General features: G+C 59.9%; 55 protein-coding genes (2 of these 55 cut by a window edge). 39 read left to right on the top strand and 16 right to left on the bottom strand.

Annotation, left to right across the window (positions count from 1 at the left end):
- From leuS to lipA, 15 genes are all read left to right on the top strand, one after another.
- Positions 1-1,060, top strand: partial view of a leucine--tRNA ligase gene (gene leuS, locus ACOI7Z_RS01035; RefSeq protein ID WP_023288838.1) — the final stretch only. Its footprint begins 1,523 nt before the window's first position; only the last 1,060 of its 2,583 coding nucleotides appear in the window; its start codon lies beyond the left edge, outside the window; it ends in the stop codon at positions 1,058-1,060.
- Positions 1,061-1,074: 14 nt separating this feature from the next.
- Complete coding sequence (lptE, locus tag ACOI7Z_RS01030; RefSeq protein ID WP_004885890.1) at positions 1,075-1,665, top strand: LPS assembly lipoprotein LptE; 591 nt, start codon at positions 1,075-1,077, stop codon at positions 1,663-1,665.
- Positions 1,665-2,696: a DNA polymerase III subunit delta gene (gene holA / locus ACOI7Z_RS01025; RefSeq protein ID WP_048297049.1), complete on the top strand. Its 1,032-nt coding sequence runs from the start codon at positions 1,665-1,667 to the stop codon at positions 2,694-2,696. The genes lptE and holA overlap by 1 nt, the downstream gene beginning before the upstream one ends.
- A complete protein-coding gene (nadD, locus tag ACOI7Z_RS01020) occupies positions 2,689-3,339 on the top strand; it encodes a nicotinate-nucleotide adenylyltransferase (protein WP_032455122.1) in 651 nt (216 codons plus the stop codon). Before holA ends, nadD begins: the two co-directional genes overlap by 8 nt.
- A 72-nt stretch (positions 3,340-3,411) precedes the next feature.
- Complete coding sequence (locus ACOI7Z_RS01015) at positions 3,412-4,041, top strand: adenosylcobalamin/alpha-ribazole phosphatase (RefSeq protein WP_087849768.1); 630 nt, start codon at positions 3,412-3,414, stop codon at positions 4,039-4,041.
- A gap of 222 nt (positions 4,042-4,263) precedes the next feature.
- Complete coding sequence (gene rsfS / locus ACOI7Z_RS01010; RefSeq protein WP_023288834.1) at positions 4,264-4,581, top strand: ribosome silencing factor; 318 nt, start codon at positions 4,264-4,266, stop codon at positions 4,579-4,581.
- 3 nt (positions 4,582-4,584) lie between these two features.
- Positions 4,585-5,052 carry a 23S rRNA (pseudouridine(1915)-N(3))-methyltransferase RlmH gene (gene rlmH / locus ACOI7Z_RS01005; RefSeq protein WP_002894620.1) on the top strand — a complete coding sequence of 156 codons (468 nt, stop codon included), beginning with the start codon at positions 4,585-4,587 and terminating at the stop codon, positions 5,050-5,052.
- 27 nt (positions 5,053-5,079) lie between these two features.
- Complete coding sequence (gene mrdA / locus ACOI7Z_RS01000) at positions 5,080-6,981, top strand: peptidoglycan DD-transpeptidase MrdA (protein WP_023288833.1); 1,902 nt, start codon at positions 5,080-5,082, stop codon at positions 6,979-6,981.
- Positions 6,981-8,093 (top strand): peptidoglycan glycosyltransferase MrdB, encoded by a 1,113-nt coding sequence (gene mrdB / locus ACOI7Z_RS00995; protein ID WP_004885876.1) that lies wholly within the window; start codon positions 6,981-6,983, stop codon positions 8,091-8,093. Before mrdA ends, mrdB begins: the two co-directional genes overlap by 1 nt.
- An 11-nt stretch (positions 8,094-8,104) precedes the next feature.
- Positions 8,105-9,253, top strand: coding sequence for an endolytic peptidoglycan transglycosylase RlpA (rlpA, locus tag ACOI7Z_RS00990; RefSeq protein ID WP_023288832.1), 1,149 nt, complete (start codon positions 8,105-8,107; stop codon positions 9,251-9,253).
- Between the two features lie 139 nt (positions 9,254-9,392).
- Positions 9,393-10,592 (top strand): D-alanyl-D-alanine carboxypeptidase DacA, encoded by a 1,200-nt coding sequence (dacA, locus tag ACOI7Z_RS00985; protein WP_023288831.1) that lies wholly within the window; start codon positions 9,393-9,395, stop codon positions 10,590-10,592.
- Positions 10,593-10,704: 112 nt separating this feature from the next.
- On the top strand, positions 10,705-10,968 hold the full coding sequence (gene ybeD, locus ACOI7Z_RS00980) for a DUF493 family protein YbeD (protein WP_002894474.1): 264 nt from the start codon (positions 10,705-10,707) through the stop codon (positions 10,966-10,968).
- Between the two features lie 104 nt (positions 10,969-11,072).
- Positions 11,073-11,717, top strand: coding sequence for a lipoyl(octanoyl) transferase LipB (gene lipB, locus ACOI7Z_RS00975; RefSeq protein ID WP_065882532.1), 645 nt, complete (start codon positions 11,073-11,075; stop codon positions 11,715-11,717).
- 129 nt (positions 11,718-11,846) lie between these two features.
- The gene (locus ACOI7Z_RS00970) at positions 11,847-12,806 is read left to right on the top strand and encodes a YbeF family transcriptional regulator (RefSeq protein ID WP_074442609.1); all 960 of its coding nucleotides are present in this window, start codon (positions 11,847-11,849) and stop codon (positions 12,804-12,806) included.
- Between the two features lie 181 nt (positions 12,807-12,987).
- On the top strand, positions 12,988-13,953 hold the full coding sequence (gene lipA / locus ACOI7Z_RS00965) for a lipoyl synthase (RefSeq protein WP_065882536.1): 966 nt from the start codon (positions 12,988-12,990) through the stop codon (positions 13,951-13,953).
- Between the two features lie 190 nt (positions 13,954-14,143).
- Here lipA and tatE read toward each other — a convergent pair whose 3' ends face one another.
- The gene (tatE, locus tag ACOI7Z_RS00960; RefSeq protein WP_023288827.1) at positions 14,144-14,350 is read right to left on the bottom strand and encodes a twin-arginine translocase subunit TatE; all 207 of its coding nucleotides are present in this window, start codon (positions 14,348-14,350) and stop codon (positions 14,144-14,146) included.
- A 242-nt stretch (positions 14,351-14,592) separates the two neighbouring features.
- Positions 14,593-15,381: a deaminated glutathione amidase gene (locus ACOI7Z_RS00955; RefSeq protein WP_023288826.1), complete on the bottom strand. Its 789-nt coding sequence runs from the start codon at positions 15,379-15,381 to the stop codon at positions 14,593-14,595.
- Positions 15,382-15,470: 89 nt separating this feature from the next.
- Between ACOI7Z_RS00955 and crcB the strand changes: the two genes are divergently transcribed.
- A complete protein-coding gene (gene crcB, locus ACOI7Z_RS00950; RefSeq protein ID WP_065882541.1) occupies positions 15,471-15,854 on the top strand; it encodes a fluoride efflux transporter CrcB in 384 nt (127 codons plus the stop codon).
- A 67-nt stretch (positions 15,855-15,921) separates the two neighbouring features.
- Here the strand turns inward: crcB and cspE are convergent, their stop codons facing one another.
- Both cspE and pagP read right to left on the bottom strand, forming a co-directional pair.
- The gene (cspE, locus tag ACOI7Z_RS00945; protein WP_002439184.1) at positions 15,922-16,131 is read right to left on the bottom strand and encodes a transcription antiterminator/RNA stability regulator CspE; all 210 of its coding nucleotides are present in this window, start codon (positions 16,129-16,131) and stop codon (positions 15,922-15,924) included.
- A gap of 194 nt (positions 16,132-16,325) precedes the next feature.
- On the bottom strand, positions 16,326-16,847 hold the full coding sequence (gene pagP, locus ACOI7Z_RS00940) for a lipid IV(A) palmitoyltransferase PagP (RefSeq protein WP_223171797.1): 522 nt from the start codon (positions 16,845-16,847) through the stop codon (positions 16,326-16,328).
- 335 nt (positions 16,848-17,182) lie between these two features.
- On the opposite strand from pagP, the gene dcuC reads away from it, so the two are divergent.
- The 4 genes from dcuC to uspG all read left to right on the top strand — a co-directional run bounded on the left by dcuC (position 17,183) and on the right by uspG (position 20,651).
- Positions 17,183-18,556 (top strand): anaerobic C4-dicarboxylate transporter DcuC, encoded by a 1,374-nt coding sequence (gene dcuC / locus ACOI7Z_RS00935; protein WP_023288824.1) that lies wholly within the window; start codon positions 17,183-17,185, stop codon positions 18,554-18,556.
- A 92-nt stretch (positions 18,557-18,648) separates the two neighbouring features.
- Positions 18,649-19,446 (top strand): ribonuclease I, encoded by a 798-nt coding sequence (gene rna / locus ACOI7Z_RS00930; protein ID WP_087849769.1) that lies wholly within the window; start codon positions 18,649-18,651, stop codon positions 19,444-19,446.
- Between the two features lie 177 nt (positions 19,447-19,623).
- Positions 19,624-20,034, top strand: coding sequence for a nucleoside diphosphate kinase regulator (gene rnk, locus ACOI7Z_RS00925; RefSeq protein WP_032455114.1), 411 nt, complete (start codon positions 19,624-19,626; stop codon positions 20,032-20,034).
- A 188-nt stretch (positions 20,035-20,222) separates the two neighbouring features.
- A complete protein-coding gene (gene uspG / locus ACOI7Z_RS00920) occupies positions 20,223-20,651 on the top strand; it encodes a universal stress protein UspG (protein ID WP_002894401.1) in 429 nt (142 codons plus the stop codon).
- Between the two features lie 76 nt (positions 20,652-20,727).
- Here the strand turns inward: uspG and ahpF are convergent, their stop codons facing one another.
- Positions 20,728-22,293 (bottom strand): alkyl hydroperoxide reductase subunit F, encoded by a 1,566-nt coding sequence (ahpF, locus tag ACOI7Z_RS00915; RefSeq protein ID WP_017899084.1) that lies wholly within the window; start codon positions 22,291-22,293, stop codon positions 20,728-20,730.
- A gap of 369 nt (positions 22,294-22,662) precedes the next feature.
- Positions 22,663-23,226, bottom strand: a complete 564-nt coding sequence (gene ahpC / locus ACOI7Z_RS00910; protein WP_002894394.1) for an alkyl hydroperoxide reductase subunit C — start codon at positions 23,224-23,226, stop codon at positions 22,663-22,665.
- Between the two features lie 410 nt (positions 23,227-23,636).
- On the opposite strand from ahpC, the gene dsbG reads away from it, so the two are divergent.
- From dsbG to ACOI7Z_RS00890, 4 genes are all read left to right on the top strand, one after another.
- Complete coding sequence (dsbG, locus tag ACOI7Z_RS00905; protein ID WP_087849770.1) at positions 23,637-24,386, top strand: thiol:disulfide interchange protein DsbG; 750 nt, start codon at positions 23,637-23,639, stop codon at positions 24,384-24,386.
- 180 nt (positions 24,387-24,566) lie between these two features.
- Positions 24,567-25,499 carry a DNA-binding transcriptional repressor CitR gene (gene citR, locus ACOI7Z_RS00900; protein WP_044521604.1) on the top strand — a complete coding sequence of 311 codons (933 nt, stop codon included), beginning with the start codon at positions 24,567-24,569 and terminating at the stop codon, positions 25,497-25,499.
- Positions 25,500-25,612: 113 nt separating this feature from the next.
- On the top strand, positions 25,613-26,836 hold the full coding sequence (locus ACOI7Z_RS00895; protein ID WP_065882547.1) for a phosphoadenosine phosphosulfate reductase: 1,224 nt from the start codon (positions 25,613-25,615) through the stop codon (positions 26,834-26,836).
- Complete coding sequence (locus tag ACOI7Z_RS00890; protein ID WP_065882548.1) at positions 26,821-27,447, top strand: IbrB-like domain-containing protein; 627 nt, start codon at positions 26,821-26,823, stop codon at positions 27,445-27,447. Before ACOI7Z_RS00895 ends, ACOI7Z_RS00890 begins: the two co-directional genes overlap by 16 nt.
- On the opposite strand, the gene ACOI7Z_RS00885 is transcribed toward ACOI7Z_RS00890, so the two are convergent.
- Positions 27,448-28,593 (bottom strand): pyridoxal phosphate-dependent aminotransferase, encoded by a 1,146-nt coding sequence (locus ACOI7Z_RS00885; RefSeq protein ID WP_168380170.1) that lies wholly within the window; start codon positions 28,591-28,593, stop codon positions 27,448-27,450.
- 141 nt (positions 28,594-28,734) lie between these two features.
- Between ACOI7Z_RS00885 and mtnC the strand changes: the two genes are divergently transcribed.
- Both mtnC and ACOI7Z_RS00875 read left to right on the top strand, forming a co-directional pair.
- A complete protein-coding gene (gene mtnC, locus ACOI7Z_RS00880; protein WP_023288816.1) occupies positions 28,735-29,424 on the top strand; it encodes an acireductone synthase in 690 nt (229 codons plus the stop codon).
- The gene (locus ACOI7Z_RS00875; protein WP_023288815.1) at positions 29,421-29,963 is read left to right on the top strand and encodes a 1,2-dihydroxy-3-keto-5-methylthiopentene dioxygenase; all 543 of its coding nucleotides are present in this window, start codon (positions 29,421-29,423) and stop codon (positions 29,961-29,963) included. Before mtnC ends, ACOI7Z_RS00875 begins: the two co-directional genes overlap by 4 nt.
- A 107-nt stretch (positions 29,964-30,070) precedes the next feature.
- Here the strand turns inward: ACOI7Z_RS00875 and ACOI7Z_RS00870 are convergent, their stop codons facing one another.
- Complete coding sequence (locus ACOI7Z_RS00870; RefSeq protein ID WP_087849771.1) at positions 30,071-32,380, bottom strand: molybdopterin-dependent oxidoreductase; 2,310 nt, start codon at positions 32,378-32,380, stop codon at positions 30,071-30,073.
- A 408-nt stretch (positions 32,381-32,788) separates the two neighbouring features.
- Between ACOI7Z_RS00870 and ACOI7Z_RS00865 the strand changes: the two genes are divergently transcribed.
- Genes ACOI7Z_RS00865 through ACOI7Z_RS00845 form a run of 5 tightly spaced genes read left to right on the top strand, consistent with a single transcriptional unit; the run spans position 32,789 to position 38,256 of the window.
- Positions 32,789-33,769 carry a sugar ABC transporter substrate-binding protein gene (locus tag ACOI7Z_RS00865; protein WP_023288813.1) on the top strand — a complete coding sequence of 327 codons (981 nt, stop codon included), beginning with the start codon at positions 32,789-32,791 and terminating at the stop codon, positions 33,767-33,769.
- A 44-nt stretch (positions 33,770-33,813) separates the two neighbouring features.
- Entirely contained in the window at positions 33,814-35,316 is a 1,503-nt protein-coding gene (locus ACOI7Z_RS00860; protein ID WP_170927868.1) for a sugar ABC transporter ATP-binding protein, read from the top strand.
- Positions 35,313-36,302 carry an ABC transporter permease gene (locus ACOI7Z_RS00855; protein ID WP_032455106.1) on the top strand — a complete coding sequence of 330 codons (990 nt, stop codon included), beginning with the start codon at positions 35,313-35,315 and terminating at the stop codon, positions 36,300-36,302. Before ACOI7Z_RS00860 ends, ACOI7Z_RS00855 begins: the two co-directional genes overlap by 4 nt.
- Positions 36,299-37,303: an ABC transporter permease gene (locus ACOI7Z_RS00850; protein ID WP_032455105.1), complete on the top strand. Its 1,005-nt coding sequence runs from the start codon at positions 36,299-36,301 to the stop codon at positions 37,301-37,303. Before ACOI7Z_RS00855 ends, ACOI7Z_RS00850 begins: the two co-directional genes overlap by 4 nt.
- 11 nt (positions 37,304-37,314) lie before the next feature.
- Positions 37,315-38,256 (top strand): carbohydrate kinase family protein, encoded by a 942-nt coding sequence (locus tag ACOI7Z_RS00845; RefSeq protein ID WP_065804700.1) that lies wholly within the window; start codon positions 37,315-37,317, stop codon positions 38,254-38,256.
- A 41-nt stretch (positions 38,257-38,297) separates the two neighbouring features.
- On the opposite strand, the gene ACOI7Z_RS00840 is transcribed toward ACOI7Z_RS00845, so the two are convergent.
- Genes ACOI7Z_RS00840 through ACOI7Z_RS00830 form a run of 3 tightly spaced genes read right to left on the bottom strand, consistent with a single transcriptional unit; the run spans position 38,298 to position 41,440 of the window.
- Positions 38,298-39,326, bottom strand: a complete 1,029-nt coding sequence (locus ACOI7Z_RS00840; RefSeq protein WP_023288808.1) for a 2-hydroxyacid dehydrogenase — start codon at positions 39,324-39,326, stop codon at positions 38,298-38,300.
- Positions 39,323-40,819: an FGGY-family carbohydrate kinase gene (locus ACOI7Z_RS00835; protein ID WP_086075245.1), complete on the bottom strand. Its 1,497-nt coding sequence runs from the start codon at positions 40,817-40,819 to the stop codon at positions 39,323-39,325. The genes ACOI7Z_RS00840 and ACOI7Z_RS00835 overlap by 4 nt, the downstream gene beginning before the upstream one ends.
- Before the next feature lie 12 nt (positions 40,820-40,831).
- Positions 40,832-41,440, bottom strand: a complete 609-nt coding sequence (locus tag ACOI7Z_RS00830; protein WP_087849773.1) for a methylthioribulose 1-phosphate dehydratase — start codon at positions 41,438-41,440, stop codon at positions 40,832-40,834.
- 452 nt (positions 41,441-41,892) lie between these two features.
- Here ACOI7Z_RS00830 and codB point away from each other — a divergent pair, with 452 nt between their 5' ends.
- From codB to ACOI7Z_RS00795, 7 genes are all read left to right on the top strand, one after another.
- Complete coding sequence (gene codB / locus ACOI7Z_RS00825; protein ID WP_044521587.1) at positions 41,893-43,155, top strand: cytosine permease; 1,263 nt, start codon at positions 41,893-41,895, stop codon at positions 43,153-43,155.
- On the top strand, positions 43,152-44,387 hold the full coding sequence (locus ACOI7Z_RS00820; RefSeq protein ID WP_023288805.1) for a PucR family transcriptional regulator: 1,236 nt from the start codon (positions 43,152-43,154) through the stop codon (positions 44,385-44,387). The genes codB and ACOI7Z_RS00820 overlap by 4 nt, the downstream gene beginning before the upstream one ends.
- Positions 44,384-45,622 (top strand): cytosine deaminase, encoded by a 1,239-nt coding sequence (gene codA / locus ACOI7Z_RS00815; RefSeq protein ID WP_023288804.1) that lies wholly within the window; start codon positions 44,384-44,386, stop codon positions 45,620-45,622. Before ACOI7Z_RS00820 ends, codA begins: the two co-directional genes overlap by 4 nt.
- A 145-nt stretch (positions 45,623-45,767) precedes the next feature.
- Positions 45,768-46,724: a LacI family DNA-binding transcriptional regulator gene (locus ACOI7Z_RS00810; protein WP_072096504.1), complete on the top strand. Its 957-nt coding sequence runs from the start codon at positions 45,768-45,770 to the stop codon at positions 46,722-46,724.
- 121 nt (positions 46,725-46,845) lie between these two features.
- Complete coding sequence (locus tag ACOI7Z_RS00805; protein ID WP_023288802.1) at positions 46,846-47,655, top strand: inositol monophosphatase family protein; 810 nt, start codon at positions 46,846-46,848, stop codon at positions 47,653-47,655.
- A gap of 110 nt (positions 47,656-47,765) precedes the next feature.
- Entirely contained in the window at positions 47,766-49,124 is a 1,359-nt protein-coding gene (locus ACOI7Z_RS00800) for an MFS transporter (RefSeq protein WP_012968715.1), read from the top strand.
- 26 nt (positions 49,125-49,150) lie between these two features.
- Entirely contained in the window at positions 49,151-50,419 is a 1,269-nt protein-coding gene (locus ACOI7Z_RS00795) for a histidine phosphatase family protein (RefSeq protein ID WP_065882556.1), read from the top strand.
- A gap of 60 nt (positions 50,420-50,479) precedes the next feature.
- Here ACOI7Z_RS00795 and mtnA read toward each other — a convergent pair whose 3' ends face one another.
- Positions 50,480-51,508: an S-methyl-5-thioribose-1-phosphate isomerase gene (gene mtnA / locus ACOI7Z_RS00790; RefSeq protein WP_086075242.1), complete on the bottom strand. Its 1,029-nt coding sequence runs from the start codon at positions 51,506-51,508 to the stop codon at positions 50,480-50,482.
- A 101-nt stretch (positions 51,509-51,609) separates the two neighbouring features.
- On the opposite strand from mtnA, the gene mtnK reads away from it, so the two are divergent.
- Positions 51,610-52,809: an S-methyl-5-thioribose kinase gene (gene mtnK, locus ACOI7Z_RS00785; RefSeq protein ID WP_072421324.1), complete on the top strand. Its 1,200-nt coding sequence runs from the start codon at positions 51,610-51,612 to the stop codon at positions 52,807-52,809.
- Positions 52,810-53,455: 646 nt separating this feature from the next.
- On the opposite strand, the gene ACOI7Z_RS00780 is transcribed toward mtnK, so the two are convergent.
- The 4 genes from ACOI7Z_RS00780 to ACOI7Z_RS00765 all read right to left on the bottom strand — a co-directional run.
- Complete coding sequence (locus ACOI7Z_RS00780; protein WP_087849774.1) at positions 53,456-54,697, bottom strand: LVIVD repeat-containing protein; 1,242 nt, start codon at positions 54,695-54,697, stop codon at positions 53,456-53,458.
- Between the two features lie 117 nt (positions 54,698-54,814).
- Positions 54,815-55,879: a sugar ABC transporter substrate-binding protein gene (locus tag ACOI7Z_RS00775; protein WP_023288796.1), complete on the bottom strand. Its 1,065-nt coding sequence runs from the start codon at positions 55,877-55,879 to the stop codon at positions 54,815-54,817.
- A gap of 20 nt (positions 55,880-55,899) precedes the next feature.
- On the bottom strand, positions 55,900-56,898 hold the full coding sequence (locus ACOI7Z_RS00770) for an ABC transporter permease (RefSeq protein ID WP_087849775.1): 999 nt from the start codon (positions 56,896-56,898) through the stop codon (positions 55,900-55,902).
- On the bottom strand, positions 56,895-57,413 hold the end of the coding sequence (locus ACOI7Z_RS00765) for a sugar ABC transporter ATP-binding protein (protein WP_087849776.1). It continues 984 nt past the right edge of the window; only the last 519 of its 1,503 coding nucleotides appear in the window; its start codon lies off the right edge, out of view — the gene reads right to left on this strand; the stop codon is at positions 56,895-56,897. The genes ACOI7Z_RS00770 and ACOI7Z_RS00765 overlap by 4 nt, the downstream gene beginning before the upstream one ends.

Below are 57,413 nucleotides of genomic sequence, written 5' to 3'. Positions count from 1 at the left end.
TCAGGAAGGGATGCTGGATTCGCAAGCGGCCAACTACTGGCTGCCTGTCGATATCTACATCGGCGGTATCGAACACGCGATCATGCACCTGCTCTACTTCCGCTTCTTCCACAAACTGATGCGCGACGCGGGCATGGTCAACTCCGATGAGCCGGCGAAACAGCTGCTGTGCCAGGGCATGGTGCTGGCTGACGCTTTCTACTACGTAGGCGAAAACGGCGAACGTAACTGGGTCTCCCCGGTTGACGCCATCGTCGAACGTGACGAAAAAGGCCGTATCGTGAAAGCGAAAGACGCGGCGGGCCACGAGCTGGTGTACACCGGCATGAGCAAGATGTCCAAGTCGAAAAACAACGGCATCGACCCGCAGGTCATGGTTGAGCGCTACGGCGCGGATACCGTGCGTCTGTTCATGATGTTCGCCTCCCCGGCGGATATGACCCTCGAGTGGCAGGAATCTGGCGTCGAAGGGGCGAACCGCTTCCTGAAACGCGTCTGGAAGCTGGTCTACGAACACACCACCAAAGGGGACGTTGCGGCCCTGAACGTGGCGGCGCTGAGTGAAGATCAGAAAGCGCTGCGTCGCGATATCCACAAAACCATCGCCAAAGTGACCGATGACATCGGTCGTCGTCAGACCTTCAACACCGCCATCGCGGCGATCATGGAGCTGATGAACAAGCTGGCGAAAGCGCCGCAGGAAGATGAGCAGGATCGCGCTCTGATGCAGGAAGCCCTGCTGGCGGTCGTGCGTATGCTCAACCCGTTCACCCCGCACGCCAGCTTCACCCTGTGGCGTGAGCTGAACGGTGAAGGCGATATCGACAACGCGCCGTGGCCGGTGGCAGATGAAAGCGCGATGGTGGAAGACAGCACCCTCGTCGTCGTCCAGGTCAACGGCAAAGTTCGTGGTAAAATTACCGTTGCGGTAGACGCAACTGAAGAGCAGGTCCGCGAGCGCGCCGGCCAGGAGCATCTGGTGGCGAAGTATCTCGACGGCAAAACCGTGCGTAAAGTGATTTACGTTCCGGGTAAACTGCTCAATCTGGTCGTTGGCTAAGCGCGGGAGGAAGCGTGCGATATCTGGTAACAATGTTGTTATCTCTGGCGGTGCTTGCCACCGCCGGCTGTGGCTGGCATCTGCGTAGCACTACCAAGGTGCCCACCACCATGAAAACCATGATCTTCCAGTCGAGCGATCCGAACGGGCCGTTAAGCCGCGCGGTGCGTAATCAGCTGCGTCTTAACGGCGTGGAACTGATCGACGCCAGCACGCTGCGTAAAGATGTCCCTTCTCTGCGCCTCGATGGATCGTCGATTCAGAAAGATACGGCATCGGTGTTCCAGGACGGTCGTACGGCGGAATATCAGATGGTCATGACCGTTCATGCCAGCGTCCTGATCCCGGGTCACGATATCTATCCGATAACCACCAAGGTCTATCGTTCGTTCTTTGATAACCCGCAGGCGGCGCTAGCCAAAGACGCCGAGCAGGATATGATTATCCAGGAAATGTACGATAAAGCGGCGGAACAGCTGATTCGTAAACTGCCAAGCGTTCAGGTTGCGGATGTTGAAGCCACCCAGCAGGAAGAAAAACCGGTCGCGGGCAGCACCGCGCCGGCGTCCTCGGGTAACCGCGTCTCCACCACGCTGGGTCAATGATGATTCGGTTGTACCCGGAACAGCTCCGCGCGCAGCTCACTGAAGGGCTGCGCGCGGCCTATCTGCTGCTTGGCAACGATCCTCTGCTGTTGCAGGAAAGCCAGGACGCTATTCGCGAAGCCGCTGCCGCGCAGGGCTTTACCGAACACCACACCTTCACTATCGATAACAGCACCGACTGGCAGGCGCTTTTCGCCTTAAGCCAGGCGATGAGCCTGTTTGCCAGCCGGCAAACCCTGCTGTTGATCCTGCCGGAAAACGGCCCCAACGCGGCGATCAACGAACAGCTGGCGACGCTGGTCGGTCTGCTGCACGACGACCTGCTGCTGATCGTTCGCGGCAGTAAGTTGACCAAAGCCCAGGAGAATGCCGCGTGGCTCACCGCGCTGGCTCAGCGCGCCGTCCAGGTCAGCTGCCAGACGCCGGAATACGCGCAGCTGCCGCGCTGGCTGGCCGCGCGGGCCAAACAGCATCAGCTGCAGCTCGACGACGCGGCCAGCCAGCTGCTGTGCTACTGTTACGAAGGCAATCTGCTGGCGCTGGCGCAGGCGCTGGAGCGTCTGGCGCTGCTCTGGCCGGACGGTAAGCTGACCCTGCCCCGCGTTGAGCAGGCGGTGAACGATGCCGCGCACTTTACCCCTTACCATTGGGTCGATGCCCTACTGGCAGGTAAAAGTAAGCGCGTGCTGCACGTTCTGCAGCAGCTCCGTCTTGAAGGCTGCGAGCCGGCGATCCTGCTGCGTACGCTACAGCGGGAGCTGCTGCTGCTGGTCACCCTCAAGCGCCAGTCGGCACAGACGCCGCTGCGTTCGCTGTTTGATAAACATCGGGTCTGGCAAAACCGCCGTCAGCTGCTCAGCGACGCCCTCGCCCGACTCAGCGGTGAACAGCTGCGCCAGGCGGTGACCCTTCTGACCCGCGCGGAACTGACCTTTAAACAGGATTACGGGTACGACGTCTGGCCCGAACTGGAAAGTCTTTCGTTGTTGCTCTGCCACAAAGCCCTGGCGGACGTTTTTATTGATGGTTGATATGACTCACTTACAGGCAATCTATGGCGGCACCTTCGATCCGGTGCATTATGGTCACCTCAAGCCGGTCGAGATCCTGGCGAATCAGATTGGCCTGAGCAAGGTCATCATCATGCCTAATAACGTCCCGCCGCATCGTCCCCAGCCGGAAGCCACCAGCGCCCAGCGCGTGCACATGCTGAAGCTGGCGATTGCCGATAAGCCGCTGTTCACGCTTGATGAACGCGAACTGCGGCGCGATACCCCCTCCTGGACGGCGCAAACGCTGCAGGAGTGGCGCCAGGAGCAGGGGCCGCACAAGCCGCTGGCGTTTATCATTGGCCAGGATTCGCTGCTCACCTTTCCCACCTGGCATAACTATGAAACCATCCTCGACAATGTCCACCTGATTGTCTGCCGCCGGCCGGGTTACCCGCTGACCATGGCCCATGAGGCCGATCAGCGCTGGCTGGATCGCCATTTAACCCACGACGTGGAGTCTTTGCATCACCGCCCTTCCGGCGTGATCTACCTGGCTGAGACCCCGTGGTTCGATATTTCGGCGACGATCATTCGCCAGCGCCTTGAGCGCGGCGAGTCCTGCGCCGAGATGCTGCCGGCCGCGGTGCTGGACTACATCCGCGAGCAGGGTCTCTATTGCTGACCCCGGGCTGGGCCTGGCGCGAAAAAAGCGCTATCGTAACGCCACCTCTCCATCGCCTGTCAGAGCCTGTTCATGAAATTGTGGTTAGTACGCCATGGCGAAACCGAAGCCAACGTTGCCGGGTTATATAGCGGCCACGCCCCCACGCCTCTGACGCCGCGCGGCGTCGCTCAGGTGCGAGCGCTCGGTGAACGACTGCGCGCGGTGCCTTTCGATAAAGTCTTCTGCAGCGAGCTGGCGCGGACCGGGACAACGGCCGATCTGCTGCTTGGCGATCGCGCTATCCCGCGCGAATGCCATGCCGCGCTCAATGAGATGTTTTTCGGCGACTGGGAGATGCGCCATCATCGCGACCTCCAGCGAGAAGATGCGGAAAACTATGCCGCATGGTGCGCTGACTGGCAGCACGCGGCCCCGACCAACGGCGAAAGCTTTCAGCGTTTTGCCCGCCGCGTCAGCGAGTTTACCCCCACGCTGACCGACTGCCGCCATCTTGACCACCTGCTGATCGTCGGCCATCAGGGCGTCCTGAGCCTGCTGACCGCCCTGCTGTTGCAGATGCCCGCCGCGGCGATGTGGCACTTTCCGATAGCCCATGGCGCCTGGAGTCTCCTCGACATTCGCGACGATTTCACCACCCTGCGGGTATTAAATAGCCAGGCCGTCTGGCAGCCGCAAGAAGAATTCCCGCCGAACCATTGACAGGCCAGAGCAGGCTGCTATTCTCCGCTGCCAGGCAGCATCCGCCAAAGCAGGTTTGCAGAAATTGTTTTACAAAAATGGCGATGCAATCCTCGGCGAGGGATGGGATGATACTCCGCCGCGAACGCCTGCCGACAGACATTTCACCCGACTTTTTCATTAGTTCAGGTATACTGTCAGGCTCTTTATGATTATCAATCTTCACGCACCCAGGGGGAACACTTGCAGGGTAAAGCACTCCAGGATTTTGTTATCGACAAAATTGATGACCTGAAAGGTCAGGACATCGTTGCCATTGATGTACATGGCAAATCCAGCATCACCGATTGCATGATTATCTGCACCGGCACCTCCACGCGTCATGTGATGTCCATCGCCGACCACGTGGTCCAGGAATCCCGCGCCGCCGGCTTGCTGCCGCTGGGCGTTGAAGGGGAAGCCGCCGCCGACTGGATCGTCGTCGACCTCGGCGACGTGATGGTTCACGTCATGCAGGAAGAGAGCCGTCGTCTGTACGAGCTGGAAAAACTCTGGAGTTAATGCGTGAAGTTGCAGCTGGTGGCCGTTGGCACCAAAATGCCGGACTGGGTACAGACCGGCTTTAGCGAGTATCTGCGCCGTTTTCCCAAAGATATGCCGTTCGAACTGGTGGAGATCCCCGCCGGTAAGCGCGGCAAGAACGCTGATATCAAGCGCATCCTCGAAAAAGAGGGCGAGATGATGTTAGCCGCTGCCGGTAAAAACCGCATCGTGACCCTGGATATTCCGGGTAAACCATGGGATACGCCGCAGCTGGCGCGCGAACTGGAACGCTGGAAACAGGACGGGCGCGACGTCAGTTTGCTGGTCGGCGGCCCGGAAGGCCTCTCTCCAGCCTGTAAAGCAGCGGCGGAACAGAGTTGGTCGCTCTCCACCCTCACCTTACCTCACCCGCTGGTGCGCGTACTGGTGGCCGAGAGCCTGTATCGGGCGTGGAGCATTACCACCAACCATCCGTACCACCGTGAGTAATGATGATCAGGGTAGACTGAGCAGCGAATGAAATTACAGAATTCTTTCCGCGACTATACGGCTGAATCCTCGCTGTTCGTGCGCCGGGCGCTGGTCGCTTTTTTGGGGATTTTGCTGCTTACCGGCGTTCTGATCGCCAACCTGTACAATGTGCAAATCGTTCGTTTCGACGACTATCAGACGCGCTCGAACGAAAACCGCATCAAGCTGGTGCCGATCCCGCCGAGCCGCGGCATTATTTACGATCGCAACGGCACCCCGCTGGCGCTTAACCGCACCATTTATCAGCTGGAGATGATGCCGGAGAAAGTCGACAACGTGCAACAGACGCTGGATGCGCTACGCGACGTCGTCGATTTAACCGACGATGATATCGCCGGTTTCAAAAAGGAGCGCGCCCGCTCCCATCGCTTTACCTCGATTCCGGTCAAGGTCAACCTCAGCGAAGTGCAGGTGGCCCGCTTTGCCGTCAACCAGTACCGTTTTCCCGGCGTGGAAGTCAAAGGCTACAAGCGACGTTACTACCCCTATAACTCGGCGCTGACGCACGTCATCGGCTACGTGTCGAAAATTAACGATAAAGACGTCGACCGCCTCGATAAAGAGGGCAAACTGGCCAACTACGCCTCGACCCATGACATCGGTAAGCTGGGTATTGAGCGTTATTACGAGGACGTCCTGCACGGTCAGACCGGCTACGAAGAGGTTGAAGTGAACAACCGCGGCCGCGTTATTCGTCAGCTCAAAGAGGTGCCTCCGCAGGCCGGACGCGACATCTACCTCACCCTCGACCTCAAGCTACAGCAGTATATCGAAACGCTGCTGGCCGGCAGCCGCGCCGCGGTGGTGGTCACCGACCCGCGTACCGGCGCCATTCTGGCGCTGGTTTCGACGCCGAGCTACGACCCGAACCTGTTCGTCGACGGCATCTCCAGCAAAGATTACTCCGGCCTGCTCAACGATCCCAACACGCCGCTGGTCAACCGTGCGACGCAAGGGGTCTATCCGCCGGCATCGACGGTCAAACCGTACGTCGCCGTCTCGGCGCTGAGCGCCGGGGTGATCACGCGCAATACCAGCCTGTTCGACCCGGGCTGGTGGCAGCTGCCCGGCTCGGAAAAACGCTATCGTGACTGGAAAAAATGGGGCCACGGCCACCTGAACGTCACCAAAGCGCTGGAGGAGTCCGCGGATACCTATTTCTATCAGGTCGCCTATGACATGGGCATCGATCGCCTCTCGGAGTGGATGAGCAAGTTCGGCTACGGCCACTATACCGGTATCGACCTCGCCGAAGAGCGCTCGGGCAACATGCCGACCCGCGAATGGAAGCTCAAACGCTTTAAAAAACCCTGGTACCAGGGGGACACCATTCCGGTGGGCATCGGCCAGGGTTATTGGACCGCCACGCCGATCCAGATGAACAAAGCGCTGATGATCCTGATTAACGACGGGGTGGTGAAAGTGCCGCACCTGCTGCAAAGCACCGTGGAAGACGGCAAGCCCGTTCCGTGGGTCCAGCCTCATGAGCCGCCGGTAGGCGACATCCATTCCGGCTACTGGGAAATCGCCAAAGACGGCATGTTCGGCGTGGCCAACCGCGGCAACGGCACCGCGCACAAATATTTCGCCAGCGCGCCGTATAAAATCGCGGCCAAGTCCGGTACCGCCCAGGTGTTCGGCCTGAAGGCCAACGAAACCTATAACGCGCACCGAATCTCTGAGCGTCTGCGTGACCATAAACTGATGACGGCGTTTGCGCCTTATAACAACCCGCAGGTTGCCGTGGCGATGATCCTGGAAAACGGCGGTGCCGGACCGGCGGTCGGTACGATTATGCGCCAAATCCTCGATCACATCATGCTGGGCGATAACAACACCACGCTGCCAAGCGAAAACCCGGCGGTAACCGCAGGGGAGGATCAATAATGACGGATAATCCGAACAAAAAATCGCTGTGGGATAAGATCCATCTCGATCCCACTATGGTGCTGATCCTGCTGGCGCTGCTGACCTACAGCGCGCTGGTTATCTGGAGCGCCAGCGGTCAGGACGTCGGCATGATGGAGCGTAAAATCGGCCAGATCGCCATGGGCGTGGTGATCATGATCGTCATGGCGCAGATCCCGCCGCGGGTCTATGAGGGCTGGGCGCCCTACCTCTATATTTTCTGTATTATTCTGCTGGTGGCCGTCGACGCCTTCGGCGCCATCTCCAAAGGGGCGCAGCGCTGGCTGGATCTCGGTATCGTCCGCTTTCAGCCGTCGGAGATTGCAAAAATCGCCGTGCCGCTGATGGTGGCGCGCTTTATTAACCGCGACGTCTGCCCGCCTTCGCTGAAGAATACCGGTATTGCCCTGGTGCTGATCTTCCTGCCGACGCTGCTGGTGGCGGCGCAGCCTGACCTCGGGACCTCGATTCTGATCGCCCTCTCCGGTCTGTTTGTGCTGTTCCTCTCCGGCCTCAGCTGGCGCCTGATCGGCATCGCGGTGGTGCTGGTCGCCGCCTTTATCCCGATTTTGTGGTTCTTCCTGATGCACGACTATCAGCGCCAGCGCGTGATGATGCTGCTCGATCCGGAAACCGACCCGCTGGGCGCGGGATATCACATTATTCAGTCTAAAATTGCCATTGGCTCCGGCGGTCTGCGCGGCAAAGGCTGGCTGCACGGCACCCAGTCGCAGCTGGAGTTTCTGCCGGAACGCCATACCGACTTTATCTTCGCCGTTCTCGCCGAAGAGCTGGGCCTGATTGGCGTACTGATCCTGCTGGCGCTCTATATTCTGCTGATCATGCGCGGACTGTGGATCGCCGCCCAGGCGCAAACCACCTTTGGCCGGGTCATGGCCGGTGGTTTAATGTTGATTTTATTCGTTTATGTCTTCGTAAATATTGGTATGGTGAGTGGTATTTTACCGGTGGTGGGCGTACCGTTGCCGCTGGTGAGCTACGGGGGCTCCGCCCTGATCGTATTGATGGCCGGGTTTGGTATCGTGATGTCGATCCATACCCACAGAAAAATGTTGTCGAAAAGCGTTTAAAGGGGTTCGCAATGCGTAAGCAATGGCTGGGGATCTGCATAGCAGCGGGGCTGCTGGCGGCATGTTCGAGTGATGACGTGCAACAAAAGACGGTCAGTACTCCACAGCCGGCCGTCTGTAATGGCCCGACGGTTGAGATCAGCGGCGCCGATCCGCAGTATGAAACGCCGAACGCGACGGCGAATCAGGATTATGAGCGCGATGGTAAGCGCTACAACATCGTCCAGGATCCGGCAAACTTTACTCAGGCCGGTTTCGCGGCGATCTATGACGCAGAACCCAACAGCAACCTGACCGCCAGCGGTGAAACCTTCGACCCGACGCAGTTGACCGCGGCGCACCCGACGCTGCCGATCCCGAGCTATGCGCGGATCACCAACCTCGCCAACGGGCGCATGATCGTCGTGCGGATTAACGATCGCGGTCCCTACGGCAACGATCGGGTTATCTCGCTCTCCCGCGCGTCCGCCGACCGCCTGAACACCTCGAATAACACCAAAGTGCGTATCGACCCGATCATCGTCGCGCCTGACGGTTCGCTTTCCGGCCCGGGAATGGCTTGTACCACCGTCGCCAAACAGACTTACGCCCTGCCCGCCCGTCCGAATCTGGACGGCGGTGACGCCGCTGGCATGAGCCAGCCCGCGCCCACTGACGTTCGCCCGATCAGCAACAGCACGCTGAAGCCGGAAGACAGCGTTGGCGCACCGGTGAACAGCGGCGGTTTCCTCGGCGCCCCGACGCCGCTGAACAGCGGCGTGCTGGAGAGCAGCGAACCCGCGGCCGCCGCCGCGACGGCACCTGCCGCCGGCGCCACGCCAGCAGCGCCGGTGACCGCGCCCGGCTCCATCCAGGGTAGCGTCGCGCCCGCAGCGGCCACCGCCGCAGCCGCCGGCGCCGTTGCCGCTTCGTCTTCCGCCACCTCCAGCGCCAGCGGTAGCTTTGTCGTGCAGGTGGGCGCAGTGAGCGACCAGGCGCGGGCGCAGCAGTATCAGCAGCGTCTGAGCCAGCAGTTCTCTGTGCCGGGCCGGGTCATGCAAAACGGCGCGGTGTGGCGTATTCAGCTGGGGCCGTTTGCCGACAAGGCGCAGGCCAGCGCCGTTCAGCAGCGCCTGCAAAGCGAAGCGCAGCTGCAGTCCTTTATTACTCGCGCCAACTAAAGGCCGCGGGCAGCCCGTTCACCTTGCGCATGTAAAAGTCATTAACAAACTCATGCGCAATGTCGGATGCTGGCCCGCAGAGCATTTGCTATAGTAAGGCACTTTTTTTAACTCCATCACGGATGCCGTTGTTCTGACCATGAAGACCTCTTTCACCGCTCGTTTACTCATCACGGCGCTCTCCGTTGCAGCGCTCTCCTCCGCTGCCCGCGCCGATGACCTGAATATCAAAACGATGATCCCAGGCGCCCCGCAGATTGACGCCGAATCCTGGATCCTTATCGATTACAACTCTGGCAAGGTGCTGGCTGAAAACAACGCCGACTCCCGCCGCGACCCGGCCAGTCTGACCAAAATGATGACCAGCTATGTTATCGGTCAGGCGATGAAAGCGGGCAAATTCAAAGAGTCCGATCTGGTCACCGTCGGCAACGACGCCTGGGCCACCGGCAACCCGGTATTCAAAGGCTCTTCCCTGATGTTCCTCAAGCCGGGGATGCAGGTGCCGGTTTCCCAGCTGATCCGCGGTATCAACCTGCAGTCCGGTAACGATGCCTGCGTGGCGATGGCCGACTATGTCGCCGGCAGCCAGGACGCCTTCGTCAGCCTGATGAACAACTACGTCAACGCCCTCGGCCTGAAAAACACCCATTTCCAGACTGTTCACGGCCTCGATGCTGACGGCCAGTTCAGCTCGGCGCGCGACATGGCGCTGATTGGCCAGGCGCTGATCCGCGACGTGCCGAACGAGTACTCCATCTATCGTGAGAAAGAGTTCACTTTCAACGGCATCCGCCAGCTGAACCGTAATGGCCTGCTGTGGGATAACAGCCTGAACGTCGACGGCATCAAAACCGGCCACACCGACAAAGCGGGCTACAACCTTGTCGCTTCCGCCACCGAAGGGCAGATGCGTCTGATCTCGGCGGTAATGGGCGGCCGGACGTTCAAAGGGCGTGAGTCGGAAAGCAAAAAACTGCTGACCTGGGGCTTCCGCTTCTTCGAAACCGTCAACCCAATTAAAGCCGGCAAAGAGTTTGCTTCCGAACCGGCCTGGTTCGGCGACAGCGATCGCGCTTCGCTGGGGGTGGATAAAGACGTCTACCTGACCATCCCGCGCGGCCGGATGAAAGATCTGAAAGCCAGCTACGTGCTGAATAACACTGAGCTGCACGCCCCGCTGCAGAAAAACCAGGTCGTCGGCACCATTAACTTCCAGCTGGATGGTAAAACCATTGACCAGCGCCCGCTGGTGGTGCTGCAGGAAATTCCGGAAGGTAATTTCTTCGGTAAAATTATTGATTACATTAAATTAATGTTCCACCACTGGTTTGGTTAAAAATCGAACACTTGAAAGTGTGATTTCCATCCCCATATACTATTCATCCAAGTAACCTGATAACTCCCACCCTTGGTGGGAGTTATTATTTTGTCGTAACACCGGAGCTGACATGAAAACCAAACTTAACGAACTGCTTGAATTCCCTACGCCATTTACTTACAAAGTAATGGGGCAGGCGTTGCCTGAGCTGGTTGATCAGGTGGTGGAAGTGGTACAGCGCCATGCGCCTGGTGATTACTCGCCGTCAGTAAAACCGAGCAGCAAAGGTAACTACCACTCGGTCTCCATCACCATCAACGCCACCCACATTGAACAAGTGGAAACGCTGTACGAAGAGTTAGGCAATATCGATATCGTTCGGATGGTGCTGTAACCTTTTCCCTGACCCGGCCGCTGTGCCGGGTCTTCTCATTCCCTCCCGCACGGCTGTGATATACTCCCCGACCTGAATTCTCTCTTCCCGGCGGAGATATTGTTTTGCAGCACAATAAAATTCTAATCCGGCAGCTTGGCCTGCAACCTTACGAACCCGTCTCGCAGGCGATGCATGAATTTACCGACGCCCGTGATGAAGATACCCTCGATGAGATTTGGCTGGTGGAACATCACCCGGTCTTCACCCAGGGTCAGGCCGGCAAAGCGGAACACCTGCTGGTGCCCGGTGATATTCCGGTGATCCAGAGCGATCGCGGCGGGCAGGTAACCTATCACGGCCCGGGACAGCAGGTAATGTACGTCCTGTTGAACCTCAAGCGCCGCAAGCTGGGCGTGCGTGAACTGGTGACGCTGCTGGAGCAAACGGTCGTCAATACCCTTGCCGAATACGGTATTGAGTCGCACCCACGCGCCGACGCCCCTGGCGTCTACGTCGGCGATCGTAAAATATGCTCTCTGGGGCTGCGCATCCGTAAAGGCTGCTCTTTCCACGGCCTGGCGCTCAATATCGCGATGGATCTGACGCCGTTTCTGCGTATCAACCCCTGCGGCTATGCCGGTATGGAGATGACGCAAATGCGCCAGTGGCAGCCGGAAGCCACTCCGGAGAGAGTCGCTCCGCGGCTGGTCGCCCATCTGCTGGCGCTGCTGAACAATCCCCCGCACGAATACCTTCCTCAGGGTTAAGGGCCGACCAGCGCCCCGCTGACGGCGGGGTGCTGAACGAGTAACACATTATTTTTGCAATCAATTGTCACGCACGGCAACGCGGTGGGCCGCTATACTTGGCCTATCATTCCCAACCGGACTCATCGCGTGCCAGAGAATACGCCGCCGTCAGAATCTCCTGACCGACAGGACGAACGTTACGACCGTCAGATGTTTCGCATCCTGCGTAATATTGACCTCAATCTGTTGACCATCTTCGAAGCCGTGTATGTACACAAAGGTATCGTCAATGCCGCGAAGATACTCAATATCACGCCGTCGGCCATTAGCCAGTCAATAAACAAACTGCGGGCGCTGTTCCCCGATCCGCTGTTTATCCGTAAAGGCCAGGGCGTAACGCCCACCGCCTATGCCACCCATCTTCACCAGTATATCAGTCGCGGTATGGAAGCTTTCCTCAGCGCGCTGGATATCACCGGCAGCCCGCACCAGCAGCGGGTGATCACTATCGCCACCACGCCAGCCATGGGGGCGCTGCTGATGCCTGGCCTGGCCAGCGCGCTGAAGCCGGTCTTTCCGCAGATCCTGCTGCACAACATCGCCCTCACCGACGCCGCGCGGCAGCTCGACCAGCGCCAGGTGGATTTGTTGATTGATACCCATCTGCACAGCGGCCAGGCGATAAGCCATCACGTGCTGTATCAGGAACGGGTGCAGATGTACTGCCGCGCTGGGCATCCCGCGCTGGACGGTCCGCAGGATGAAACTACCCTCGCGAAGTATGAATTTGCGCTGCTGCTGCCGGAAGGCCAGCGCTACCCTACGCTGCACCGTCGGCTGCAGGAGGAGATGGGCGAACGCCGCTGCGGTTTCAGCACCTTCAACCTGCTAACCCAGGCGGCAATGATCGCCGAGAGCGACATGCTGGGGCTGACCACCGAGCGCCTGTTCGCCATGGTATCCCGTCTCTGGCCGCTGCAGACCCTGGACTTCCCCTCCCTGAGGGAAGAGCAGATTGATGTTGCGCTGCACTTCAATAAGCAGAGCGGGAAAGAGCCATTGCTGAAAGAGATCATTGAGACCGTGATCCAGACGTTCAAGGTGTAGCGCACGGAAGGGAAAAAGGATAAAACAACAACTATTTTACAATTTGCCGGGCAGGCAGGCTGCTTTCTGCCCCTTTTCAATGGTATACTGCCTGCTCTTGATTCAAAAATAGTTGATAATTGCAACATTTCATTGAATTAATTCGCTTTCCTTCGTGACTCGCAACTGGAACACGCACGCTATGAGTAAACCCATTGTGATGGAACGCGGTGTTAAGTACCGCGACGCCGATAAAATGGCCCTTATCCCGGTGAAGAACGTGGCAACTGAGCGTGAAGCTCTGCTCAGAAAACCGGAATGGATGAAAATCAAACTTCCGGCAGACTCGTCCCGTATCCAGGGAATCAAAGCAGCGATGCGTAAGAACGGCCTGCACTCCGTGTGCGAAGAGGCCTCCTGCCCGAACCTTGCAGAGTGCTTCAACCACGGTACCGCGACCTTTATGATCCTCGGCGCGATCTGTACCCGCCGTTGCCCATTCTGCGACGTGGCGCATGGCCGCCCGATCGCGCCAGATGCGAACGAGCCACAGAAGCTGGCGCAAACTATCGCCGATATGGGGCTACGCTACGTGGTGGTCACTTCGGTGGACCGTGACGACCTGCGCGATGGCGGCGCACAGCATTTTGCCGACTGCATCAGCGCCATTCGCGAGAAAAACCCGACGATTAAAATCGAAACGCTGGTCCCGGATTTCCGCGGCCGCATGGATCGCGCCCTGGATATTCTGACGGTGACCCCGCCGGACGTCTTCAACCACAACCTCGAAAACGTACCGCGCCTCTATCGTCAGGTGCGTCCGGGCGCGGATTACAACTGGTCGCTGAAGCTGCTTGAGCGTTTTAAAGAAGCGCACCCGGAGATCCCGACAAAATCCGGCCTGATGGTGGGCCTGGGCGAAACCAACGACGAGATCATCGAAGTCATGCGCGACCTGCGCCGTCATGGCGTCACCATGCTGACGTTAGGCCAGTATCTGCAGCCGAGCCGTCACCACCTGCCAGTGCAGCGTTACGTGAGCCCGGAAGAGTTTGAAGAGATGAAAGCGGAAGCCATGGCGATGGGCTTCACCCACGCCGCCTGCGGCCCCTTCGTTCGCTCTTCCTATCACGCCGACCTGCAGGCTAAAGGGATGGAAGTTAAATAACCTGCCGCTTCTCCCGCTGCGTCACGTCCTGGCGCAGCGGCGCTCTCCGCTTCATTCGCTTCGCCTTCCCGTAACAGTTAGTTGCATCTTTCCTGCACGGCGTCGACAAAAACGACAAAGGCCGCAACGTCAAACGTCGCGGCCTCTTCGCCGTACCACCCGCATCCCGCCAGGGGACGCAGCCGGAGAATTACTCTTTATGAGAGAGCTTCTGCGCCGGTGCTTCGTCTTCAGCGGTGGTTTTTTTCGCGCTATCGTCATCTTCGTTCATGGCTTTTTTAAAGCCCTTGATAGCCGACCCCAGGTCGCCGCCCAGCGTACGTAATTTCTTGGTACCAAACACTAAGATAATCAGTGCTGCGACTACCAGCAGTTTGGTAATACTAATCTCACCCATAGCTAACCTTCTTCTCTATACAAGCTGCGAATACGCCATCATACACGCATTTATCCGTCATATTGTAATCCACCTGTGCGTGGGCTGCGTGATTCAGCCCGAGGCCTCCCCTCCGGGAGTGAGCGCTGGGGTGTCCGTCCTGACGTGCACAGCGAATTATTGGGATAAACAATACGGGTATTTGGCGCGCGGACACAATAGCAATCTGTAACAAGGTGAATCAAGCCTTGTTTAAAAAAACGTCACAATAATTGCGGTGGCGCAAACCGTCGGTTCTGCAGCACCGGCAAACGCTCGCGAACCCGCGCAAGGTAGTCTGCGGAAATATCGGCATAGATCAGCTGCGGCTCGCTCCCCGCGCCCGCCACGGTGGTCCCCAGCGGATCGACGATGCGGCTCTGCCCGATGTTACGCGTCCCGCATTCGCCTGCCGCCACGACGTAGCAGGTCGTGTCCAGCGCGCGCGCCGCCAGCAGCGTCGCCCAGTGATGCTCTTTTTGCGGCCCTTTCACCCATGCGGTGGGCAGCACCAGCAGCTGCGCCCCGTTCAGCGCCAGCGACAGCGCCAGCTCCGGAAAACGCAGATCGTAACAGGTCATCAGGCCAACGCGGAAACCCGCCACTTCAATCACCGGCGGGATTTGCCGGCCGGGATCCACCCGCCGGGACTCCTGCATTGCGAAAGCATCGTATAAATGAAGTTTGTGATAATGGGCAATAACCTTCCCTTCACGCAATACCACCAGCGTGTTGGTTGCTCTCCCCTCCCCCGACGGCACATGCAGCGTCAGGATCGTCGTCAGGCCGTTACGCGCGCTCTCGGCCAGCAGCAGCTGTAAAAACTCTCCATCCAGCGTTTGGGCCGAGTTCACCGACAGATCCGGGTCGTTGTCATCACGTGCCAGCAACGCCTCCGGCAGCACCAGCAGCGCCGCCCCTTCACGCGCCGCCTGCTGCATCATCGCCACACAAGTTTGCGCATTCGTCCGCCAAACTGGCGTGACGATAAACTGCCCTGCCGCTACCCGCATGTTTTTCTCCCGTCAGGTTATGAATAGCCAATTGCGCCCGTTGCGCGCTACACTTGACACTCTCTTACATCAAATAGCAGGAAACGACCGTGTTTCAACTTCTTTGCGCCGTTTTTATTGGCGGCGGCACCGGCAGCGTTTTGCGCTGGTGGCTCGGCATGAAGCTCAATCCTGTGCACCATGCTATCCCGATTGGGACACTGACTGCCAACCTGTTAGGCGCCTTTGTGATCGGCGCCGGGCTGGCGTGGTTTAATAGACTGACCGGCATTGACCCGATGTGGAAACTGCTGATCACCACAGGTTTCTGCGGCGGGTTGACCACCTTCTCCACCTTCTCTGCGGAAGTGGTGTTTCTTCTGCAGCAGGGGCGAGTGAGCTGGGCGCTCCTCAACGTCGCGGTGAACTTGCTGGGCTCATTTACCATGACGGCTGTCGCCTTCTGGCTCTTCTCGCAGGCCGCCAGCCGCTAAAGGCGTAATCAACAGGCAAAAAAAAACCCGCTGATTAGCGGGTTTTTATATTCTACTGACGCGTTGCTTACAGAGCGATTACGTTTGCAGCAGAAGGGCCTTTGGCACCGTTAGTGATTTCGAACTCTACGCGCTGACCTTCAGCCAGAGTTTTGAAACCGTTGGACTGGATTGCAGAGAAGTGTACGAATACATCTTTGCTGCCATCTTCCGGAGTAATGAAACCGAATCCTTTGGACTCATTAAACCACTTAACGTTACCTTTAATCTTAGACATCAAAATTACCTTTATATGAAAAATCGACACTAATGCTGTGTCGGGTATCAGTACACCAATTGTGGTACCTTTTGTCCAGTGCAACTTTGCTAAAAAGTGATAAAAGTCGCTATCTTTTTTAGTGGGTAACGCTTTAGTCCTTGTTTTTCCACAAGACGCATCGCTTATCTCATTTATTGCTAAGACTTAGCGAATTAAAACTGTATGCGAGCCCAGGCGAAGTAAACGTTACCGTTATTGTAGGTACCGGGAATATAGGTCATCTGGAACGTTGCCGGACCGTAACCTATTGACGCTAAGGGCAAGATCACCGGAATCGGGATGTAGTTCCAGTTATCGCGCGCCGTCACCCCGAGGGTATAGCCGAGACCGAGGCGGAAGTTCTGGTCCGTCAGCGGCCGCCAGGTTTTCTCCCAACCGTAGCCGCCGATGGGTTCCCACTTATTGAAAGAGTCTTTAAACGCCATCAGGTACAGGCCGTGCCAGTTCCCTTTCTCATCCCAGCGCGAAACGCCGAAGCCTGCCCCCCACGGACGTTCATTATACTTGTCCGTCTTTTCCTTATCATAAGCAAAGCGCGCGTGCCAGGTGATGGCTGGAACGTACAGATCATAGTGCTCCGGCTCATTCCAGGTCTGCGCAACGTTATTACTTAAGGTATGGTAACCTTCGCTAAGGGTCGATGAAAACGACGCGCTGGCGTTTCCGGATACCAATAACCATCCTAAAAAACCAAGAGAAAACAATGAAAAACGACGTAACATCAACACTTTTCTATTACCACTTTCATTTAAAAGCCACCTAAAATAGCAAAGATAGTCTCAATACAGGTTGAACGAAATAAGGCAAACTCCTGATTTTCGCCCGCTGACCATCAGAACCGCTTAACTATCCATCTGGTGATTATATCCAGGCGGGACGGGAGGGGCGTAGTTCTTATCGCTTTATTGATTTGCATCAGCGAGTTTCGTCCGTTTTTTCGGCACATTCGCACATTAAAATTTGGTGTGGCGCTTTTTAACTACATATTCTTTGGGCTTAGGGGAAATGAATGCTGACGTTTGTTGAGATCCTGATCGGGATTGCGGTCATTGTGGGCGTCGCCCGCTATATCATTAAGGGCTATTCAGCCACCGGCGTGCTGTTCGTCGGCGGCTTAATATTGCTGATCGTCAGCGCCCTGCTGGGTCATAAAGTCTTACCAGGCAATACCGAGGGCACCGGTTACTCCGCCACTGACATTATTGAATACATTAAGATTCTACTCATGAGCCGTGGCGGCGATTTGGGTATGATGATCATGATGCTGTGCGGTTTCGCCACCTATATGACGCATATTGGCGCCAATGATATGGTGGTGAAATTAGCCTCAAAGCCATTGCGCTATATCAATTCGCCCTATCTGCTGATGATTGCCGCCTACTTTGTCGCCTGCCTGATGTCGCTGGCCGTCTCCTCCGCGACCGGCCTCGGCGTCCTGCTGATGGCGACGCTGTTCCCGGTGATGGTAAACGTTGGTATCAGCCGCGGTGCGGCGGCGGCCATCTGCGCCTCCCCGGCGGCGATTATCCTTTCGCCTACCTCGGGTGACGTCGTGCTGGCGGCAAAAGCGGCCGAAATGCCGCTGATCGACTTTGCCTTCAAGACCACACTGCCGATCTCCATCGCGGCTATCATCTGCATGGCGATCGCCCACTTCTTCTGGCAGCGCTACCTGGATAAAAAAGAGAACATTTCCCACGAAATGCTCGACGTCAACGAGATCACCACCAATGCCCCGGCGCTGTACGCCATCCTGCCGTTTACCCCGATTATTGGCGTACTGATCTTTGATGGCAAATGGGGGCCGGAACTGCACATTATTACCATCCTCGTCGGCTGCATGCTGCTGGCGGCGATCCTCGAATTCCTGCGCGGGTTCAACACCAAAAACGTCTTCAGCGGACTGGAAGTCGCCTACCGCGGGATGGCTGACGCCTTCGCCGGGGTGGTGATGCTGCTGGTCGCCGCCGGCGTTTTTGCTCAGGGATTAAGCACCATCGGCTTCATCAACGGTCTGATCTCCATCGCCACTTCCTTCGGCTCGGCCAGTATTATTCTGATGCTGGTGCTGGTGATCCTGACCATGCTGGCGGCGATGACCACCGGCTCCGGCAATGCCCCGTTCTACGCCTTTGTCGAGATGATCCCCAAGCTGGCGCACTCCTCCGGCATCAATCCCGCCTATCTGTCGATCCCGATGCTGCAGGCCTCTAACCTTGGCCGCACGATCTCGCCGGTCTCCGGCGTGGTGGTGGCCGTCGCCGGGATGGCGAAGATCTCCCCGTTCGAAGTGGTCAAACGCACCTCGGTGCCGGTGATGGTTGGCCTGCTGGTGGTGATTGTCGCGACCGAGATCCTCGTCCCGGGCAGCGCGGTCCACTAATGGTCTAACCACGTGAAAAGGCGCCAGCAGGCGCCTTTTTTATGCTTTAATAACTCCCCGTTATCTTTTGCCATCCACAATCAGGAATAAACATGTTCAGGAAGGAATTCGCCGCGCTTGCCCTTGTGCTTACCGCCACTCAGGCCGGCGCTGAACCGCTCACCGCGACGCGATACGCTGATTTTGACCGCTATGTCCTGGCCCTCTCCTGGCAAACCGGATTCTGTCAGAGCATGTATGACCGTAACCGCAACGAACCGGAAGAGTGCCGCCTGCAGCAGGAAACCGCGAATAAAGCCGATTTTCTGACCGTGCACGGTCTGTGGCCCGGGCTGCCAAAGTCCATTGCCGCGCGCGGAGTGGATGAACGACGCTGGATGCGCTACGGCTGCGCCACGCGCCCGCTGCCCGACATGCCGGAGGTGAAAGCGAACCGCAAATGTCAGGCGGCGGAGACGGGGTTGTCGCTGGAGATGGCCAACAAACTGAATAGCGTGATGCCGGGCGCGGGCGGCACCTCCTGCCTCGAACGTTACGAATATGCCAAACATGGCGTCTGCTTCGGCTTCGATCCCGACAGCTATTTTGGCGCCATGGTGCGCCTGAACGGGGAAATTAAGCGCAGCCCGGTTGGTGATTTCCTTGCCAAACACTATGGCCAAACCGTCAGTCGGGCCGACTTCGACGCCGCCGTGGCCCGCGCCTGGGGTCCGCTGAGCGTGAAGGCGTTTAAATTAACCTGTAACGGTAATCCTGCCTATTTGACCGAGATGCAAATCTCGCTCAACGCCGCGTCCATCAACGCCCCACTGGCCACCTCCGCCTTTCTGCCCCAGCCTCACCCGGGTAACTGCGGCGCGCAGTTTATCCTCGATAAGGTTGGCCACTAGCGCAACGCGGCATACTGTTCAGAAAACGTCCTTCGCCGGAGGCGTTGCGCGCTGATTGTGCGTTTCATCACTTCAAACTGCCGGCAACTCTCAGTATGATGGGAGAACCTTAACCCTTGCCTTTTTCGGCGAGGGTTTTCTTTTACGGACAGGTTCCTGGATAACATGGAGTATGCAATGACCAGACCCGCAATCATCATTAACGAACTGGATGCCGAACGTATCGACAGGCTGCTGGAGCAGCCGGCTTTCGCCAGCTCGCCGGTTGCCGATGCCCTGAACGACGAGCTCGACCGCGCGCAAATGCTGGCGCCGGAAGCGATGCCGCACGATGTCGTCACCATGAACAGTACGGTTAAATTCCGTGATTTAACCAGCGGCGAAGAGCGCGTGCGGACGCTGGTGTTTCCGACACAGGTGACCGACAGCGCCAGCCAGCTCTCCGTCCTCGCGCCGGTGGGCGCCGCGCTGCTCGGCCTCAAGGTCGGCAGCACCATTCACTGGGAGCTGCCGGGCGGGGCGTCGACGCACCTGGAAGTGCTGGCGCTGCTGTACCAGCCGGAAGCCGCTGGCGAATTCCACCGTTAATCCCCGCTGCCTGAGGCGTATCGCGCTTTATTCAGAGGATGTCCACACATCCTCTTTCTGCTGTCTTTCCCCCCGCTAACCTTTTTTTACGCTTTGCGCCTGCCTGACTGACAGTTTTGCGACCTGAATGACACAATATCCGCATATAATATGTTGATATAGACGCAAACGAACAAGGAGGATTGCATATGTATAAGACTATCATTATGCCGGTTGATGTCTTTGAGATGGCGCTGAGCGATAAAGCCGTCCGGCATGCGGAGTTTCTGGCCCAGCAGGACGGGGTGATCCATCTGCTCCACGTCTTACCCGGTTCAGCGAGCTTCACGATGAGCCGTTTTACCGCCGACCTGCGGCGTTTTGAGGAACATCTGCAGCACGAGGCGGAAACCCGCCTGCAGACCATGGTCAGCCATTTCAGCATTGACCCATCGCGGATCAAGCTGCATGTGCGTTTCGGCAGCGTGCGCGACATGGTCAACGAACTGGCCAGCGAAATAAACGCCGACGTGGTGGTGATTGGCTCACGCAATCCCTCCATCAGTACCCACCTGTTGGGCTCCAACGCCTCGAGCGTCATCCGTCATGCCCATATTCCGGTGATGGTCGTCAGGTAAGGCTGAGGAAAAGCGCATAAAAAAAGAGGCTACCACCGGGTAGCCTCTTTGTTATGCAGGTCTATTGTCTGACTTGTTATGCGGTTTTCGTGCGGATCAGATAGTCGAAGGCGCTCAGCGACGCTTTCGCCCCCTCCCCTGCCGCGATGATAATCTGCTTGTACGGCACGGTGGTGCAGTCACCGGCGGCGAATACGCCTTTAACGTTGGTTTCGCACTTCGCATCGATGATGATCTCGCCCATGCGGTTACGCTCAACCGCGCCTTCCAGCCAGGTGGTATTAGGCAGCAGGCCGATCTGCACGAAGATGCCCGCCAGCGCGACGTGATGCTCATCGCCGCTCACCCGGTCACGATACTGCAGACCGGTGACCTTGCTGCCGTCGCCTTTCACTTCCGTGGTCTGCGCATTGAGAATAATGTCGACATTCTTCAGACTGCGGACTTTATCCTGCAGCACCTGGTCGGCCTTCATCTCCGGTGCGAATTCCAGCAGGGTCACGTGTTCCACGACGCCCGCCAGGTCGATGGCGGCTTCCACGCCGGAGTTCCCCCCGCCGATCACCGCCACGCGCTTACCTTTAAACAGCGGGCCGTCGCAGTGCGGGCAGTAGGTTACGCCCTTGGTGCGATACTGATCTTCGCCCGGCACGTTCATGTTGCGCCATTTCGCCCCGGTGGCAATGATGACGCTGCGCGCCTTCAGCACCGCGCCGGAGGCGGTTTCGATCTGATGCAGGCCGCCCTCTGTCGCCGCTGGCGTCAGTTTGGTCGCGCTCTGGGAGTCGATCACATCGACGTTATAGTCGCTAACGTGCGCTTTCAGGGCCCCGGCCAGCTTCTGGCCTTCGGTTTTCGGCACCGAAATGTAGTTTTCGATATCCACGGTATCCAGCACCTGGCCGCCGAAGCGCTCGCCCATCAGGCCGGTACGAATCCCTTTACGCGCAGAGTAAACCGCGGCCGCCGCGCCGGACGGGCCGGAACCGACGATCAGCACATCGTAAGCGTCACGCTGATTCAGCTCTTCCGCTGCGCGTTTTTCCGCACCGGTGTCCACTTTGGCGACGATTTCCGTCAGCGTCATCCGCCCCTGACCAAACTCCTGGCCGTTCATGAACACCGCCGGCACGCCCATCACGTTGCGCTCGGTGATCTCATTCTGGAACGTCCCACCGTCAATCGCCGTATGTTTGATACGCGGGTTGAGCACCGCCATCAGGTTCAGCGCCTGGACCACGTCCGGGCAGTTATGGCAGGAGAGCGAGTAGTAGGTTTCAAACTCGAAGTCGCCATCGATATCGCGGATCTGCTCCAGCAGAGACTGGGCCTCTTTCGACGGATGACCGCCGGTCCACAGCAGCGCCAGCACCAGCGAGGTAAACTCGTGGCCCAGCGGGGAGCCCGCAAAGCGTGGGCCCTGGTCGGAACCGGGGTTAGTAATCAGGAACGATGGCTTGCGTACCGCCAGCGTATTGTCTTCTTTAAAGGTGACTTTGTCTGACAGTTCAGCAATTTCAGCCAGCAGTTCCCTGATTTCTGCCGATTTAGCGCTGTCATCCAGCGTGGCAATCAGCTCAACAGGCTTGGTCAGCTTCTCAAGATAGGCCTTGAGCTGGGTTTTCATGTTGGTGTCGAGCATTGTTATCTCCTGGGCTTAAAACATCATCATGCAAGCGGCCTTGTCAGGCTGCCTGAATGCGCTTGCATCATGGTGTTGGAATGAAATGGGCGCAGGTGCGCCCATGACTGAAGTAATTTCCAAAGTATTTCGCGTCAGAGCAAGGCGGCTAGCCTGAGAATCCCCGAGAGCTTACTGAAGTAAGCGACCGGGGTGAGCAGGCGACGCCAACGCAGCTATGGCATGAAAGACGACGAAAATTTTAATTCACCAGTATTTCGCGTTAGAGCAAGGCGGCAAGCTTATGAACCCCCGGGAGCTTACACGAGTAAGTGACCGGGGTGATCAAGCGCAGCCAACGCCGCTATGATGCGAAAGACGCCGTGATTATTAGATTTTGCCGACCAGGTCCAGGGATGGAGCCAGCGTCGCTTCGCCTTCTTTCCATTTCGCCGGGCACACTTCGCCTGGGTGGGAAGCAACATACTGCGCCGCTTTGATTTTACGCAGCAGGTCAGACGCGTCACGGCCGATACCTTCAGCGGTAACTTCGATCGCCTGGATGATACCCTGCGGGTCAACCACGAAGGTGGCGCGGTCAGCCAGACCTTCATCTTCACGCATGTTGTCGAAGTTACGGGTCAGGGCGCCAGTCGGGTCGCCAATCATCGCGTATTTGATTTTCGCGATGGTTTCAGAGCTGCTGTGCCACGCTTTGTGGGTGAAGTGGGTATCGGTAGAAACAGAGTAAACGTCTACGCCCAGCTTCTGCAGTTCTTCGTAATGGTCAGCCACGTCGCCCAGTTCGGTCGGGCAGACGAAGGTGAAGTCAGCCGGATAGAAGAAGAAGACGCTCCAGCGGCCTTCGGTGTCTTTCTCGGTGACTTCGATGAATTCACCATTTTTGAATGCCTGGTTTTTGAACGGTTTGATTTTGGTGTTAATTAAGGACATCTATACTTCCTCCGTGTTTTCGTTGAGGTCTAAGTTAACGAATTTTTCCTGACCCGACCAATGCGTTTACATTATCGAATCAATAAGCGTTATCTAACAACCGGAACAAGACAACAATGTGAACCTGTCGACGCGTTCAGCGCAGTTCGCTGTTTTTCGCATCATTTGCCGCGACAAAAGTAAAAAGGCCACCCTTTCAGGCGGCCCCGTTACCTGAAATACCCGAAGGTAGGTTCAGCGCCAGTCAGACTGGCTATGTGTTGCGCTCTACATTACCTTAATGTAACAGCATCCAGGATTACATCACCCACGCCAGGAAAGGGCAATCCGTCGTTCTGCTGATCCTGCCTATAACTGTAATAGGTTTGGCAATGTTTCTTCCTTTCCTGCTGATTTTACAAGGAATACTCATGTTAAAACGTCTGCTGTTGCTCAGCCTTTTGCCTTTTTGTAGCTATGCGGAAGAACTGCCCGCCCCGGTAAAAGCAATTGAAAAACAGGGCATTACCATCATCAAACCCTTTGACGCGCCGGGGGGAATGAAGGGCTGGCTGGGGAAATACCAGGATATGGGCGTCGCCATCTACCTCACGCCTGACGGCAAACATGCCATTTCCGGTTATATGTACGACGAAAACGGCAACAACCTCAGCGAGCAGTTATTTCAAAAAGCGCTCTACACGCCGGCGGGACAGGAGATGTGGAAGAAGATGGCCAGCGCCCACTGGCTGCAGGATGGCGACAAGGACGCCCCCATCGTGCTGTATGTCTTTGCCGATCCCTTCTGCCCTTACTGCAAACAGTTCTGGCAGCAGTCCCGTCCCTGGGTGGAGGCCGGTGAAGTGCAGATCCGCACCCTGCTGGTGGGCGTGATCAAGCCGGAGAGCCCGGCCACCGCCGCGGCGATCCTCGCCAGTAAAGATCCGGCGAAAACCTGGCACGATTACGAGCAATCGAACGGCAAAATGGCCCTGACGATACCGAAGGCTATCCCGCCGGAGAAGATGAAAATGCTCAACGTCAACCAGCAGCTAATGGACGATCTGGGGGCCAACGTCACGCCAGCTATTTATTATATGAATAAGGATAATATGCTGCAGCAGGTGGTCGGCCTGCCGGATAAAGAGAAGCTGTCTATTATGATGGGTGAAAAAGAGTAATTTCGTCCCGGTGTGGCGCCTGGCGAATCCGACCGCTGGTGCCACTGCCGATAGTAAGATATATTAAGCAAAACTTAATTTTATTTGCCCACAATTAAATTCACACCGCAAATACTAAGACGCAAGATATTATCGTTAGAAATATTTTAACTTACACTGGCAATAAACAGGACTGTGTTAATGGCAAATCTTTACGATCTGAAAAAGTTCGATCTAAATTTATTGGTTATTTTTGAATGTATCTATCAGCATTTAAGCATCAGCAAAGCGGCGGCGATGTTATTTATCACCCCGTCTGCGGTAAGTCAGTCATTGCAGCGTCTGCGTCAGCAGTTAGACGATCCGCTATTTGTGCGCGTCGGGAAGGGAATGACGCCCACCACCGCCTGCGTGAATCTTCATTACCACCTGCAGCAAAATCTGGAGCAGCTGGAAAAAACGATCAATCTCAATAACCGCTCCGATCTGCGTAAACGTATTGTAATATATGGCCCCCCGCTGTTCTGTTCAGTAAACAGCCACTTTATGATTAACCAGCTTTGTCATCAGGCCAACTTGCAAATTGAACACCATAACCTGACCACCACCGAATCGGCAGAGGAGCTGCTGGCATATCGCCAGGCTGACCTGGTGTTCACCCGAATGCCCATCACCAACCGCGCCACCATCTGTCAGCCCTATCAGACGGTGCAGACCCTCGCGGTGTGTCGGACGAACCATCCGCGGCGCGAGGCGCTCACGTCAGTTGACGCGCTGGCGCAGGAGTTTTTCACCCACTATATTACCAACGATCCCGTTATTCAGCGCGTTCAGCAAAGCAGCACGCCCTGGCTGAACCCGCGTAATATTGCCTTTCGCAGCGACTCTTTTATGACCATTCTTAACATGATCAATAAAACCGATCTGATTGGCTTCTTGCCGTCATATTTATATGATTTTATTTCGCCAGCCATGCAACTTCACGTCCTCGATATAAACGAACTTTTTCCAGACATTACGATATATATTAACTACCATCAATCATCCGCACAAAATCATTTTTTATCTGAATTAATCACCATTTTAATGAATGACAGAGAGATATCACGTCCCCAATTCAATAACAGCCAATAACGATCCGACTTATTGCCCCTCCCCAAGGGAAGGGAAAGTCGACCATTAATTTCCCACGCATCATCGTTTATACTGAGCGAACGGGAATCTATAGTATTAAAGGATTAATGGTCATGTCATTTATCAAATATCCCTTACCGGAATCGGTGCTGCAGGCGACGGAGCAGCGGATCGATTGGGTTCTGGATAATTTTTCACGCATTTGCGTCTCTTTCTCTGGCGGAAAAGACTCTACCGTTATGCTCCATTTAACCGCGCAGGCAGCGCGGTTACAGGGTAAGAAAATCAGCGTACTGTTTATTGACTGGGAAGCGCAGTTCTCCTGCACCATCGCTCACTGTGAAAAACTGCGCGCCCTCTATCAGGATGTTATCGATACCTTTTACTGGGTCGCCCTGCCGCTCACTACCCAAAATGCCCTGACGCAGTATAAGCCGCAATGGCAATGCTGGCAGCCCGGCACCGCCTGGGTCCGCCAGCCCCCCTCCTGGGCCATTACCCACCCGGGCTATTTTTCGTTTTATCAACCGGGGATGAGCTTTGAAGCCTTCGTCAGCCACTTTGCCGAGTGGTTTTCACAGCGCCGTCCCGCCGCCGTGCTGGTGGGTATTCGGGCAGATGAGTCGCTGAATCGCTTTATGACCATCTCTTCTCAGCGAAAACAGCGCTTCGCCGACGATAAACCGTGGACCACCTCGGCGCCGGGCGGCCACGCCTGGTACATCTACCCGCTCTATGACTGGAAAACCGCCGATATCTGGACCTGGTTTGCTAAAAGCGGCCAGCCCTATAACCCGCTGTACGATCTGATGTATCAGGCCGGTGTGCCGCTGCGCTATATGCGCATCTGCGAACCCTTCGGTCCGGAGCAGCGCCAGGGGCTATGGCTGTACCATGTGCTGGAGCCGGAGCGCTGGGCCGCGATGTGCCAGCGGGTGAGCGGCGCGCACAGCGGCGGCGTCTATGCCGGGCATGATAATCAATTCTACGGTCACCGAAAAATCGACAAACCGGACCATTTGACATGGAAAAGCTATGCGCTGTTTCTGCTCGACAGCATGCCGGAAACCACCGCCGAGCATTACCGCAATAAGATCGCCGTCTACCTGCGCTGGTACCAGAAAAAAGGCATGGAAGAGATCCCCGATACTCAGCCCGCGGACGTTGGCACCAAAGATATCCCCTCCTGGCGACGGATCTGCAAAGTGCTACTCAACAATGACTACTGGTGCCGCCAGCTCTCCTTCAGCCCAACCAAAAGCAGCCACTATCAGCGCTACCGAAAACGTATGGAAAAACATCGCCAACAATGGGGGATATTATGCAACAACAACTAACGCAGGCGCTGGACAATTTCCTGCAAACGCTGGATGACGAAGCGCGTATCGAGGCTATCAACGCGTTTCGCCAGGTGCTCCACCAACACAGCCCCTTCCGCTCGCAGCCCGTTGACTGTGTGCTGTGGGTCAAACAGGAGCAGGTTATCCCCAACGACTATAACCCGAATAACGTGGCGCCGCCGGAGAAGCGCCTGCTGCAGACCTCGCTGGAGGCCGATGGCTTTACCCAGCCGGTGGTGGTCATCAGGCAGGGACCGCAGGGGTACGCGATTGTCGACGGTTTTCACCGCCATGAGCTGGCCTGCAGCAAAGCGTCGCTGAAAAAACAGCTGAAAGGCTATCTACCGGTCACCTGTCTGACGAATGAAGAGGCCTCACGCGACGGGCTGATGGCAGCGACAATACGCCACAACCGGGCGCGCGGACGCCACCAAATCCACGCCATGTCAGATATTGTCCGCGAGCTAACCCGGCTCGGCTGGACGCCGCAGAAGATCGGCAAAGAGCTGGGAATGGATGCCGATGAGGTGCTGCGCCTGAAGCAAATTAGCGGCCTGGCAGAGATGTTCGCCGACCGCCAGTTCTCTCAGGCGTGGACCATAAAGTAACTACAGCTCGCACAAACGCGCCGCCGCGGCCAGCAGGGTCTCCGGTTGTTTAGCGAAGCACAAGCGGATCAGCTTGTGCGGGAACGGGTCGGCGCAGAAGACGGAGAGCGGGATCGCCGCCACCCCAACCTCGGTCGTCAGCCAGCGGCAGAAGCTGACGTCGTCAAGGTCGGAGATGGCGCTGTAGTCCGCCAGCAGGAAATAGGTCCCCTCACAGGGCAGGAGCTCCAGCCGGCTGGGGCGCAGCGCCTCAATAAACAGATCGCGGCGTTCACGATAAAAGGCCGGTAGTTCTTGGTAGTGATCCGGCTCCTCGCGCAGCATGTCGGCGATCGCCAGCTGCGCCGGGGTATTTACCGAGAAGGTCAGATACTGGTGCACCTTGCGCAGCTCCGCGCTGATGGCCGCCGGGGCCACGCAGTAGCCAACCTTCCAGCCGGTCATATGAAACGTTTTGCCAAACGAAGAGACCGCCACCGCCCGCTCGCGCAATAGCGGATGCGCCAGCACGCTGGCGTGGCCGTCTTCGGCAAAGTTGATATGCTCATAGACCTCGTCGCTGAGAACATAGATCTCGCGTTCGGCAATCGCCTGCCACAGGGCGGCAAAATCCTCGCGTTGCCAGACCGTGGCCGAGGGGTTGTGCGGGGTATTGAGGATCACCAGCCGGGTTTTGTCGCTCAGCGTCGCGGCAAACTGCTGCCAGTCGACGCGAAAATGCGGCGGCTGAAGGGCAATACGGCGTAATTCGCCGCCGGCCAGCGCCACCGCGGGGGCATAGCTGTCGTAGCTGGGATCGAAACAGACCACCTCGTCGCCGCGACGCACCAGAGCGGTAATCGCCGCGAACAGGGCCTCTGTCGCCCCGGCGGTGACCGTGATATCGCTGTTGACGTCGGGTCGATATCCATACCGCTCCGCCGTCTTGTCAGCGATCGCCTCGCGCAGCGCCGGCACGCCGGTCATCGGGGCATACTGATTCGCCCCCTGCGCCACGTGGTACGCCAGACGCTCCTGAAGATAGCGCGGGCCGTCGAAATCGGGAAAGCCCTGCGACAGGTTTATGGCCTGATGCTGCTGGGCGAGAGCGCTCATCTGGGTAAAAATGGTGGTGCCAAGTGACGGGAGTTTACTCTCTGGAATCAATGGGTTATTACTCATTCTTTTTGTACCGATTGTAATGCTGTTGTTGAAGCCACTATAACACGATGTTAATATTTGGCAATCAAGACGCTTAGACGTCTAAATGCTAATGTTATTCCACGCTACGCCCACTCTGGAGAAACCATGATCCGCGCCATCGTGACCGATATAGAAGGCACCACCAGCGATATCCGCTTCGTGCATAACGTGCTGTTCCCCTACGCCCGCGAACGACTGGCCGGCTTTGTGACCGCTCAACAGCACGCTGAACCGGTGAGAACCATCCTCGACAACTTGCGCCGCGAGACAGACGCCCCCGCCGCCAGCACCGCCGACCTGATTGCTACCCTCTTCGCTTTTATGGACGAAGATCGGAAATCCACTGCGCTGAAGGCGCTGCAGGGGATCATCTGGCGCGATGGCTACCTCAACGGCGACTTTACCGGCCATCTCTACCCGGACGTGCTGCCGGCGCTGGAGAAATGGAAAGCACAGGGCATTGATCTGTATGTATATTCTTCTGGCTCCGTGGCAGCGCAGAAATTGTTATTTGGCTACAGCGATGAAGGTGATATTACTCATCTGTTTACGGGCTATTTCGATACCCTGGTAGGCGCCAAACGCGAAGCGCAGTCCTACCGCAATATTGCTGAACACCTGGGCCACGCCCCCGGGGCCATCCTGTTCCTGTCGGATATCCATCAGGAACTCGACGCCGCCGAAGCCGCGGGGTTGCGCACTGTCCAGCTGGTACGCGGCGACCGCGACCCGGCAAGCCGCCACCCTCAGGTTCAGCGTTTTGACGACATTCATCCGGAGCAGATCCCAGCATGAGCGCATTAACCCTTTTTTCCGTGAAAGATCCGCAAACGCCGGTCTGGCACAGCACCGACGCCAAAGCGATTCAGGAGCAGCTTAACGCCAAAGGCGTCCGTTTTGAGCGCTGGCAGGCTGACCGCGATCTCGGCGCGGCCCCCAGCGCAGAAACAGTGATTGCCGCCTATCAGCATGCGATTGACAAACTGGTCGCCGAAAAGGGCTATCAGAGCTGGGACGTCATCAGCCTGCGCGCCGATAACCCGCAGAAAGAGGCGCTGCGGGAAAAATTCCTGAACGAACACACTCATGGCGAAGACGAGGTCCGGTTTTTTGTCGAGGGCGCCGGCCTGTTCTGCCTGCACATTGGCGACGAGGTGTTCCAGGTGCTGTGCGAAAAGAACGATCTGATTTCGGTTCCCGCCCACACTCCGCACTGGTTTGATATGGGTTCAGAACCGAACTTTACCGCCATTCGCATTTTTGATAACCCGGAAGGCTGGATCGCCCAGTTTACCGGCGACGATATCGCCAGCGCCTACCCACGGCTGGCGTAACGTCGCCCTGTCATCAGTCTTAAACCGCCTGACGCGCGCTATCCCGGAGGCGGCGCATACCGCGCCTTCTCCGGGATAGCCGACCCGCCACCGGCGATCCCTGACACCTAAACCGCAATAAACTTCGGCGGGTCAAAGGCGGTGATCGGCGGCAGTTCCTCTCGCCACGGGGCGATCTCCACCCAACAGCTCTGGGCGCTACAGCCCTGTCCCAGGCGCGAACTGCCGCGATCCTCGGTTAACACGTTGGGATTACCGTGCTTATCGAGGGATCCTTTTTCATTCGGATCCAGAGGGTCATACCAGGCGCCGGTGGACATCTGTACCACCCCCGGCAAAATCTGCTCGCTCAGGTGCACGCCCGCCAGAATCGCCCCACGGTCGTTATACACTTTCACCACGCTGCCTTCGCGGATGTCTCTTGCCTGCGCATCCTGCGGATGCATCCACAACGGCTCGCGTCCCTGAATTTTCGTCGCCCGGCTAACGCTGCCGTGGTCGTACTGACTGTGCAGACGGGCGCGCGGCTGACTGGAGAGCAGATGAAGCGGCCAGCGCGCCGCCTCCTGTCGCTGCCGGGCGGCCTCTTCCTCATCCCACCAGGGATGGCCGGGGCATTCGCGATAGCCAAACCCGGCGACGGTAGCGGAAAAGAGTTCAATCTTGCCGGAGGGCGTGGAAAGCGGATAGCGCTGCGGATCGGCGCGAAAATCGGCGAGAAAGACCTGCGGCCGCGCCGGCGCGCTGTACTCCAGCACCCCTTGCTGCCAGAAGTCTTCGAACGAGGGCAGCGCAATGCCCTCCTCCTGCGCCCGCGGTCTTGACTCCTCATAGAGATGGCGCAGCCACTGCCCGGCGTCCCGCCCCTCGCTGAACTGTTCTCCGAAGCCCAACCGCCCGGCAAGATCGAGGAAAATAGCGTAATCATCACGCGCCTCGCCCACCGGCGGGATCTGCGCGCTCATGGCAATCATAAACCCGTCGTGACCGCCGCTGCCGATATCCTCTCGCTCCAGCGAGGTGGTAGCCGGCAGAACGATGTCGGAGAATTTGGCCTGCGCGGTCCAGTACTGCTCATGCACCACCACCGTCTCCGGACGGCGCCAGGCCTCGCACAGTCGGTTAATATCCTGGTGATGATGAAACGCATTGCCTCCCGCCCAGTAGACCAGACGGATGTCGGGATAATGCAGCTGCTGACCGTCGAACTCATAGGCTTCTCCCGGGTGCAGCAGCATATCGGACAGCCGCGCCACCGGGATGACGCTGTCCACCGCATTCTCCCCGGCGGGCAGGCGCGGGCCGGAAAACGCTTTTCGCACCGCGCCCGCCAGGTTGGTACAGGCATAGCCAAACCCGAGGCCGCCGCCGGGCGTGCCGATCTGTCCCAGCAGCGCGGTCAGGGCCACCGTCGCCCAGTAGGCCTGCTCCCCCTGACGGGCGCGCTGGATAGACCAGGAGATATTCACCATCGTCCGGTGGCGGGCCATCTCGCGCGCCAGGTCAGCGATGCGCTGCGCGTCCAGGCCGGTTATCGCCGCCGCCCACGCCGGGGTTTTCGCCACGCCGTCATGCTCGCCCAACAGATAGGCGCGATAGGGGGCAAACCCGACGGTATGGCTGGCGACAAACGCCTGGTCGTAGAGGGACTCAACGATCAGCACATAGCTCAGCGCCAGCAGCAGTGCGGTATCGGTGCCCGGCCGAATGGCCAGCCATTCGGCGTCGGCCACCGCGCTGAGGTCATTGCGCACCGGACTGATATTAATAAACCGCGTGCCGTTGGCCTGCATCTTATCCAGCCAGTACGGCAGCATATGGTCATTGGCGCCGCCGCCGTTGACCTGGGCATTGCGCAGCGGCAGACCGCCAATCGCGACAAACAGCTGACACTCCCGCGCCAGCTCGGAAAAATGGGTATGCTGACGGTGCAGCGGGCTCAGCGGCCCAAGAATATGCGGCAGAATGCGCTCGCCCGCGGCGCTGCTATAGGTATTGGTGCTGGCGGTATACCCGCCAAAGCCCTTAAGAAAACGGTGCAGCTGGCTCTGCGCATGGTGAAAGCGCCCGGCGCTGGCCCAGCCGTAGGAGCCGCCGTAAATCGCCTCATTGCCGCAGCGCGCCTTGACCGAGCGCAGCTCGCGAGCCACCAGGTCCAGGGCCACCTCCCAGCTGACTTCGACAAAGGGCTCCTTGCCTCGCCCTTCTCGTGACGCCGGCCCATGCTGCAGATAGCCGGCGCGCACCGCCGGGCGGCGAATGCGCGTTTGGCTGGTCACCGCGTCGGGGAGCGATTGACCGATGCGTGAGGGGTTTTTATCCCAGGGCACCGGCTTAACCGCCACGATCTCGCCCTCGCGGCTCTCCACCTGCCAGGTTCCCCAGTGCATCACCGTATAATTATGCTGTTTCTTCATAGCGCCCGCGTTCTTCTCAGCCTAAGGTTCGTTAAAATAAAGCGGGGAAATGCGGTAATATTGCTTACCCGGCCAGATATTGCTCTGCTAAAAAAAGCGTTAGCCCGCGCAATCTTCTCTTTTTCGCAGTAGAGGCCGTATTTCCCATGCACTCATAATATTAAGAAAATTGTCTTTATCCGCTAAATAAACACAGAACAAACCAAAAATAAAACCACAAAATAAAAAGGCCTACCCGGCATCATGAAATATTTTCAGGTTCTTCATGACAAAATAAACTTTTTCTCTGACGTTTCCGCGATATAACATTGCCGGCATAACTTAGACTTATTTTGTATTTGAGGTGGCGAGGTGCTTCTTGTCATGCTACCGGTCCGCAACCACCTTCATCACAGGATCATAATAACAATGTCGCAGAAGAGAAAATTATTGCCTGCCGCGCTGGGACTGCTTTCCCTTGCTTCGCTGAGCGTCACCGCCGCTGACGCCCTCTCCTTACAGGGAAAAACCATTGGCGTTGCCGTCGTAGGCACCCAGCATTTCTGGGATCGCGAGGCTTTTAAAGGCGCGACAGAGGAAGTGGAGAAGCTGGGGGGCAAAGTCATTGGCGTCGATGGCGGCCGGGATAATCAGGTTCATGCCAATAATCACGATATTTTACTGTCACGCAAGGTGGACGCGGTAATTAGTATTCTCGGCGACAGCGCCGTCGAACCCAAATTTAAAGCATTACGTGATGCCGGCATCCCGGTATTCACCGTGGATCATGTTTCACAATATTCGGTCAACAATTCCACCTCCGATAACTACACTCTGGGCTCCACCATCGGTCGCTACATGGCGGACGAATTAGGCGGCAAAGGTAATGTGGCTGTATTTAACGCGTTCTCCAGCGCGCTGCGTATTTGCGGAATTCGTTACGATCAGTGGAAATATGTCCTTAAGGATTATCCGGATATTCATATTATCCAGCCTGAGCTCGCGGAACAGTTCGCCAACTCGCCGGAAGACGCGCGGAAGAAAACCCTCGAATTACTCAGCCAGTATCCGAAAGGCAAACTGGATGCCATCCATGTCGCCTGCTGGGATCAACCGGCCATCGGTATCGTCCAGGCGCTGGAAGAGACCGGTCGTGATAAGGACGTGAAAGTGACGGCCATCGACGCCGGCCCGGAGACACTGGAGATCATGGCGGAGCCCGGCAGCCCCTTCGTGGCTAACGTCGCACAGCAGCCGCATCTGATCGGCCAGACCTCCGCCGATAACGTGGCCCGCTACTTTGCCGGTCAGAAACTGCCGGTGCAAACCTTTATCCCGGTCATACCGGTGAAAGGTCCGCAGGAAGCGAAAGCGGTGTATAAACAGTTGGGATACGGCGAACTGCAGTGATAAATCAACACCCTGGCGGGGAGCGCCCCGCCGCGGGTCTGGTCATGGACCAGATCGGCAAACGTTTTGCCAGCGTAACGGCGCTTAATGCGGTTACCCTGCGACTCAATCCGGGGGAAATTCATGGCCTGATTGGCGAGAACGGCGCCGGTAAATCGACGCTGATCAAAATCCTCGCCGGCGTCTATCAGGCCGACAGCGGCAGCGCGACCCTCGACGGTCGCCCGCTGCCCCTCGGCAACCCGGCAGCCATCGAAGCCGCCGGCATCCGCGTGATCCACCAGGAGCTCAACCTGATCCCGCACTTTACCGTCGCGGAATCGGTGTTTCTGGGTCAGGAGTATCGTACCCGCTGGGGGGCGCTAGATCGCCGACGGATGAAGGCCGCCACAGCGCAATTTTTCCAGCAAAACTGGCAGCTGGCGATCGACCCCGAACGCCTGGTGCGGGATCTGAGCCTGGCCGAGCGCAAGCTGGTGCAAATCGCCCGCGCGCTGATCGACGGCGCGGCGCGGCTGGTGGTGTTCGACGAGCCCACCGCCCCTCTCGAGGCCCAGGAGGCCAGTCTGGTCTCCTCCGCCATCCTGCGCCTGCGCGACCAGGGCATTGCCATTCTGTATATTTCCCACTACCTCAATGAGATAGCCACCCTTTGCGACCGCGGCACCGTGCTGCGCAACGGGGAAGTGGTCGGCTACCCGGACCGCGACCTGCTGCAGAATACCGAGGCGCTGATCGCCATGATGGTCGGCCGGGAAATCGACCAGCTGTATACCCCGCGCCAGCGCCCGGCGGCAGACAACGGGGCGGCTCCGCTGCTCTCGGTACACCAGCTGAGCGACGGACGGCAGCTGCAGGACCTCTCTTTTGATATTCACCCGGGGGAGATCGTCGGCGTCGCCGGCCTGCTCGGCGCCGGGCGCGATGTGCTGGTTGACTTACTCTACGGCTTACGCCCGGCGGAGCGCGGTACGATCCACCTCGACGGCCAGCCGCGACGTATCCGTACGCCAAAGCAGGCGATCCGCGCCGGAATGGCGCTGGTCCCGCGGGACCGCCGTCATCAGGGGCTGATCCTGCCTTTCACCACCGCTGACAACATTAATCTCGCCTCGCTGCCCGAGACCGCCACCTTTGGCTGGGAGCGGCGGGGGCTTGCCGAGCAGAAAGCGCGCGACTGGATAGCGCAGCTGGCGATCCGCCCGGGACGCCCGGCCCTGCCGGTACGCTACATGAGCGGCGGCAACCAGCAAAAAGCGATCCTCGCCCGCTGGCTCGGCACCGATGCCCGGCTGTTTATTCTCGATGAACCCACCCTTGGGGTTGATATCGGCGCCCGCCGCGATATTTATCAACGTACGCGCCAGCTGGCCGATCAAGGACGGGCGGTGCTGGTCTCCTCCAGCGACGCCACCGAATTACTCGGACTATGCGACCGGATCCTCGTCCTCTGGCGCGGCGCGCTGGCGGCCAATCTGCCCACCCGCGGGCTGACCCTCGACGCCCTGCTGGTGGCGATCAACGGCGGACAGGAGCCTTCACCATGAGTACCGCTATCCAGCGTCGCAGCCGTCCGGGCCTGGCGACGCTTATTGAAAAATTCCCCCTGATCCTGTTTCTGGCGCTGCTGGTGTGGCTGAGCGTGCAGTCGCCCTACTTCCTCAGCTGGCAAAATATCAGCCTGATGCTGGTCCAGAGCGTTCCGCTGGCGATCCTCTGTTTCGGCCTGGTCTGCGTCATCGCCGTTGGCGGAGATGACGTGGTCTCCGGCGGCATCGACCTCTCCCTGCCGGCGACCGCGGTGCTCGGCGTCGCGCTGCTCAGCCTTGGGCTGGCCGAATGGCACACGCCGTATCTCCTGCTGCTGGCGCTGCTGACGGCGGTTTGCCTGCTCTGCGGGGCGATCAACGGCTTCCTGGTGCTGGCGGCCGGCCTGCCGCCGCTGCTGGCCACCCTCTCGACCTCGGTGGCGTTTACCGGCCTGACGGACCTGTTGACCGGCCAGCGGCGCATCGCGGTCAGCGATCCGCTGATGGTCGCCTTTCGCGATAACAGCGTGCTGGGCCTGCCCTGGCCGCTGGTCTATCTGCTGGGGGTGTTTATCCTGTTCCAGTTCCTGCTCCATCATTCCCGCTTCGGCCAGCATGTGCAGGCGGTGGGCGGCAATCGCGATATGGCGCAGATGAGCGGCCTGAACGTGCGCCGCTTAACCCTGCTGGTCTGGCTGTTAGCGGGCATCGCCGCCGGGCTGGCTATTCTGCCGCTGCTCAGCCAGGGCTCCGGCAGCTCCAGCGGAACGGCTACGCCGCTGCTGCTGGAAACCGTGCTGGCGACCTTTATCGGCGCCGCCTTCTCGCGTCGTCGGGTGGTCACCATCTGGGGCGCGCTGCTGGGGGCGATTCTGGTTAACGCCCTCTCTAACGGGCTCGGCCTGCTGGGGGTCAATATCTTCTGGATGGGCGCCATTAAAGGCGGCCTGATCCTGGTGGTGCTGGCGGCATCGGCGGTCAGACACAAAGGAGGCGAGGCATGAGCCAAATCACCCTGAAAACCCCAGCGCCTGCGGAACAGACGGTCAGCAGCCCGCTGGCCTGGCTGTCGCGGGCCGGATTCGGCGTTATCACCCTGCTGGCCATTGCCCTGTTCGGCTGGGCGAATCCGGTATTTTTAACCGTGGATAACTGGGCCAACCTGCTGCAGGGCAGCGCGATCCTGCTGATTGTGGCGATGGCGATGACCCTGATCGTCAGCGCGGGCGCGATTGACCTTTCGGTAGGCGTCGCGCTCGATTTTGGCGCCGCCTTCGCCCTCGTCGCCCTGAAAACCTGGCATCTGCCGTGGCAGGCGGCGGTGGGCTGCGCCCTGCTCGGCGGGGTGCTGATTGGCCTGCTCAATGCTTTTCTGATCCTCATCTGTCGGATCCGCCCCTTCCTCGCCACCCTCGGCACCTGGTTTATCGCCAGCAGCGCGGAACGCATCTATACCGATGGCGGCGGCGCGATAGCCTATCGGCGGATGGCCCCCGAGTATCACGACCTGGCGGTGGGTAACCTTGGCGGCATCCCCACGCCGGTCGCGATCGTGCTGGCGCTGTGGCTGGCGGCCTGGCTGGTCACTGAGCGTACCCTGTGGGGCAAATATATCCGCGCCATCGGTCAGAACAGCGAAGCGGCGCGCATCGCCGGGATCCGCGATCGCCTGACCATGCTCGGCGTGCTGGTGGCCGCCTCGGCCCTCTGCGCCGTCGGCGGGGTGATCCTCTCCGCCAACCTGCGGCAATTTACCCCGCTGGCCGGGCAGTCTTATCTGATGGACGCCATTGCGGCGGTGTTTATCGGCACCGCCTTTAACCGTCTGGGCCGGGTCAGCATCGCCGGCACGCTGGGCGGCGTGCTGTTCCTCGCCATTATTGATAATGGTCTGAACCTGATGGGGCTCAATTATCTGGTGAAAGACGCGCTGGTCGGCGTGATTCTGGTGGTGGCCCTCGCCCTATCCTTCTGGCAGGCGCGCCTGCGCCAAACGCATCGCTAAACGGGAGAACGATGGCAACCTTTGACGCCGTGTTTGTCGGCCTGACTATTCTGGATATCGCCGGGCGCCCGGTGGTGGCGATCCCGCCGCGCGGCGGCGTCGCCTTTATTGAGCAAATTCGCCTCAACCCCGCCGGCACCGCCGCGGGGGCCAATATTAACGCCGCGAAGCTCGGGATCCGCACCGCAGCGGTGGCCTGCCTGGGCGAAGATGAAAAAGCCGACTTTATCCTCGCCAGCTATGCCCGGCTGGGCATCGACTGCTCGCTTATCCAGCGCACCGCGCTGAAGGAGACCTCGGCGACGATCCTGCCGATTCGCCCCAACGGCGAACGTCCGGCCCTGCACTGCCGGGGCGCGTCTGACGCCCTGTTCGTCAGTGAGGCGGAATTTGACGCCGTCCTTGACTGTCGCTTCCTGCATCACGGCGGGACCGGACTGCTGGCGGCAATGGACCAGGGACAGAGCGCGCGGCTGTTGCAGGCGGCCAAAGCGCGCGGGGTCACCACCAGCTTTGATCTTATCGCCCCGAATGAACACACCCTGGAACTGCTGCGGCCCCTTCTGCCGTCGGTGGATTATTTCATGCCTTCCCTGGAGGAAGCCGCCTTTCTCTCCGGGGAGACACAGCCGGAGGCCATCGCCCGCTTTTTCTTTGCGCTGGGCGTGGGCACCTGCATTCTGAAAGACGGCGAGAACGGCTCCTGGCTTATCGGCCGCGATGGCGCGCTGGAGCATATTGCGCCGTGGCCGGTCGAGGCGGTGGATACCACCGGCTGCGGCGACAGCTACTGCGGCGGGTTTATAGCCGCGCTGGCGCGCGGACTCAGCGTGAAAGCAGCGTGCGACGTCGCCTCGGCGGTGGCCGCGCTGGTGGCGACCGGGATGGGATCGGATGCCGGGGTGGTGGACTGGGAACAGACCCGGGCTTTTATGGCGGCCCATCGCCCCTGACGCTGGACCCGCGCCGCCGCAGGCGCGGCGGCGCAAGCGGCTTAACGCCACTGGTACAGCAGCGGCTCTCCGGCGACATAGCGCTGAAGATCGGCGGCAATCATCGCCGTGTGTTTGGCGATACTCTCCCGGGTAGCCCCGGCGATATGCGGCGTAATAATCACGTTATCAAACTCGGTGACAAATGGGTGATCGCGCCACAGCGGTTCGCGGTGATACACGTCCAGCGCCGCGCCGCCCAGCGGGCCGTGACGCAGGGCATCAATCAGCGCCGCTTCGTCGACCACCGCCGCGCGGGAGGTATTGATCAGCAGCGCGCCGGGCTTCATGCTGTTTAACAGCGCCGCATTCACCAGCCCGTCGCTGTGCGGTCCGCTGCTCAGATGCAGGCTGACGATATCCGCGTCGCGGAACAGCGCCTCGAGGGTCGTTTTCTGTAGCCCTGGCTCATTGATATCCTCTGCGGCGACGAACGGATCCACCACCCGCACCGCCATGCCGAACGCCCGGGCGATACGCGCCACCCGGCGGCCAATGTTGCCATAGCCCACCAGCCCCAACGTTTTATTGCGCAGTTCACTGCCCTTAAACACTTCATAGGGGCTTTCCGGGCTCACGTCCCAGACCACATCGCGCCGCAGGCCCTGCTGAGTGGCGGCGGCGGCATTATCAGCCTGCGTGAACTCCCCCCGCTTCAGCGCCGCATGGGATTGCGGAATGTGGCGCGCCAGGCTGAGCATCAGGCCAAGCGTCAGCTCCGCGGCGGCATCGGCATTGCGCCCCGGGGTGTAGAGCACCCGAATGCCGCGCGCCTGCGCGGCCTGAGTATCAATATTCACCGGATTGGCGCGGGTACAGGCGATCACCTGCAGACGCGGACAGGCGGCCATCACCGCGTCCGTCACTTCATCATAGCTGGTCACCAGCACCTCGGCGTCGTGGGCCAGCTCAATCAGCTGGCCGGCGCTGAGTTTCGGTTTGCCCAGCGCCCATCCCTCCACCAGCAGCTCGCCCAGCTGGTGGAAGGCGCTAAGGTCGCCAGCATGCTCGGCGGTAAAAACGATTTTCATGGTTGTACTTCCTGAGAAAGACGTTGAAGAGCGGCCTGCCTGGCCTGCCATACCGGCAGCATCTGCTCGCGCAGCAGGCGATAAACGGGATACAGCGCCGCATAGCGGGCATGCGCCTGAGGGCGCGGCTGATAGCGGGTCTGCGCCAGCGGAGGCGTCTCGGCCAGCGCAGCGACGCTGCGGGCCGCCAGAATCGCCGCCCCGCGCGCACTCAGTTCGTTAAAGGCGCTGGAGACCACCGTGCGCCCGGTACAGTCGGCGATAATCTGCAGCCAGGTGGCCGAGGCGGCGCCGCCGCCGGTCAGATACAGCTCGCCGCCCTGCGGATAACCCTGCAGCGCATCGACAATGGCGAAGGCCAGGCCTTCAAACACCGCGCGCTGCAGTTCGGCGCGGGTGGTGTGCGGGCTAATGCCGATAAAGCCGGCCCGCGCGTCGGGACTGTAAAACGGCGCGCGTTCGCCATTGAGGTACGGCTGCCAGAAGACGCCGCCGCTGCCCGGCTCCACGTCCGCGATCGCCTGCTCCAGCCGACCCAGATCGGCGTCCAGCGAAATATGCTGCTGCAGCCAGTCAATGTTTGGCGTACCGGCCTGCATCGGAAACAGCGAGATCACCTGCCCGGCTTCGGTATGGGTGACGAAGCGCGTCGCCTCGTTCACCGTCTGCGGGCCGCGGCAGACGATCCCGGTGCAGCAGGTGGTGCCGAGGATCGTGTAGATGTCCCCTTCGTTGACCGCGCCGCAGCCCAGCGCGGCGCTGCAGACATCCAGCGCCCCGGCGGCCACCGGCGTCGCGGCGGGCAGCCCGGTCAGCGCCGCCACCGCGTCGCTCAGCGTGCCGGCCGGAGCATCCGGAGCCAGCAGCGGGGGAAACAGCGGCAGCAGTTCGTCCAGCCCCATCTCGTTCATCACCACCGAGGACCAGCTGCCGCTCTGCTGATTGAGTAACGAGCTGCTGGCGTCCGTCAGCTCCAGCGCCGCCACGCCGGTCAGGCGAAAGCGGATCCAGTCCTTGGCGAAAAACAGATAGCGCGCGGCCGCCAGCCGCTCCGGCTGATACTGTTTCAGCCAGTACAGCTGCAGGCTGGTATTGCAGGGCTGCAGGTGGGTGCCGGTATCGGCGAAATAGCGGCGGTCAAAGCCGGGCCGGCGCAGCAGGTCGCTCATCAGCGCGTGGCTGCGGGTATCGCTCCACAGGATCCCCGGACCCACCGGTTCGCCCTGCTCATCGCTGAGCCAGACTCCCTCCCCTTGCCCGGCGAGGCCGATGGCCCGCAGCCGCCCCGCCTGCAGTGCCGGGTGGCGGGCAATCTGGCGCAGAATAGCCAGCACCGAATGCCACAGCTGGGTCATATCCTGTTCCGCGTAGCCATTGGCCGACAGGCGGGGGGAGGTGTTTTCCGCGGCGCTGGCGCACGCGGTGAAATGCTGATCAAACAGCACCGCTTTCACCCGGGAGGTGCCGATATCGATACCAAGATAAAAATCCATACCTGCTCCGGCTCAGGGCTCGTAGCGGCGGCGCATCAGCTCGCACTCGAACAGGAACTCCAGCCCTTCCAGTTGTCGGCGGGCCTCCTGAATATCTTTCCCCCAGCAGGTCAGGCCATGTCCGCGCAGCAGAAAGCCGTAGCGCAGCGGGCGGGTTTGCGCATAATCGGCAATCCGCGCCGCCAGGGCGTCAATATCCTGATCGTTATCGAAGATGGCGACCGGAACGGTGTCGAGATGGCTGTGCTGCCCGCTGAGGGTTTTCTGCATTTCATACCCCTGCAGCGCCAGCGTGTCGCTTTTTTCGATGCGCGACAGCACGGTGGCGTTGACGGTATGCACATGCAGCACCACGCTGGCCTCCGGGAACAGGCGATAGACCAGCGTGTGCAGGCCGGTCTCGGCCGACGGTTTCCGTCCGGAAGGGGCCTGGTTGGTGGCGATCTCCACCTGCAGGAAATCCTCGGTCGTCAGGCTGCCTTTGTCGCGGCCCGACTCGCTTAGCCAGCACCAGGTGTCATCCTGACGCACCGACATATTGCCGCCGGTCGCCGGCGCCCAGCCTTTCGCGCCGATCCAATGACAGGTGGTGACCAGTTGCGCGAGTCTTTCTTGCCACATAGCAGTTCCTTAGGTTAGCGATGATTTATTTAGCCGTCTAAATGGCTATTTACCCGATACTAACACCGCTAACCGGAGGGAACAATATTTCAGGAAACACGCATAAGACAAATGGTTATATCATAAATGCATATTAAATAACCTTTATTCACAGCAATTTAACCAACCGCGGTGAGTCCGCTACGATTCCCTCCTGTCTGGCGCCAAAACGCTGGCGGATTCTGCTGACTGAAATTCTCCGCCTGCGCCGGGAATACCGTCGCCGCTCTCCTCTGCCCCCGACTGGTGCAAAACATGGCAGGATGCACACTAAAATGGCATTACTCCCCCTGCATCCTGCAATAACTGTGCATATTGCACACCGCGCGCTATTCCCCGTGCCCGGTTTTTCCTGGCACATCTCTTGCTACTTCCGGCTATCACCGCCCATCTAACCAGCCAGAGGTTCCAGGATGTCAAACAGCAATGATTTTCCCCTCGTCGAAGCGCCCGCCGCCGGACGTAAAGGCGTATTTTCCATCGCCATGGTGTTATTCAGCTTTACCTTTTTCACCGGCACGATGTTCGCCGGCGGTAAACTCGGCGTCTCCTTTTCCATCGTCAATCTGCTGTGGATAGCCTTCATCGGCAACGCCTTGCTGGCCCTGTATGCCGCATCGCTGGGCTGGATCGCCGCGCGCAGCGGCCTGAATACGGTGCTGATGGGCCGCTTCTGCTTCGGCGAGATCGGCAGCAAGCTGGCCGATTTTATCCTTGGCTTCGCCGAGCTGGGCTGGTACGCGTGGGGGACGGCCACGGTCGCTATCTCGCTGGTGAAGATCCTCGCCCTGCCCGAGGCGCTGACCCTGCCGCTGATGGTGCTGTTTGGCATTCTGTTCTGCGTCACCGCGCTGGTGGGCTACAAGGGGCTGGACGCGCTGTCGCGCCTGTCGGTGCCGCTGATGTTCGTGCTGCTGGTGGTCTCCATGTATCTGGCGCTGCGCCACGCCGGCGGCTGGCAGGCGATGACCCGCATTGCGCCAGGCGACGCCATGACCTGGTCGGCGGCCATCACCATGGTCTTTGGCACCTTCGCCAGCGGCGCCACCCAGGCGACAAACTGGACCCGGCTGGCCAACTCCAGCCGTACCGCCATTCTCGCCAGCATGGGCAGCTTCCTCGTCGGCAACGGGCTGATGATCGTCGCCGGCGCCTGGTGCGCTATCGTCTATCAACAGGCCGATATCGTCGAAGTGCTGATCCTGCAGGGGCTGTCGGTGGCCGCAGTGATCATGCTGTGTCTCAATCTGCTGACCATCCAGGGCCCCACCATCTATAACGTCTCCGCCGCCGCCTGCCATCTGCTGCGCAGCGAACGTCGCCGCACGCTGACCCTCGCCGCCGCCGGGGTGGGCATTGTGCTGGCCATTGGCGGTATGTACGAAATGCTGATCCCGTTCCTCGTGCTGCTGGGCAGCATTATCCCGCCCATCGGCGGGGTGATCCTCGCCGACTACTGGTTCGCCCGCGGCGGGCGCTATCCCCTGCTGCAGAACGCCCGCCTGCCGCGTTTTAACTGGCTGGGACTCGGCGCCTACGCCGCCGGCGCGGTGGTGGCTTATCTGTCGCCGTGGATCGCGCCGCTGGTGGGGATCACCGTCTCCGCGCTGGTCTATATCGCCCTGACCCTGCTAAGCAAGCGTCAGCCTGCCGCCGTCGCGGAGCAGGAGCCATGAGCCTGACGGTCAGTGAACTGCTGGCCCTTGAGGGACTCTCCGCCCTGCGTCTGCGGGCGGGAAAGCAAGGGCTGCAGCGGGCGGTACGCTGGTACTACGTGGCGGAAAATGAGCACATCGCCGAGTGGATCATGGGCGGCGAGTTGGTCTTTATTACTGGCATCAACCATCCCCGGGATGAAGCCAACCTGATCCAGCTGCTGATGGAGGGCAAACAGCGCGGCATCGCCGGGATGGTGATCCTCACCGGCGAGGCCTATATCCACGCCATTCCCGCCACGCTGATCGCCCTTGCCGACGAGCTGGGCATTCCGCTGATCGAGCAGCCCTACCTGCTGAAGATGGTGATTGTCACCGAGCGGGTCGGCACCGCGCTGGTCCGCAGCGAAAGCGCCCTGCAGTCGCAGCGCGACATCCTGATGCAGCTGGTCACTGGCGACTATCCGGACCTGCAGATGCTCCACCAGCGCGCCCTCCACCAGCAGCTCGATTTTACCCGCCCGCTGCGGCTGGCGGCGCTGCGCCTGGAGGGACTGTCCCGCCTGTTTCGCCAGTTTCCGCCCGAACAGGCCGAAGCCTGGCTGCAGCAGGCCCACCGCAGCGTGCGCCAGCAGCTGCAGCTGCAGCTCAACCAGCAGGGCAACCCCTTCCCGCTGCTGGAGCGCAGCAACATGTTCCTTTTCCTGCTGCCGGATGAGGAGGGGGAAGGCTTTCAGCAGAAAAAGTGGCTGCAGCAGTGGCTGCAGACGCTGGCGGAGGGAGAAGAGAGTTTGTCGCTGCTCTGCGGCCTTTCCGCGCCGGTCAGGCAGCTGCAGGGCTACCCGCGGGCGCTGTCGCAGGCGCGTCAGGCGCTGGATCTTTGCGATACCCTGCGGCCGACCCAGCGGATCAGCGACTATCAGCAGCTGGGGTTTATCAAACTGCTGTCCGCGGTCAGCGACCCGGCGCTGCTCAACGATTTTATGCACGACACCCTGGGCTGCCTGATCGAGCCGGGCCGTAAAGCGCCGTGGCTGCTGCTGGAGACCCTCGAGACGCTGCAGCAGGAGAACGGCAACGTGGTGCGGGCCGCCGACCGGCTGGGTCTCCATCGCAACACCCTGCATCAGCGCATCCAGCGTATTGAAAAACTGACCGGCTACCCGGTCAGCCACCCTCAGTTTCATCTCAACGCCTCGGTCGCGCTGGTGATCTGGCGTTTATCGCAAAACCATTTACAGGACCAACCATGAAAATTGTTAACGCCCGCCTGCGCCGCCAGGAGGCGCTGTTTACCCTTGAGCTGCAGGACGGCCTGATTCAGCGCATGACCGCCCAAACCGCGATGCAGACCGCCGTCGCCGGCGATATCGACGCCCAGGGCCGGCTGGCGATCCCCCCCTTCGTCGAGCCGCATATTCATCTTGACGCCACCCTCACCGCGGGCGAGCCGGAGTGGAACCGCAGCGGCACCCTGTTTGAAGGCATCACCCGCTGGAGCCAGCGCAAAGCGAGCATCACCCCGGAGGACACCCGCCAGCGGGCGCTGAAAACCATCGGCATGCTGCGCGATTTCGGCGTCCAGCACGTCCGGACCCATGTGGATGTCACCGACCCGTCGCTGTCGGCCCTGCAGGCGCTGCTGGCGGTGAAAAAAGAGGCCGCCGATCTCATCGATCTGCAGATTGTCGCCTTTCCGCAGGAGGGGATTGAATCCTACCCCGACGGTCGGGGGCTGATGACGCGCGCCATCGAGATGGGCGCCGACGTGGTGGGCGGTATTCCGCACTATGAAAACACCCGCGACAAAGGGGTCAGTTCGGTGATGTTTTTGATGGACCTCGCCCAGCGCTATGGCCGCCTGGTGGATGTCCACTGCGATGAAATCGACGATCCGCAGTCGCGTTTCCTCGAAGTGCTGGCGGAAGAGGCCCGGGTGCGCGGTATGGGGGCGCAGGTCACCGCCAGCCACACCTGCGCGATGGGCTCTTATGACAACGCCTACTGTTCGAAGCTGTTTCGCCTGCTGAAAGCCTCGGGGATCAACTTTATCTCCTGCCCGACCGAAAGCATTCATCTGCAGGGCCGGTTTGACAGCTGGCCGAAACGGCGCGGCGTCACCCGGGTGGCGGAGCTGGATCGCGCCGGCATCAACGTCTGCTTTGCTCAGGACTCGATTCAGGATCCGTGGTATCCGCTGGGGAACGGCAATATCCTGCGCATTCTGGATGCCGGACTGCACATCTGCCATATGCTCGGCTATGACGATCTGCAGCGCTGCCTCGACTTCGTCACCGACAACAGCGCCCGGGCGCTCTGTCTGGGCGATAACTACGGCCTCGCCGAAGGCCGCCCGGCTAACCTGCTGATCCTCGATGCGGAAAACGACTACGAGGCCGTCCGCCGCCAGGCGCGGGTGCTAACCTCCATTCGCCACGGTAAGGTGATTTTGCAGCGTGAGGTGGAGCACATCCGCTACCCGGCATAAGGCGCAAGGCGCTGCGCGTCGGCGCCTTTCTGTGATACCTTTTCAGGCAGTGTGCGTGACCGACGCCCGCCCGGGCGTCGGCTTCCTGGAAAACAGACGGCGCGAAACGACGATGAGCGATAAAAAATGGATTAAGGCCGAGGATGTGGCCAGACTGGCCGGCGTCTCGCGCTCGGCGGTCTCCCGTACCTTCACCCCCGGCGCCTCGGTGTCGGAGAAGACCCGGCAGAAGGTGCTGAGCGCCGCGGAAGCTCTGGGCTATCAGGTGAATATCATCGCCCGGACGATGATCACCGGCAGCAGTAATTTTATCGGCATCGTCACCGCCGGTTTCGACAACCCGTTTCGCAGCAAACTGCTGGCGCCGCTGGTCCATCAGCTGGCGCTCAACGGCTTTATGCCGCTGCTGATGAACGCTGACGATCCGCAGCAGCTCGCCCCTTCGCTTAAACAGCTGCTGAGCTACCACGTCGCCGGCGTGATCATCACCTCCGGCGCGCCGCCGCTGTCGCTGGCGGAAGAGTACCTGGCGCGCAAGATCCCCGTCACCCTGATCAACCGTCATGCGGACCTCGCCGGCTGCGACCGGGTGTGCAGCGATAACGCCCAGGGGGCGAAGCTGGTGGCGGGCTTGTTCAGTCGTCGAGGCTGGCGGCAGGTTGGCTTTATTGGCGAAAATCGCGAGAACTTCAGCACCCGCCAGCGTTATGACGCTTTCATCGCTCAGACGTCGGGCATGACGGTGACCAGCCGCTTCTGCGACGGCGGCGGTTATCAGGCCGGCCACCAGGCCGCCCGAGAATTAGTTGCTGAAAACCCCGGGGTGCAGGCCCTGTTCTGCGCCACCGATATGCTGGCGCTGGGCGCCCTGGACGGCCTGCGGGACGCCCCCGCCGCCGCCCCGCTACCGGCCATCGTCGGCTTTGACGATATCCCGCAGGCGGACTGGCGCCCCTATCAGCTCACCACCGTTCAACAGAATACCGCCCTGCTGGCCCACCACGCGGTGGATCTGTTGATGACGCGGATCGCCCGCTTCAGCCTGCCCTCGCGCCATCGCGAAGTGCCGGTGAAACTAATTATTCGTCAAAGTGCGAAATGAAAAAATCATTTTATGCTGGATCGATCACAGAATCTTCTGTGAAACCCGGCCACACTCATTCGGCCCTTCGGGGCTGTTTTTTTCACGCAAAATGCACACGTGTGCAAAATAGGGAGTCACTATGCAATCTCAGGAATCAGAAGCGCTACAGGCCCGCTACCGCCTGGCCTGCGAGCTGGCGAAAGCGGGGGCTGAGCTGGCGTTTGAATACTATCAACAACGCGAAGCGCTGACCGTCGACCATAAGGGCGACGATCTGCAGGATGTGGTCAGCGTGGCCGATAAGCGGGTGGAGGCCTTTGTGAAACAGCGCATTCAGAGCGCGTTTCCGGAGGATGGCTTTCTCGGCGAAGAGAGCGGCGCCCGCCTGTCCGACGCGCGGGTGCTGTGGGTGGTCGACCCCATCGATGGCACCAGCTGTTTCCTCAACGGCCTGCACACCTGGTGCCTGTCGCTGGCGATCGTCGCCGACGGCGAACCGGTCATCGGCGTGGTCTATGACCCTAACCATCGCGAGCTGTTTCACGCCCTGCGGGGCCATGGCGCCTGGCTCAACGACGCCCCGATCCGTCCGCACCCCGCGACGACGGTCAGGGAGGGGGTGATGGGCGTCGGCACCTCGCATCGCGTCACCCCGGCGGACTTTCTGCCGTTTCTGCAGGCGCTGCTCAGCGACGGCGGCATGTTTATCCGCAACGGCTCCGGCGCGCTGATGAGCGCCTGGGCGGCGGCAGGCCGGTTGATTGGCTACTACGAGCCGCACATGAACCCGTGGGACGCCCTGCCGGGGCTGGTGCTGATGCGCGAAGCGGGCGGCGCCAGCAACGATTTTCTGGCGCAGGAGGGGATCCAGCGCGGCAACCCGCTGCTGCTGGCCAGCCAGACGCTCTACCCGCAGCTGAAAAAGATGATCCTACAACCATTACATTAACCCTTACGGGTCAGGCTATTTCTGATTATGTACTCTACACAGTAACGATAACTTCATTCACGGACGAACCACATCAATCAGTCAGGCCTCCGACCTGCGGAGAACCACCTATGTCTGGAATTATCGCTTTTTTCCGGGCGTCGCCGCCGAAAGCGGGCGCCGCGTTTGATGAACAGCGTTTTCGCCGGGTGCGCTGGCAAACCTTTATCGCCATGACCCTGGCCTACGTCACCTTTTACGTCTGCCGGTTATCGTTCACCGTCGCCAAAAGCGCGCTGGTGGAGCTGGGGATCACCCCGACGGAGCTCGGCATGATCGGCTCCACCCTGTTCTTCAGCTACGCCATCGGCAAACTGGTCAACGGCTTTATCGCCGATCACGCCAACGTGGTGCGCTATATGAGCCTCGGTTTATTGCTCAGCGCCGGGATGAACCTGATGATGGGGATGACCACCAACGCCCTGCTGCTGGCCATCTTCTGGGGGATCAACGGCTGGGCGCAGTCGATGGGCGTCGGCCCCTGCGCGGTCTCGCTGGCGCGCTGGTACGGCGTTAAGGAGCGCGGCACCTTCTATGGCATCTGGTCGACGGCGCATAATATCGGCGAGGCCGTCACCTATATGGTGATCGCCGCGGTGATCGCCGGGTTTGGCTGGCAGATGGGCTACCTGTCCACCGCCGCGCTCGGCGCCGCCGGCGTGGTGCTGCTGGTGCTGTTCATGCACGATTCGCCGCAGAGCAGCGGCTTCCCGTCCATCAACGTCATCCGCGATGAACCGCAGGAGGAGGCCGAAGCCCGCGGCTCGGTGTTTAAAAACCAGCTGCTGGCGCTGCGCAACCCGGCGCTGTGGACCCTCGCCCTCGCCTCCGCCTTTATGTACATCGACCGCTACGCCGTCAACTCCTGGGGGATCTTCTTTCTGGAGCAGGATAAAGCCTATTCCACGCTGGAGGCCTCCGGGATTATCGGCGTCAACGCCATCGCCGGCATCGCCGGGACCATCATCGCCGGCATGCTCTCCGACCGCTTTTTCCCGCGCAACCGCAGCGTGATGGCCGGGTTTATCAGCCTGCTGAACACCGCCGGCTTCGCCCTGATGCTCTGGTCGCCGCACAATTATTACACTGATATTCTGGCGATGATTATCTTCGGGGCAACCATTGGCGCTCTGACCTGCTTCCTCGGCGGGCTGATCGCCGTCGATATCTCCTCGCGCAAAGCGGCGGGGGCCGCGCTCGGCACCATCGGCATCGCCAGCTACGCCGGCGCCGGCCTGGGCGAGTTTCTCACCGGGATCATTATTGATAAAACGGCTATCCTTGAGAACGGCAAAACGCTGTATGATTTCAGCACGTTGGCGCTGTTCTGGGTGGGTACCGGTCTGGGTTCTGCGCTACTCTGTTTTACCACTGCCGCCATCGTCGCCCGGCGCCATGCCGTCGAACGGCAGACCTCGTTCTCCTCATAACCGATTAACGAATTAAGGAAGAAGATATGATGCCTGCAAGACATCAGGGGCTGTTACGCCTGTTTATCGCCTGCGCGCTGCCGCTGCTGGCGCTGCAATCTGCCGCCGCCGCGGACTGGCAGCTGGAGAAAGTGGTGGAGCTTAGCCGCCACGGGATTCGTCCGCCGACGGCCGGCAACCGGGAAGCCATCGAGGCCGCCACCGGACGACCATGGACCGAGTGGACCACCCATGACGGCGAGCTCACCGGTCATGGCTATGCCGCCGTGGTCAATAAAGGGCGTGAGGAAGGCCAGCACTATCGCCAGCTTGGCCTGCTGCAGGCGGGATGCCCGACGGCGGAGTCGATTTATGTGCGCGCCAGCCCGCTGCAGCGGACGCGGGCGACCGCCCAGGCGCTGGTGGATGGCGCCTTCCCCGGCTGCGGCGTCGCTATCCATTACGTCAGCGGGGACGCCGATCCGCTGTTTCAGACCGACAAATTCGCCGCCACGCAAACCGACCCCGCCCGCCAGCTGGCGGCGGTAAAAGAGAAGGCCGGGGATCTGGCGCAGCGTCGGCAGGCGCTGGCGCCGGCCATCCAGCTTTTGAAACAGGCGGTTTGTCAGGCCGATAAGCCCTGCCCGGTCTTCGACACCCCGTGGCAGGTCGAGCAGAGCAAAAGCGGGAAAACCACCATTAGCGGACTGAGCGTGATGGCCAATATGGTGGAGACGCTGCGTCTCGGCTGGAGTGAAAACCTGCCTCTCAGCCAGCTGGCGTGGGGCAAGATCGTCCAGGCCAGTCAGATCACCGCCCTGCTGCCGCTGTTAACGGAAAACTACGATCTGAGCAACGACGTGCTGTATACCGCGCAAAAACGCGGGTCGGTGCTGCTCAACGCCATGCTCGACGGCGTCAAACCAGAGGCGAATCCGAACGTACGCTGGCTGCTGCTGGTGGCCCATGACACCAATATCGCCATGGTGCGCACGCTGATGAACTTTAGCTGGCAGCTGCCTGGCTACAGCCGGGGAAATATCCCGCCGGGCAGTAGCCTGGTGCTGGAGCGCTGGCGCGACGCGAAGAGCGGGGAACGCTATCTGCGGGTCTATTTCCAGGCGCAAGGCCTCGACGACCTGCGTCGTCTGCAGACGCCGGACGCGCAGCACCCGATGCTGCGTCAGGAGTGGCGTCAGCCGGGCTGCCGTCAGACCGACGTCGGTACGCTGTGTCCCTTCCAGGCGGCTATCACCGCGCTGGGTCAGCGTATCGACCGGCCCTCCGCCCCGGCGGTAGCGATGGTCCTGCCGTAGCGGCCCGGCGATTGCCCGGGCCCGGGAAAACCGTTTTTTCCAGGCCCGGCACAGGGTCCGCTATCCGTGGTCCGCCGCAAACGCCCCGGCGGCAACTTGCGCCGGGGTGACCACCCCGCTGTCCAGCACCCAGCCGCTAATCAGCCCGGCAGGCGTGACGTCGAACGCCGGATTGTAAACGGTGGCCCCGGTCGGCGCCCACTGTACCGCGCCAAAGCTGCCCGCCACCCCGGTCACTTCCGCCGCGGCGCGCTGCTCAATGGGGATGGCCGCCCCGTTCGGGCAATGGCGATCGAGGGTCGTCTGCGGCGCAGCGACGTAGAACGGGATCTGGTGGTAATGGGCCAAAACCGCCAGCGAATAGGTGCCGATTTTATTCGCCACATCGCCGTTGGCGGCGATACGGTCGGCGCCGACCCACACCGCATCCACCTGCCCCTGCGCCATCAGGCTGGCGGCCATTGAATCGGTGATCAGCTGATAGGGCACGCCCAGTTCGCCCAGCTCCCACGCGGTTAAACGTCCGCCCTGCAGCAGCGGCCGGGTTTCATCGACCCACACGTTGGCCACCTTTCCCTGCCGGTGCGCCAGCGCGATAACGCCCAGGGCGGTCCCCACCCCGGCGGTCGCCAGGCCACCGGTGTTGCAGTGGGTCAGCAGGCGGCTACCGGGCTTCACCAGCGCACTGCCTGCCTCAGCGATGCGGTCGCACAGCTGTTTATCTTCTTCGACCAGACGCAGGGCTTCCGCTTCCAGCGCCTGCGGGTAATCCTCCCGGGCCAGCGCCTGCTTCATGCGATCCAGATTATTCATCAGGTTGACCGCCGTCGGCCGCGCCGCGCGCAGCGTCTCCAGCGCCTGCTGGAGTTCATCCCGGCTCAGGCCGCGCTGGGCCAGCAGGGCCAGCAGCAGGCTGGCGGACAGGCCAATCAACGGCGCGCCGCGCACCCGCAGGGCGTGAATATGGTCCACCAGCAGCGCAACGTTATCCGCCGCCAGCCAGCGTTTTTCCTGCGGCAAGGCCTGCTGGTCGAGAATAAAAAGCTGATTTTCACTCACCCGCAGGCTGGTGGTCTGTAATGTCTGCATGTCGTTAAATCCCTGTTGCGTTGTTGTATCACATTGTGTCAGGATGAAATCCAGAAGTATAGACGTCTGAACGGCTTAATCAGAATTCGAGGATCGAGGCAATGTCGCAATACCATACCTTCACCGCCCACGACGCCGTGGCTTACGCGCAGCAGTTCGCCGGCATCGACAACCCATCTGAGCTGGTCAGCGCGCAGGAAGTGGGCGATGGCAACCTCAATCTGGTGTTTAAAGTGTTCGATCGCCAGGGCGTCAGCCGGGCGATCGTCAAACAGGCCCTGCCCTACGTGCGCTGCGTCGGCGAATCCTGGCCGCTGACCCTTGACCGCGCCCGTCTGGAAGCGCAGACCCTGGTCGCCCACTATCAGCACAGCCCGCAGCACACGGTAAAAATCCATCACTTTGATCCCGAACTGGCGGTGATGGTGATGGAAGATCTTTCTGACCACCGCATCTGGCGCGGGGAGCTTATCGCTAACGTCTACTACCCTCAGGCGGCCCGCCAGCTTGGCGACTATCTGGCGCAGGTGCTGTTTCACACCAGCGATTTCTATCTCCATCCCCACGAGAAAAAGGCGCAGGTGGCGCAGTTTATTAACCCGGCGATGTGCGAGATCACCGAGGATCTGTTCTTTAACGACCCGTATCAGATCCACGCGCGCAATAACTACCCGGCGGAGCTGGAGGCCGATGTCGCCGCCCTGCGCGACGACGCCCAGCTTAAGCTGGCGGTGGCGGCGCTGAAGCACCGTTTCTTTGCCCATGCGGAAGCGCTGCTACACGGCGATATCCACAGCGGGTCGATTTTCGTTGCCGAAGGCAGCCTGAAGGCCATCGACGCCGAGTTCGGCTACTTCGGCCCCATCGGCTTCGATATCGGCACCGCCATCGGCAACCTGCTGCTGAACTACTGCGGCCTGCCGGGCCAGCTCGGCATTCGCGACGCCGCCGCCGCGCGCGAGCAGCGGCTGAACGACATCCACCAGCTGTGGACCACCTTTGCCGAGCGCTTCCAGGCGCTGGCGGCGGAGAAAACCCGCGACGCGGCGCTGGCTTACCCCGGCTACGCCTCCGCCTTTCTGAAAAAGGTCTGGGCGGACGCGGTCGGCTACTGCGGCAGCGAACTGATCCGCCGCAGCGTCGGGCTGTCGCACGTCGCGGATATCGACACTATCCAGGATGACGCTATGCGGCATGAGTGCCTGCGCCACGCCATTACCCTGGGCAAAGCGCTGATCGTATTGGCCGAGCGTATCGACAGCGTCGACGAGCTGCTGGCGCGGGTGCGCCAGTACAGCTGAGCGCGGCCTGTTGCCCTCACCCCAGGGAGAGGGAGCAAACCCTAAAAAAGTGTAATCTTCAGGGATTGCCCGGCGGCGCTGCGCTTGCGCGGGCCTACAGATAACCGCATGACGGTTTGATCTTGCAGTCTTTCGTAGGCCGGGTAAGGCGAAAGCCGCCACCCGGCAGAAATGCGAGCACAATTTTGCGTTGACCTTGTCCTCACCCCGGCCCTCTGCCACAGGGAGAGGGAGCAAAGCCTAAAAAGTGCATTCTTCTGGGATTGCCCGGCGGCGCTGCGCTTGCGCGGGCCTACAGATAACCGCATGACGGTTTGATATTGCAGTCTTTTGTAGGCCGGGTAAGGCGAAAGCCGCCACCCGGCAGACATGCGAGCACAATTTTGCGTTGACCTTGCCCTCACCCCAGGCCTCTCCCCTGGAAGAGGGAGCAAAGCCTAAAAAGTGCAATCTTCTGAGATTGCTCGGCGGCGCTGCGCTTGCGCGGGCCTACAGATAACCGCATGACGGTTTGATATTGCAGTCTTTTGTAGGCCGGGTAAGGCGAAAGCCGCCACCCGGCAGACATGCGAGCACAATAACGAAACAGGTTTGTCATCAGCCAGAAAAAGGCAATTGTCATTGCCTTTTTGCGTTTACCTTGTCCTTACCCCAGATACTCAATCACCGACAGCCCGCCGTTGTAATCGGTGCTGTAGATAATGCCCTGCGCATCGACAAACACATCGCAGGACTGGATCACCCGCGGGCGGCCGGGACGGGTATCCATCATCCTCTCAGGAGCAGCCGGCACCAGCGCCCCAGTCTCCAGCGGACGATACGGGTTGGAAATATCGTACGCCCGCACGCCGGCATTCTGATAGGTGGCGAAGATAAGCGTTGAGCTGACAAAGCTCCCCGGCCGGTTCTCATGCAGGTTATGCGGCCCGAAGTGCGCCCCTTTCGCCACATAGTCGATTTCATCAGGCTGTGGGAAAGTCGAGATACTTACCGGGTTCGCTGGCTCGCGAATATCAAACAGCCAGATCAGCTTCTCGCCGTCCTCCTGATGGTCGAGCACCGCTTCATCCAGCACCACCAGCAGATCGCGATCCGGCAGCGGCAGCGCGGTATGCGTTCCGCCGCCGAACGGCGGGCTCCAGTTGCGATGGCTAATCAGCGTCGGCTGGGTACGGTCTTTGACATCCAGCAGCGTCAGGCCGCCGTCGCGCCAGCTGCCGTAGGCGGTATCCCCGGCAATAATGGCGTGGTGCAGCGCATAGCGTTTACCCTGCGGCCAGTCCGGTGTTTCACCGCCCGCCTGGTGCATCCCCGGCAGCCACCAGCGCCCGGCAACCTGCGGTTTACGCGGATCGGCCAGATCGATGGTCAGGAAGATGTAGTCGGTAAAACCGTCGATCAGCGCGGACACATACGCCCAGCGGCCGCCGACGTACCAGATGCGGTGAATGCCGATACCGCTCAGCGACAGAAAGCCAATTTCACGCGGCTTATCCGGCGTGGAGATATCAAACACGCGCAGCCCGGCGCTCCAGCCGTTGTCCTGCACATCGCTGACCGTGTCACCCACCGAGCGGGTGTAGTACACCTTCTCATCGGCAAAACGGGCATCGGCAAACAGATCCCGGGCGTTGATCACCAGCAGCAGATCGTCATGCGCCTGGAGGTGCACGTTCCAGGTGCCCGGCGGCGCGGCAATATAGTTGACCGTGGTGGGCCGGGTCGGATCGCGAACATCGACCACGGAAAAACCCTGCGACACCATATGGCCGATATAGGCGAATCCGCGGTGCACCATCAGCTGGACGCCGTCCGGACGACCGCCCTGGTCGCTATGGCCGATCAGCCGCATATTGCGGCTGTATTCTGGGGAAGGTAATGCTGACATAGGGAATTCCTTTCGCCCGGTGGCGCTGCGCTTACCGGGCCTACGGGTGCTGTTGGTTTTCCCCCTCTCCCTGTGGGAAAGGGCAACAGGCCGCCCCCGCCGCCACCCGGCTTCGTTTTATTTGTTTTTCGCTTCCAGCGTCGCAAACCACGGCGCGATAAAGTCTTCCGTCTGGCCCCAGCCCGGAATGATTTTCCCCAGCGAGGCCACGTTCACCGCCCCCGGCTGGGCCGCCAGCAGCGCCTGCGGGATCGCCGCCGCCTTGAAGTCGTAGGTGGCCGGCGTCGGCTCGCCGGCGATCTTATTGGCGATCAGCCGCACGTTGGTCGCGCCGATAAGCTTCGGATCCACCGCCACGCTCACCTTCCACGGGCTGCCGGCTTCGCGCATCAGCTGCAGATCCTGGTTGGAAATATCAATACTGTAGAGTTTGATCTCGGTGCGGCCGTTCTCTTTGAGCGCCTTATAGGCCCCCTGGCTAAAGGCATCCCAGGTGCCCCAGATAGCGTCGATTTTCCCTTTCGGATATTTGGCGAGGATCGCCCCCACCTTGTTAGCGGTATCGCCCTGCACATCGGACGAAACGGCGCCGATCGACTCCAGCTCTTTAATCCCCGGATTTTGCTTCAGCAGCGTCTGGTAAGCCGCCTGACGGCGCTCCATTGGCGGGAAACCCGCCACCCACAGCTTGACGATGTTGGCTTTGCCGTTGAAATCTTTCACCAGCTGGCCAAAGGAGAGATCGGTCAGTGAGGCGTCATCCTGCTGGCTGACCGTCACGCCGGGGATCTCGCCGCTCACCGCGGTATCGAACACCGCCACTTTGATCCCGGCGTCCACCGCCTTCTTCACCAGGGCCGTCGAATAGGGGTCACGCCCCTGGGAGAGAATAATGCCGTCGTATTTCTGGCTGATCGCCTGGTTGACGAAGTCCTGGAACTTGGCGTCATCGCCGTTGCTCAGGAAGGTGCTGATTTTGAAACCGAGCTTTTTGCCTTCCTGCAGCGCCCCGGCGACAAACTGGGTGGTGTTATCGTCAGACCCCAGGTTGCGGATCACTGCAATGCGGATCGGGCCATTGTGTTCGGCAATGGCCGCCGGCACCGGCGTCGGGGCGGTGGCCAGCGCCGCCGTCGACTGCAGCAGACCCAGCGTAATGAGAGAGAGTGCGATCTTTTTCATGCGGTTTACCCTGTAAAATGTTAAGTACGGCGCTGAAAATAGGTCAGTGCCAGCGCGCCAGCCAGTACCAGCCCTTTAATAATGTCCATCGCGTAATACGGCACCGAGAGCATCACCAGCCCGTTGGAGAGCACGCCGAGGATCACCGCCCCCACCAGCGTCCCCAGGGCGTTCGGTTTGCCGGAGCCGGCCAGCGAAAAGCCGATCCAGGCCGCCGCCACCGCGTCCATCAGATAGCCGCCGCCGGCGTTAACCTGCGACGATCCGATACGCGAGGCCAGCAGAATGCCGCCGAGCCCGGCCAGCAGCGAGGCAATCACGTACGCCGCCACTTTATAACGCGTGATCCGCAGGCCGGAGAGCCGCGCCGCCTCCGGGTTGCCGCCGATGGCGTACATCCGCCGGCCGTGGGTGGTGAACGACAGCGCCAGCTGGGCGACCAGCGTCACCACCAGCATGATGATGACGATGGTCGGCACCTGGCCCAGCGCGCCAAACGCCGCCGGGAGGGTGCCGTCCGCCATCTCGCCGCTCGGCAGCACCATGTTTTCGGTAATCGACCCGCCGTAGCTGTATGTCATTGCCACCCCCTGAATCACAAACAGGCTGGCCAGGGTGGCGAGCATGTCGGGGATGCGCAGCACCACGATCAGAAAGGCGTTAAACAGCCCCACCAGGGTGCAGAGCGCGAGGGTGATCAGGATGGCTTCGGTGGTCCCCAGGCCGTGCCAGACAAACAGAGAGATCACCAGGGCGTTGGCCAGCGACGCCGTCGATCCGACGGACAGATCGAAGCCGCCGATGGTGAGGGAAATCGACACCCCAATGGCAATCACCGTCACGATGGCTATCGAGCGCAGAATGTTGATGATGTTGAACGGGTCAAGGAAGTTGTCCGAGGCGAAGCCAAAGACCGCCACCAGCAGCACCACGGTCAGCAACATGCCCCACTTATAGAGAAAATCAAAAAATCGCTGACGGCCCGATACCGTCGCGCTCACTGCCAGGGCCTTGCTCACGCTGCCGCTCCTCCGGTTGAATAATAAAGCAGTGTCTCTTCCCGGGCTTCCGCGCCGGGGATCTCCGCCACGATCCGTCCGTCCCATAGTACGCAGATGCGGTCGCATAAACCGACCAGCTCGGCGAATTCACCCGAGGCATAAATCACCCCTTTGCCTTCCCGCGCCAGACCATCGATCAGCATGAACAGATCGGTTTTCGCTTTCACATCGACCCCTTTGGTCGGTTCGTCAAAAATCAAAACGTTGGCATCGCCGCGCAACCATTTGCCAATGGCCACCTTCTGCTGATTGCCGCCGGACAGACGACGCAGCGTCTGACCGGGACCGGTGGCGCGCACGCCGAGGCGGGCTATCACCTCCTCCGCCCAGCGCCAGGCCTGGCGATGGCCGAACAGGCTCCAGCGCGAAAAGTGGTTATCGGCGCTGACCGCCAGGTTCATCGCGATCGGCTCTTCGATGAAAATGCCCTCTTTGCGCCGCTCCTCCGGGACCAGCGCCAGGCCGCGCCCCAC

Origin of the sequence: Klebsiella sp. C283, from assembly GCF_048822555.1 — a bacterium.
GTDB classification, from domain to species: domain Bacteria; phylum Pseudomonadota; class Gammaproteobacteria; order Enterobacterales; family Enterobacteriaceae; genus Klebsiella; species Klebsiella quasipneumoniae.
The sequence above is the reverse complement of the archived record's forward strand: the minus strand, read 5'-3'. Positions and strand labels throughout refer to the sequence as shown.

Coding starts and splice junctions, on each gene's coding strand:
- rnk (WP_032455114.1), top strand. CDS start 19,624: ATGACCAGACCCGCAATCATCATTAACGAACTGGATGCCGAACGTATC.
- mrdA (WP_023288833.1), top strand. CDS start 5,080: ATGAAATTACAGAATTCTTTCCGCGACTATACGGCTGAATCCTCGCTG.
- ACOI7Z_RS00780 (WP_087849774.1), bottom strand. CDS start 54,697: ATGTCAGCATTACCTTCCCCAGAATACAGCCGCAATATGCGGCTGATC.
- dcuC (WP_023288824.1), top strand. CDS start 17,183: ATGCTGACGTTTGTTGAGATCCTGATCGGGATTGCGGTCATTGTGGGC.
- dacA (WP_023288831.1), top strand. CDS start 9,393: ATGAAGACCTCTTTCACCGCTCGTTTACTCATCACGGCGCTCTCCGTT.
- ybeD (WP_002894474.1), top strand. CDS start 10,705: ATGAAAACCAAACTTAACGAACTGCTTGAATTCCCTACGCCATTTACT.
- ACOI7Z_RS00835 (WP_086075245.1), bottom strand. CDS start 40,819: ATGGATTTTTATCTTGGTATCGATATCGGCACCTCCCGGGTGAAAGCG.
- ACOI7Z_RS00805 (WP_023288802.1), top strand. CDS start 46,846: ATGCAATCTCAGGAATCAGAAGCGCTACAGGCCCGCTACCGCCTGGCC.
- ACOI7Z_RS00845 (WP_065804700.1), top strand. CDS start 37,315: ATGGCAACCTTTGACGCCGTGTTTGTCGGCCTGACTATTCTGGATATC.
- mrdB (WP_004885876.1), top strand. CDS start 6,981: ATGACGGATAATCCGAACAAAAAATCGCTGTGGGATAAGATCCATCTC.
- ahpF (WP_017899084.1), bottom strand. CDS start 22,293: ATGCTCGACACCAACATGAAAACCCAGCTCAAGGCCTATCTTGAGAAG.
- ACOI7Z_RS00795 (WP_065882556.1), top strand. CDS start 49,151: ATGATGCCTGCAAGACATCAGGGGCTGTTACGCCTGTTTATCGCCTGC.
- uspG (WP_002894401.1), top strand. CDS start 20,223: ATGTATAAGACTATCATTATGCCGGTTGATGTCTTTGAGATGGCGCTG.
- ACOI7Z_RS00865 (WP_023288813.1), top strand. CDS start 32,789: ATGTCGCAGAAGAGAAAATTATTGCCTGCCGCGCTGGGACTGCTTTCC.
- ACOI7Z_RS00840 (WP_023288808.1), bottom strand. CDS start 39,326: ATGAAAATCGTTTTTACCGCCGAGCATGCTGGCGACCTTAGCGCCTTC.
- codB (WP_044521587.1), top strand. CDS start 41,893: ATGTCAAACAGCAATGATTTTCCCCTCGTCGAAGCGCCCGCCGCCGGA.
- ACOI7Z_RS00955 (WP_023288826.1), bottom strand. CDS start 15,381: ATGCGGGTAGCGGCAGGGCAGTTTATCGTCACGCCAGTTTGGCGGACG.
- rlpA (WP_023288832.1), top strand. CDS start 8,105: ATGCGTAAGCAATGGCTGGGGATCTGCATAGCAGCGGGGCTGCTGGCG.
- tatE (WP_023288827.1), bottom strand. CDS start 14,350: ATGGGTGAGATTAGTATTACCAAACTGCTGGTAGTCGCAGCACTGATT.
- codA (WP_023288804.1), top strand. CDS start 44,384: ATGAAAATTGTTAACGCCCGCCTGCGCCGCCAGGAGGCGCTGTTTACC.
- ACOI7Z_RS00890 (WP_065882548.1), top strand. CDS start 26,821: ATGCAACAACAACTAACGCAGGCGCTGGACAATTTCCTGCAAACGCTG.
- mtnC (WP_023288816.1), top strand. CDS start 28,735: ATGATCCGCGCCATCGTGACCGATATAGAAGGCACCACCAGCGATATC.
- ACOI7Z_RS00870 (WP_087849771.1), bottom strand. CDS start 32,380: ATGAAGAAACAGCATAATTATACGGTGATGCACTGGGGAACCTGGCAG.
- ACOI7Z_RS00850 (WP_032455105.1), top strand. CDS start 36,299: ATGAGCCAAATCACCCTGAAAACCCCAGCGCCTGCGGAACAGACGGTC.
- ACOI7Z_RS00855 (WP_032455106.1), top strand. CDS start 35,313: ATGAGTACCGCTATCCAGCGTCGCAGCCGTCCGGGCCTGGCGACGCTT.
- dsbG (WP_087849770.1), top strand. CDS start 23,637: ATGTTAAAACGTCTGCTGTTGCTCAGCCTTTTGCCTTTTTGTAGCTAT.
- mtnK (WP_072421324.1), top strand. CDS start 51,610: ATGTCGCAATACCATACCTTCACCGCCCACGACGCCGTGGCTTACGCG.
- rna (WP_087849769.1), top strand. CDS start 18,649: ATGTTCAGGAAGGAATTCGCCGCGCTTGCCCTTGTGCTTACCGCCACT.
- cspE (WP_002439184.1), bottom strand. CDS start 16,131: ATGTCTAAGATTAAAGGTAACGTTAAGTGGTTTAATGAGTCCAAAGGA.
- ACOI7Z_RS00895 (WP_065882547.1), top strand. CDS start 25,613: ATGTCATTTATCAAATATCCCTTACCGGAATCGGTGCTGCAGGCGACG.
- ACOI7Z_RS00800 (WP_012968715.1), top strand. CDS start 47,766: ATGTCTGGAATTATCGCTTTTTTCCGGGCGTCGCCGCCGAAAGCGGGC.
- ACOI7Z_RS00860 (WP_170927868.1), top strand. CDS start 33,814: ATGGACCAGATCGGCAAACGTTTTGCCAGCGTAACGGCGCTTAATGCG.
- nadD (WP_032455122.1), top strand. CDS start 2,689: ATGGTTGATATGACTCACTTACAGGCAATCTATGGCGGCACCTTCGAT.
- ACOI7Z_RS00830 (WP_087849773.1), bottom strand. CDS start 41,440: ATGTGGCAAGAAAGACTCGCGCAACTGGTCACCACCTGTCATTGGATC.
- mtnA (WP_086075242.1), bottom strand. CDS start 51,508: ATGCAGACATTACAGACCACCAGCCTGCGGGTGAGTGAAAATCAGCTT.
- ACOI7Z_RS00875 (WP_023288815.1), top strand. CDS start 29,421: ATGAGCGCATTAACCCTTTTTTCCGTGAAAGATCCGCAAACGCCGGTC.
- lipA (WP_065882536.1), top strand. CDS start 12,988: ATGAGTAAACCCATTGTGATGGAACGCGGTGTTAAGTACCGCGACGCC.
- citR (WP_044521604.1), top strand. CDS start 24,567: ATGGCAAATCTTTACGATCTGAAAAAGTTCGATCTAAATTTATTGGTT.
- holA (WP_048297049.1), top strand. CDS start 1,665: ATGATTCGGTTGTACCCGGAACAGCTCCGCGCGCAGCTCACTGAAGGG.
- ahpC (WP_002894394.1), bottom strand. CDS start 23,226: ATGTCCTTAATTAACACCAAAATCAAACCGTTCAAAAACCAGGCATTC.
- ACOI7Z_RS01015 (WP_087849768.1), top strand. CDS start 3,412: ATGAAATTGTGGTTAGTACGCCATGGCGAAACCGAAGCCAACGTTGCC.
- ACOI7Z_RS00775 (WP_023288796.1), bottom strand. CDS start 55,879: ATGAAAAAGATCGCACTCTCTCTCATTACGCTGGGTCTGCTGCAGTCG.
- ACOI7Z_RS00820 (WP_023288805.1), top strand. CDS start 43,152: ATGAGCCTGACGGTCAGTGAACTGCTGGCCCTTGAGGGACTCTCCGCC.